Here is a 43,590-nt window from a genome sequence, read left to right on the forward strand (position 1 = left end):
CGGGAGCCGCTGGACGTCCACGACTGGAACAGCCCGAAAGAGCGCCGCGAGCGCGTCCGGGAGCTGCTCGACGTGGTCGGGCTCCAGCCCGAGCACTACTACCGCTACCCCCACCAGTTCTCGGGCGGCCAGCGCCAGCGCATCGGCATCGCCCGGGCGCTCGCGCTCGAACCCGAGTTCGTCGTGCTCGACGAGCCGGTGTCGGCGCTCGACGTGAGCGTGCAGGCCCAGATTCTCAATCTGCTGGAGGACCTTCAGGACGAGTTCGGGCTGACCTACCTGTTCATCGCCCACGACCTCAGCGTGGTCCGGCACATCTGCGACCGGGTCGCCGTGATGTACCTCGGCAACGTCATGGAGCTGGGCGAGACCGAGGAGCTGTTCGACAACCCGAAGAACCCCTACACCCACTCGCTGCTGTCTGCGATCCCCGAGCCCGACCCCACCTCGGACAAGGAGCGGGTCACCCTGCGCGGGACGCCGCCGAGCCCGCGCGACCCGCCGACGGGGTGTCCGTTCACGACCCGATGTCCGATGAAGATCCGGCCCGAGGAGTACCGGGACATGGACGCCGACACCTGGGTCGCCATCGAGGTGTTCCGCGAGGTGCTCCGCGAGCGCCAGCGCGCCGAGAAGTCGCTGACCGAGCAGGCCAAGGAGCTGCTCGGGATGGAGACCCGGTTCTCCGACATCGACGAGATCAAGGCGGAGCTGTTCGGCGACCTCGCCCTCCGGCCGGAGGTCGAGCGCCACATCGACGAGGCGGCGAGCCACGTGGCCGACAGCGAGGAGGCGAAGGCCCGCGAGGTGCTCCGCGAGGAGTTCGGTAGCATCTGCGACGCCGAGAAGCCCGACGACTACGTCGTCAGCGACACCGGCCGGGTCAGTCACTGCCACCGCCACATGGAGGAGTACGCCGAGCCCGACGAGTTCGTCCCCTACACCGAACGATAAATGTGCCAGCGGGCCAATCGACCGATAGATGTCGTCAACTGAGCGGTCCGCGACGTCCGGGGCCTCCCGGCGGGTCCGGCAGGCGGTCGACGCCGCGGTGTACGCGCTCGCGGTCGCCGCGGTGGTGTTCGTCGTCGGCGCGATACTCGGATTCGTCGTCGGCGGCGGGCTCGTGACCGCGAAGTACGTGATGTTCGTCGTCGGCCTGCTCGCGTTCGGCTACGGCACGCTCCAGCTCCGGCCCGACCCGCCGTGGAGCACCGAGGAGGGCGAGGAGGGCGAGATCAAGATCGTCAAGGAGGAGCGGCCGTCGGGCACCGTGGTCAACAGCCGGGAGGAGACCGCGTTCCAGGCGGCGGTCCAGCGGATTCCGCCGCTACCGTGGTACTCGCTCCCGCCGGACGAGCGCATCTCGGTGGCGTTCAAGATCTTCCTGGCCGGGCTGGCGACGCTCGGGTGGTCGTTCGCGATGGAGGCGGTGTTCGGCGTCGTCGCGGCGGGCGCGGCGTGACGGGCGGGCCGGCGTCGCCCCTCACCCGATAACGGGCTCTTGCCCACCCAAGCAACAGGCTTTACCATCAGAAGGCCGTCAGACGGACACATGCCAGAGACTGGGGCCGGGGACGACGACCCGGACTACGCCGAGCAGATCGCAGCGAGCGCGGACGTCCACAAGGGCGCCTGGCAGCGCACCCTCGACGACATGCAGGCGATGGAGGAAGAGCTCGAGGAGGAGGGCTGGGACGTCGTGGCCGTCGGCGCCGGCCACACCGCGCCGACGAACCCCGACGCCGGCGAGACCGACCGGTGGGGGTTCGTCCACGTCATTCCGGACAACAAGGCCGAGCCCTTCGAGGCGGCGGTCGAGACCGGCGCGTTCCCGCAGTACCGGGTGTTCCGCAACGAGATGCAGGGCCGGGTCTTCATGCTCACCCAGCTGCTCGACCCCGAGTCCGAAACCGCCGTCCTCCTCGCGGGTAACTTCGAGATGCGCCACGCGCCCGGGCTGGTCAAGACGGCGCTGAAGGAGGGCGAGATGTACACCCACGTCCAGACGCTCGACGGCACCCACCGGGGGTCGTTCCGCCACGACGACGTCGAGAAGTTCTTCCCCGACCCGCACAAGTACACGGGCTACGAGGTCGAGTTCGACGGCGTGCTCGACGACGAGGAGTAATCACCGAGCGAGCCGGGCGTCGAACCGATTCTGATCCCCTTCTATCGATACGGTGTGACCCTTCGGACCGCCGACCCGCCGAGTCGAGCGTCGCGGGAACGCTCGGTTCGTAGACTACAAGGCGCCCCGCCCCGTATCGCGCGAACATGAAAGTCGGCGAAGCCATGACGCCCCGCTCGGAGGTCGTCACCGTGGAGCTTCCGGGCACCCGCGACGACGTACTGGAATATCTGCAGGAGCGGTCGTTCTCGTCCGTTCCCGTGGTCAAGAACAGCGGCGGGTCCGAGGAGTTCCGCGGCCTCATCTCGCGGGACGACCTCATCGAGAACCCCGACGAGGACCAGCTTGCGATGCTGATGCGGGAGGTCCCGACCACCACGCAGGACACCACCGTCGAGGAGGTCGCCGCGCTGATGGTCCGGGAGGGCGCCCGCCGGGTGCCGGTCGTCGACGGGGAGCTCGAGGGCATCGTCACCGTCACCGACGTGGTGCGGGCCGTCGCCGACGGCGACGCCGACGGCGACGAGTCGGTCGCCGACATCGCCTCCCGGGACGTCAACACCACCTACGTCGAGACGCCGCTGACCGTCGCCGAGCGCGAGCTCTACTACGCGAACCTCCCGTACGCCGTGGTGCTCGACGAGGAGGGCGAGATGGGCGGCGTGCTGACCGAGGTCGACATCATCGAGGTCGCCCGCGTGGTCGAAGGCGAGGACGACACCGGCGACTCCATCGCCGACGAGGACGACGACTGGAAGTGGGAGTCCATCAAGGCGGTCGGCAAGCGCTACCTGCCGACCCGGAACGTCGAGATCCCGACCGCGCCGGTCCGGGACTTCATGACCGCCGACGTGGTGACCGTCTCGGGCGAGAAGACCGCGAAGGACGCCGCCCAGACCATGCTCACCAACGACATCGAGCAGATTCCGCTGGTGCAGGGCGACGAGCTGGTGGGCATCGTGCGCGACATCAACCTGCTGGAGGCGATACGGTGACCCGCAACGACCTCGTGGAGCTGGCCAAGCGCCGGGGGTACTTCTTCCAGTCGGCCGGCGCCTACGGCGGCGTCTCGGGCTTCTACACCTACGGTCCCCAGGGCGCGACGCTCAAGCAGAACGTCGAGAACACCTGGCGCGAGCGGTTCCAGATCCGGGAGGGCCACCGCGAGATCGACGCCCCGACCGTGATGCCCGAGCCCGTCTTCGAGGCGTCGGGCCACCTCGACACCTTCGACGACATGCTGGTCGAGTGCCCCGAGTGCGGCGCGAGCCACCGGGCCGACCACCTCATCGAGGACAACACCGACATCGAGGAGGCCGAGAGCATTCCGATTCCGGAGGTCGAGGAGCTCATCCGGGAGCACGACCTCCAGTGCCCGAACTGCGGCGCCGCGCTGGCCGGCGAGCCGGTCGAGGAGTTCAACCTCATGTTCGAGACCAACATCGGTCCGGGCAGCTCCTCGCCGGGCTACCTCCGGCCCGAGACCGCCCAGGGCATCTTCGTCGAGTTCCCCCAGCTCGCCGAGTACGCCCGCAACCAGCTCCCGTTCGGCATCACTCAGATCGGCAAGGCGTACCGGAACGAAATCAGCCCCCGGAAGTCGATCGTCCGGGTCCGTGAGTTCACCCAGGCCGAGCTCGAGCACTTCATCGACCCCGAGGAGGACGAGCCCGAGCTCGACCGCGTGGCCGACGTGGATCTCAAGCTCTACCCCGCCGAGCAGCAGGAGAAGGCGGAGGGGACCGAGTACGTCCACAGGACCGTCGCCGAGGCGGTCGAGGAGGGTCTCGTCCACGAGTGGGTTGCCTACTACCTGGGCGTCGGCAAGCAGTGGTACGAGTCCATCGGCGTCGACATGGACCGGTTCCGGTTCCGCCAGCACCTCGGCGGCGAGCTCGCCCACTACGCCGCGGACTGCTGGGACGCCGAGGCCGAGGTCGACGGCGACTGGATCGAGATCACGGGCTACGCCTACCGGAGCGACTACGACCTCTCGAAGCACGACGAGTACTCCGACGACGACTTCACCGTCTTCAAGCAGTACGACGAGCCGAAGGTGGTCGAGCGCGCGACGGTCGACCCCGACATGAGCTACCTCGGCCCGGAGTTCGGCGGCGACGCGGCCGACGTGGCCGCGGAGCTCGAACTGCTGGCCGAGCGCGACCGAGCGGCGTTCGACGACGAGGAGGTGACCGTCGAGGTCGACGGCGAGGAGTACGCGATCCCGACCGAGAAGACCGGGTTCGCCGTCGAGGAGGTCAAGGAGAACGGCGAGCACGTCATGCCCCACGTCGTCGAACCCTCCATCGGCATCGACCGGGTCATCTACACCGTGCTCGACCACGCCTACGAGGAGGACGAGATCGAAGGCGAGGCCCGGAGCTACCTCGCGCTCGAGCCCGAGGTCGCGCCCACGTTCGTCGGCGTCTTCCCGCTGGTGAGCAAGGAGGGGATGGACGACCGCGCCCGCGAGATCGCCGACGACCTCCGGGCGGAGGGCTTCGACGTGAGCTACGACGACTCGGGCTCCATCGGTCGGCGCTACCGCCGCCAGGACGAGGTCGGCACGCCGTTCTGCGTCACGGTCGACGACGAGACCGACGACACCGTGACCCTTCGGGAGCGCGACTCGACCGACCAGGTCCGGGTCCCCATCGACGACCTGCCGGAGCTGCTCGCGGCCCTCCGCGAGGGCGAGACCACCTTCGCGGACCTCGACGCGCCCGCTCCCGAACAGTAACCGTGTCGCTCCACAGCGAGGTCAAGCGCCGGCTGGTCCACGTCGCCGGGACGGGGTACCCGGCGCTGTACCTGCTGGACCTCGCGTCCTACGACGAGTTGCGGCTCCTGCTGGTGGCGAGTGCGGTCGCCGCGCTGATCCTCGAGGTGATCCGGCTGTTCGTCGGCCTCGGCTGGCGGATATTCGACGAGCTCACCCGCGAGTACGAGCAGGACAACCTCGCGGGCTACGCCCTCTACATGTTCGGGATGACCGCGGCGGTGCTGGCGTTCGAGCCCCGGATAGCGATCCCCGCCATGCTGATGCTCACCATCGCCGACCCCGTCAGCGGGCTCGCGGGGTCGGGCGAGCTCGGCGTGAAGGCGACCCACACGCTGCTGCTGACGTTCGGTACCTGCCTGCTCATCACCAGCCTGTCGGGGCTCCCGCTGGTGACCGCCGCGCTCGGCGCGCTGGCCGCGACGCTGGCCGACGGGATGAAGCCCATCGTCGCGGGCTACGTCATCGACGACAACCTCACCATCCCGGTCGGGTCGGCGGTCGTGATGTACCTCGCGTTGCGGTACCTGCCGACCGCGGCGGCGTAGCTCCTTTCGGACGAAAGCGGAGGACGGCGAACGGGACCGATAGCGGTCAGGCCAGCGGGAACAGCGTCGAGAGGACGAGCACCGTCACCAGTCCCGTGACCGAGATGACGGTCGTAAGCACGGTCCAGGTCTTGAGCGTCTCGGCCTGGGTGAGCCCGCAGATCTCCTTGACCAGCCAGAACCCGCTGTCGGGGTACCACGAGCAGATGTTCCCGCCGGCGCCGATGGCCATCACGAGGTAGGCCGGGTTGACCGAGAGGCCGCCTGCGAGCGGCGCCATGATGCCGGCGGTCGTCAGCATCGCGACGGTGGCCGACCCCTGTGCGATCCGGACCGCGGCGGCGATGAGCCACGCCGTCACCAGCAGGCCGATGCCGATCTCCTCGAGACCGCCCGCGATGTAATCTCCGATGCCCGCCGTGGCCAGCATCGCGCCGAACGCGCCGCCCAGCGCAGTGATGGCCGCGATGTGCCCGCCGTTCTTGAGCGCCTCGATGAGCTCGTCGGTCCACGCGTTCTCCGAGAAGTTGCTGTAGCGGTAGAGCGTGGCGGCCGCCACCAGCGCGGCCGCGGTCAGCGCCACGTTGGGGTCGCCCCCGAACCGCGTGACGGGGCCGAGCGCCGAGCCCTCGCCGACGAGGTTGTTCACGATCGTGTTCGAGGCGACGAGCGCGACCGCGACGAAGATCGGCGCCAGCGATTCGAGAACGCCGGGGAGTTTGGCGGTCGAACGGTCGGCCACCTCCGCCAGCCCCTCCGCGTCGGTGCCCATCGCGTCGCGGAGCGGAATCTCCATCCGCCTGTTTATCCACCGACCGTACCCGATGCCGCCGACGAGCGCCGAGGGGACGGCGACGGCCAGTCCGACGCCGATAGTGAGAAGCAGGTTCGTTCCGGGAATCTCCTCGGCGACCGCCAGCGGACCGGGCGTCGGCGGGACGAACACGTGCGTCGTGGCCGCGCCGGCGCCGACGACGACGATGTACAGCGAGTAGTTGCTCCCGACCCGTGAACGCATCGAGCGTGCCAGCGGCGCCATCAGGTAGAACACGTTGTCGAAGAACACCGGCACCGCGAGGAGCGAACTGCTCCCCCAGAGCGCGAAGTCCGCGTTGTCCCGGCCGGTCACGCTCGTGAACCCCCGGACCACGCGCTCGGCCGCGCCGCTCTCCATCATCGACTTCCCGATGACGGCGGCCATCAGTATCGGGATACCGATGCCCGCCATCCCGTTACCGAACGCCGAGGCCATCTCGGACGGCACCTCGCCGGCCGGAATCTCCGGGGCGACGAGGCCGACGACCAGCGACGCGATGATGAGTCCGAAGACCGCAGGGAGATCGAAGTACGCTAGCAGTAGTATCACGGTAACTATGCCCACGATAAACGCAACCAACGGACTGTGTGGGTACGCCATTATAGTCCAGCCCGGATTTGCAGGTTCGCGCCCTAATAATTGACTACTGCGAGATATGTTAATGTTTGTTCGGTGGAGACCAATTCTGACGTCTTTCAGCCGTTATAGCAGTTATTCTCCCGTTGTTCCCTAACCCCCAATATAATTAATTGTAGTTATGGATGTAGTTCGTCGCCATCCGGGTTCACCTGACGGAGGAGGAGGAGGAGGAGGAGGAAGTGAGTCTGCGGTGGTGCGGGACCACGTGTCGGGTCTGAGTCGCGTCGAGACGGCCGACGCGCAGTGACGACTGCGGCGACGGCCCGAGTTTTACTTTCACCCCGATAGCCGAACCCTTTAATCGGAGGACGACCAACCCCCGGGGTGAATGGCGACGACCGGGGACCAGCAGTACGTGGACCACGAACTCCTCGTCCCGGAGTTCATCGAGCGGCGGATGTACCAGCTCCAGCTCGCGGGGTCGGCCAAGGACCGCAACACCCTGGTCTGCCTGCCGACCGGGCTGGGGAAGACGACCGTGAGCCTGCTGGTCACCGCCGAGCGGCTGGCCGACGTCGGCGGCAAGAGCCTGCTGCTCGCGCCGACCAAGCCCCTGGTCCAGCAGCACGCCGACTTCTACCGCGAGGCCCTCGAGATCGACGACGAGGACATCGTGGTGTTCACCGGCGAGGTCCGGCCCGACGAGCGCACCGAGCTCTGGCGGAGCGCGCGCATCGTCATCGCGACTCCCCAGGTCGTCGAGAACGACCTGGTCGGCAGCCGCATCGACCTCGGTCCCGTGACCCACGTCACCTTCGACGAGTGCCACCGCGCGACCGGCGACTACGCCTACAACTACATCGCCGAGCGCTACCACCAGGACGCCGACAACCCCCTCGTCACCGGGATGAGCGCGTCGCCCGGCGGCGACGAGGAGGAGATCCTGGAGGTCTGCGAGAACCTCGGCATCCGGAACGTCGAGGTGATGACCGAGGAGGACTCGGACGTCGACGAGTTCACCCACGACACCGACGTCGAGTGGGAGCGGGTCGAACTCCCCGACGACGTCCTCGAGATCCGCGACGCGCTGAACGACGTGGTGGAGGACCGCCTGGAGAAGCTGAAGGAGCTGGGCATCACCCGCAAGACCAGCGCCGACCTCTCGGAGACCGATATCAAGAAGATGCGCGCGGAGCTCCAGCAGCTCATCGACAACGACCAGTCGGAGGGGTACAAGGGGATGTCGGCGCTGGCCGAGATCCGGAAGCTCCGGACCGCGGTGACCTACGTCGAGACCCAGAGCGTCGAGGCCCTCCGGCGGTACTTCGAGCGCCAGCGCAACGCCGCCCGGTCGTCGGGCGCGTCGAAGGCCAGCCAGCGGTTCGTCTCCGAACCCAAGGTCAAGGAGGCGATGCGCCGGGCCGAGGAGTACGACGGGCTCCACCCGAAGTACTCCCGTGCCCGGATGCGCATCGCCGAGACGCTGGGCATCGAGAACGGCGAGCGCGTCATCGTGTTCACCGAGTCCCGCGACACCGCCGAAGCCCTCACGGAGTTCCTGGGCCAGCACTTCGACGCCCAGCGGTTCGTCGGCCAGGGCGACAAGGAGGGCAGCGACGGGATGACCCAGACCGAACAGCAGGACGTCCTCGACCGGTTCCGGGCCGGCGACTTCGAGGTGCTGGTGTCGACCTCCGTCGCCGAGGAGGGTCTCGACGTGCCCGAGGTCGACCTCGTGCTGTTCTACGAGCCGGTGCCGACCGCCATCCGGTCGATCCAGCGCAAGGGCCGGACCGGCCGGCAGGCGAAGGGCCGGGTCGCGGTCCTGCTCGCCGAGGACACCCGCGACGAGGCGTACTTCTGGATCTCCCGGCGCCGCGAGAGCGAGATGGAGGACGAGCTCCGGAAGCTCAAGGGCGTCGCCGACGAGGTCGAGGAGGAGCTCGACGACTCCCAGCGACGGCTCGGCGACTTCGGCGCGCCGGGCGGCGATGACGGCGGCTCCAGCGAGGTCGAACACGGCCTCCAGTCGTTCGGCCCGGACGACGGGGACGCCGAGCCGGACGACGACTCGACAGACGCAGGGGAGGGTCCCGACCACGACAGCGACGAAGAAGCCGCCGAGACTCCGGACATCGAGGCCTCGAACATCGAAACCGCCGCGGACGCGGAAACGACCGCGACCCCCGACGAGACCGACGAGTCCGAAGAGGGCGTGGTCGCGACCGCCGAACCGGACGGCGAGACGGTCGAGATCGTGGCCGACCAGCGCGAGCTCGACTCGACCATCGCGCGGGACCTCTCGACCCGCGAGGGCGTCGAGACCCGCCTTGAGACCCTCTCGGTCGGCGACTACGTGCTGAGCGACCGGGTGGTGGTCGAGCGCAAATCGGTGAGCGACTTCCTCGACACGCTGACCGGCGGCGACCGGTCGCTGTTCGAGCAGCTGGGCGACGCGACCCGCCACTACGCCCGGCCGGTGCTGGTGCTGGAGGGCGAGGGCCTCTACGAGGAGCGCAACGTCCACCCCAACGCGGTCCGGGGCGCCTTGGCGTCGTTAGCGGTCGACTTCGGCGCGAGCGTGCTCCGGACGACCGACGAGGCCGACACCGCCGACCTTCTGGAGGTCATCGCGACCCGCGAGCAGGAGAACGAGGACCGCGAGGTGTCGGTCCACGGCGAGAAGCAGAGCAAGACGCTGGCCGAGCAGCAGGAGTACGTCGTCTCCTCCATCGCCGACATCGGACCGGTGACCGCGCGGTCGCTGCTCGAGGAGTTCAGGACCGTCGAGGCCGTGATGACGGCCCGGGAGGACGACCTGCTCGACGTTCAAGGCGTCGGTGAAGTGACCGCCGAGCGCATCCGCGAGGTCGTCGGCAGCGAGTACGACCGGTAGCGCGACGTTTGCTGGCTGAACCGTCGTGAACTTCCGGCGGAACCCCGCGTTTCCGCCGGGCGTTTTGGCGGTTACGGCGTGCGAAACAGACGCTTACTTTCGGGTAGGCGCCGTTTAACGCGGCCTTTTCCGGCGAAACTGAGGAGAACGGCCGGGGTGTCTTAAGCCTGCTGGGCATCTCCGTTAGTAACAGAGTAAATGAGATACGAACACCCTTCCACCGAGCGTCGTGGGGAACGCGCGGAGTCGCTCTACGGCGACTCCGAATCCGAGACCGACGGGGTACGCGACGAGCGGGTACTGTACGGCGAACCCCGCCACGAGGCCGAGCGCGACCGCGACGAGCAGACGCTGTACGGCGAGCCCCAGCACGAGACCCGGGACGACGACCGGGAGCTCCCCGACCCGGAGCTGCTGTTCGTCCGGATGCGGGCTCGGGCCGCCGGGCCGGCCGTGTTCCCCGAGCGCTCGCGGCCGGAGTCGCCGGCGACGAGCGCTACGGAACGATAGTCACCGGCACCGCCTCTTCTTCGACGACCGTGTGCGCGGCGCTCCCGAGGATGGCCCGGTCGATAGTGCCGCTGCCGTGGTGTCCCATGACGACGTGGTCGTAGCCCCGCTCCTCGACGAGTTCGAGGATGTCGGCGCCGATCCGGTCGGCGGGCCGGAACGACAGCTCCACGTCGGTCGACACCTCCGGCTCGCAGTCGAGGTCGGTCCCCGCGAGCCGTTCGCGGGCGCGTTCGAGGATATCGTCGGTGGCGTCGGTCTCGTTGTCGGTGAAGTGGACGACGTGGAGCGTCGCCTCGAACCGGCGGGCGAACTCGATGGCGAAGTCGAGCGCGCGGAAGCTACACTCCGAGCCGTCGATGGGAACCAGAATTTCCATGGTCGGTGATAGGGTGGCTGCGAGTTAACAGTTCTCCCGTGGAGGCGGGTCGAGATCCGTCCGGAGAGTGAATCGGTAGTTCGTCCGAGAGCGAATCAGCGAGTTGACGGGGTGAGTCAGCGGTCCGCCCGGTCGAGCGCGGCGAGCGCCTCGGCGGCCTCGCGGGTGGCCGCGAGCAGGTCGCGGGCGCGGGCGACGTCGTCGGTCTGCTCGGCCTGGCGCGCGAGAGCCGAGAGCTTCCGGACCAGCGACTCGCGAGCGGTCGCGAGGTCGCCGCCGCCGGACGCGGCCGCGTCGGGCGAGGCCGCCGAGTGGCCGTGGACGTGGTCGCGGCCGGCCTCGGTTCCGGCGCCGCGGTCGCGCGCGGAGCGCCGGGAGCCCCGCCCACGACGGTCGTCGGCCGGTCGATCCCGGACCGACTCGCGGCGGCCGCGGGCCGGTTCCCCGCGACGGTCGTCGCCGGATTGCGACGGCGGACTGCGCACGTCCGACCGGTCGACGTGCCGGTCGCCGACCCGGACGCCCTCGATCTCGACGCGGGGTTGGTCGTCGGCGTCGCCGGCCTGCTCGCTCGGTTGCGAGTCGCCGGTGGCTTCGGCGGGTACGGCATCGTCGTCGGCACTCAAATCCGGGTCGGGGCCGGCCTGGGCTTGCGCCGCGTCCTCGGCGGACTGGCCCGACGCTTCGGCGGACCGGCCGGCCGACTCGGCGGGCTGGCCGGACTGGTCGACGCCCTCGCCGTTCTGCTGTTGGGCCTGGGCCTGCGCGTCGGCCTCGTGCTGGCAGGTCGGGCAGAACTCCTGGCCGTCGTAGCGGAAGATGGGGTCGCCACAGCGGTCGCAGTGCTTGCCCGTCATGGTCGCGCCCTGGAGCAGGAGCTCGCTCATCCGGCGCGTGTTCTCCCGGTCCTTCTGGTCCTGCTCGTACTTCTCCCGGAGTTTCTCGCGCTCGGCCTCCTTGTCGAAGCCTGAGTCGTCGCTGCTCATGTACGTGAGAAGGCGTTCCGTCCCGAAAAGTCTCCGGTCTCGCGACCCGGGCGGCCGGCGGGGGCTAGCGCAGTGGATTCCGCCGGATTTTCGACTGTCGTCGAACGAGCGAAACGTCGCGCGACGTCTTACGGGGTCGGTATTCGGGGGTTCCGAAGCGCTTAACCGAATAGCGGGAGGGGTTTTACGTGGTATGACGAAAATCAGCGTGGTCGGCGCGGCCGGAACCGTCGGGGCCGCGGCGGCGTACAACATCGCGCTCCGGGACATCGCGGACGAACTGGTGCTCGTGGACATCCCGGACAAGGAGGAGGACACCGTCGGCCAGGCGGCCGACGTGAACCACGGCGCGGCGTACGACGCCAACACGGTCGTCCGGCAGGGCGGCTACGAGGCCACCGAGGGCTCGGACGTGGTCGTCATCACCGCCGGCATCCCGCGCCAGCCCGGCCAGACCCGCATCGACCTCGCGGGCGACAACGCGCCCATCATGGAGGACATCGGCTCCTCCGTCGCGGAGTACAACGACGACTTCGTGACCGTCACGACCTCGAACCCGGTCGACCTGCTCAACCGCCACCTCTACGAGACCGGCGAGCGGTCGCGCGAGAAGGTCGTCGGCTTCGGCGGCCGGCTCGACTCCGCGCGGTTCCGCTACGTCCTCAGCCAGCGCTTCGACGAGCCCGTGCGGAACGTCGAGGCGACCATCCTGGGCGAGCACGGCGACGCCCAGGTCCCGGTGTTCTCGAAGGTCCGCGCCAACGGCAAGGACCCCGAGTTCAGCGACGCCGAGAAGGAGGAGATCCTCGAGGAGCTCCAGCAGAGCGCGATGAACGTCATCGAGAAGAAGGGCGCGACCGAGTGGGGTCCCGCCACCGGCGTCGGCCACATGGTCGAGGCCATCGTTCGGAACACCGGCGAGGTCATCCCGGGCTCCCTCAAGCTCGAGGGCGAGTACGGCCACGACGACGTGGCGCTGGGCGTCCCGCTGAAGCTCGGCGCGAACGGCGTCGAGGAGGTCGTCGAGTGGGACCTGACCGAGTTCGAGCGCGAGCAGCTCGGCGAGGCCGCCGACAAGCTCTCCGAGCAGTACGACGAGATCGCGTAACGACGATATCGCGTCGCGAGTTCCGAATCGGCCTTTTTCTGGGCGAGTGTCTCCGGCGAGTCGAGTGCGAGCACCTCGACTGACGTTGTTCTGGTTCGCGATTATGGACCAGTTTACCTGCGGTGGGACTGAAAGGGGCCGTCCGGTCGCGGGCCGGAGGCCCGTGGTCGTCTGACCGACCCCTATCCGAAGGCGAGCGAAGCGAGCCGAGGATATGTCGGTCAGTGACCGCGACCGGGCGGGGGCTTTCGAGACCGAACTGACCACGCTTCTGTTGGCGCTGAACCCGGGTTGACCATCACAATCACACATCCTGACCCGACAGTTTAAACCAGAAGACGCGCCAAGGGCGGGGTAATGACTACTTTCGTCTCCCGCGGGCGGTGGTCGGCGTGACCGTCGCCATCGACGACATCCCCGACCTGCCCGACGGCGTGGCCGACCACTTCCGCGAGCAGGGCATCGAGGAGCTCTACCCGCCCCAGGGCGAGGCGGTCGAGGCCGGCGTCGCCGACGGCGAGAGCGTGGTCGCCAGCGTCCCGACCGCCAGCGGCAAGACCCTCATCGCCGAACTGGCGATGCTGACCAGCGTCGCCCGCGGCGGGAAGGCCCTCTACATCGTCCCGCTCCGCGCGCTCGCCAGCGAGAAGAAGGCGGAGTTCGAGGAGTTCGAGCAGTACGGAATCGAGGTGGGAGTCTCGACCGGCAACTACGACAGCGACGGCGACTGGCTGGCCCAGAAGGACATCATCGTCGCGACCAGCGAGAAGGTCGACTCGCTCGTCCGGAACGGCGCCCAGTGGGTCGACGACCTGACCTGCGTGGTCGCCGACGAGGTCCACCTGGTCGACTCGAAGAACCGCGGGCCCACGCTGGAGGTCACCCTCGCGAAGCTCCGGAAGCTCAACGAGAACCTCCAGACGGTCGCGCTCTCGGCCACGGTCGGCAACGCCGGGGAGATCGCCGAGTGGCTCGACGCCACCCTCGTCGACTCGACGTGGCGACCCATCGACCTCCAGAAGGGCGTCCTCTACGGGCAGGCGCTCCACCTCGACGACGGGTCGAAGAAGCAGATATCCAGAGGCAACGAGAAGGCCACCGCCGCGCTGGTCGAGGACACCCTCTCCGACGAGGGCTCCTCGCTGGTGTTCGTCAACTCCCGGCGCAACGCCGAGGCCGCGGCCCGGCGGCTCGGCGACGTGACCCGCGACTACCTCGCGCCCGAGGAGCGCCAGGAGCTCGCCGACGTCGCCGCCGAGATCCGGGACGCCAGCGACACCCAGACAAGTGACGACCTGGCCGACGCCGTCGAGAAGGGCGCGGCGTTCCACCACGCCGGGCTCTCCTCGCGGAGCCGCGAGCTGGTCGAGGACGCCTTCCGCGACCGGCTCGTGAAGGTCATCTCGGCGACGCCGACCCTGGCGGCGGGGGTCAACACGCCCTCCCGCCGGGTCATCGTCCGGGACTGGCGGCGCTACGACGGCGACGTCGGCGGGATGCAGCCCCTGGACGTGCTGGAGGTCCACCAGATGTTCGGGCGGGCCGGCCGGCCCGGGCTCGACCCCTACGGCGAGGCGGTGCTCATCGCGAACAGCCACGACGAGCTCGACGAGCTGTTCGACCGCTACGTCTGGGCCGACCCCGAGCCGGTCAGGTCGAAGCTCGCGGCCGAGCCCGCGCTCCGGACCCACATCCTCGCGACCGTCGCCTCCGGATTCGCCGACTCCGAGGACGAACTGGTCTCGTTCCTCGAGCGCACGCTCTACGCGACCCAGACCGACGAGACCGGCCGGCTCGAAACGGTGACCCAGAACGTGCTGGAGTACCTCGAGCGCAACGAGTTCCTCGAACGCGAGGACGGTGGATTGCGCGCAACGGGGCTCGGCCACCGCGTCTCGCAGCTGTACGTCGACCCGATGAGCGCCGCGGAGATCATCGACGGCATCCGATCGGCCGACGACCGGCCCACCGCGTTCGGCCTCTTCCACCTGGTCGCGCGCACCCCCGACATGTACGAGCTCTACCTCCGGTCGGGCGACCGCGAGGAGTACACCGAGCTCGCCTACGAGCGCGAGTCGGAGTTCCTCGGGTCGATGCCCTCGGAGTTCGAGGACCACGCGTTCGAGGACTGGCTGTCGGCGCTCAAGACCGCCCGGCTGCTCGAGGACTGGGCCTCGGAGCTCGACGAGGACCAGATCACCGACCGGTACGGCGTCGGGCCGGGCGACATCCGCGGCAAGGTCGAGACCGCCGAGTGGCTGCTCAACGCGGCCGAGCGGCTCGCGGGCGAGCTCGGGCTGGACTCCGGACCGGCGATTCGAGAGGCCAAGAAGCGCGTCGAGTACGGCGTCGAGGAGGAGCTGCTCGACCTCGCCGGCGTCAGGAACGTCGGCCGCAAGCGCGCCCGCCGGCTCTACGAGGCGGGCATCGAGTCCCGGGCCGACCTCCGGGACGCCGACAAGTCGGTCGTGCTCGGCGCGCTCCGGGGGCGCCGGAAGACCGCCGAGTCCATCCTCGAGAACGTCGGCCGGAAGGACCCCGAGCTGACCGGCGTGGAGGCCGACGGCGATGCGAGCGCCGAAGCTGCGAGTGCCTCTGGAGACGCGGACGACAGCGACGGCCAGCAGAGCCTCGGTGACTTCGAATGAGCCGCGAACCCGGAGGGGCGAAGCGATGAGAGTCGTCGGCGGTCGCGCCGCCGTCCCGGACCTCGACGACTTCCTCGCGGACCTCGGCGCCGTCGGCGACGAGTTCGACTGCGCGGTCCAGGCGTTCGACGCCGACTACGTCCTCGGCCGCGACCACCTCCGGGCGGCGGTCGAACGCGCCGACCGGGCGTTCGAACGGGGCGAGAACGTCGCCCGCGAGCGGCCGGTCGAGATACTGCTGTACGCCGCGGGGCGGCGCCAGATCAACCGAGCGCTCCGGATGGGCGTCGCCGAAGGCGAGTCGGACGTGGTCGTCGTCGTCCACTCGCCCGCGGGCGACGCGGCGGCCGAGCGGGCGGCCGCAGAGAAGGTCTGCGACCTGCTCGGGGGAGGGGCTTCCTCGTCAGGGCCGGCGGACGCGGAGGCGGACCCGGACCAGCTCGCCGCCGACCGCATCGACCGCGAGGCTGTCGCGACGTTCTTCGACGTGAGCGAGGCCGAGCTCGCGGCGACGGACGCGACGCTCGCCGACCTCGTGCGCGAGCGGGTGGCCCTGCTCGACGTGGAGAAGTAGCGCGCGGGCGCGGTGGTGAAAGGCCGACGGTACGCGGCCCGACAGCCAGCAGGGTTACGGACGTCAGGACCGAACCCGCAGACATGAGCGGTGACCCAGACCCCGAGCGCGAGCAGCGACACGCCCGCGAGCGCCAGCGCGAGCGGACCGAGCGCGTCGAGGACATGCTCGGCGAGGCCGGCGAGATGCTCGGCGAACACAAGTACCCCGCGACGAGCGAGGAACTGGCGACCGAGTACGGCGACCAGCCCCTGGACCTCCAGAACGAGACCGAGAGCCTCGGCAGCGTCTTCGACCGGCTGGTCGACGAGCGATTCGATTCGGCCGACGAGGCCCGCGAGGCGGTGTACGACGAGATCAGCGGCGAGGCCGGCGGCCCCGAGGAGTACAACGACCAGCGCGACCTGGCCGAGCTCGACGCGGAAGCGGCCGACGAGGAGTCGAACGTGAACTCGAACTGAGCCGCGCCAGCCGAGTTCCACTCGAAACGAAGGGGTTAAATGTGGTGACGGCGGCGGAGCCCGAGGAGTGATTTATGTGGTCCAGTTCGGACCGGGCGACTCGCTTCGTCGTTTCACTGGCCGGGCCTTTGTTCTTCCGGTCCTGAATCGGCCGCTTCGTTTGGTGAGCACGACTTCGACCTGCTCGGCCGAGCGAGGGCGACGACGAGAGCGCGGTCGCGGCGGCGGAGTTCGACGGCGAAGCCGAGTGAATCAACCGGAGAGCGGCCCTCCGGAGCGTTTCATCTCGGTGAAACGTCTCGGACGGACGTGAAACAGTCGCAACGGTAACGGGGAGTTTAGCCGGCGGGGTGTATCCGGTGAGGCGTGGTGGTCTATCAGTTGGAATGTAGAGACTGCGGAGAGTTGCGCCTCGGCAGGGAAACCGACGAGGGCATCCGGCCCGTCCGAGACGAGTGCCCGAAGTGCGGTTGCTCGGAATTTGACGTCGTCGCCTACGACTCCGAGGAGTGACCTGCCGCAAACGGACGCGATCACCACGCATCTCTTTTATTCGAACCTCGCCGCGGGCCGACCGCGCTCCGAGAGTGCTACTCGGTACCACGGCCCGAAGAAATATACACGCGCCCATCCCCAATCGAGTGGGGGTCAACGCTCCCGATTCCGGAGCACCTATGGTAGAAACTGTTAGTCTCGAGACCGCGAAGGAAGTCATCGACGCGTGCGAACAGCAAGCCGAGGAGATCGACAACCCGATGGTGATCACGGTCGCCAACTCGGAGGGCAACCTGATCGCCCAGCACCGGATGGACGACGCCTGGCTCGCGTCCGTCGACATCTCCAAGAACAAGGCGTTCACGGCCGCCTCGCTGGACATGCCGACCCACGAACTGGCCGAGCCCTCCGAACCCGGCAACTCCCTGTACGGACTCCAGAACACCAACGAGGGCCGGATGGTGATCTTCGGCGGCGGCTACCCGCTCGAACGGGGCGGCGACATCGTCGGCGCGCTCGGCGTCAGCGGCGGCCAGGTCGAGCAGGACATGGAGGTCGCGGAGGCCGGCGTCGACGCGTTCGAGAACATGACCGAATAGCACTCGACGCCGCTCCTCGCCGGATTTCTTCCCGTCGATTCTCCGCTCGGCGATGACGGCGAAGTGGACGATTTTCAATTCAAGAAGACATAGTTAATCAGGTATTGTTCGTTCGCTCCCATGTCGATACGTTTATCGATTAGATTTATGAAAATGGGCCCGGTCTGGGTAGTGGGGGACTGTTAGCTAATGTCTATGAAAGGCGTCGTGTTCCAGGGGGAACACGATGTCGCGGTCGAAGAGGTCGACGAACCGGAGATCGAACACCCGAACGACATCGTGGTCGACATCACCACCACCGCCATCTGCGGGTCCGACCTCCACATGTACGAGGGGCGGACCGACGCGGAGCCGGGGCTGGTGTTCGGCCACGAGAACCTGGGCATCGTCGAGCAGGTCGGCGAGGGCGTGAGCACGCTCAGCGAGGGCGACCGCGTCGTCATGCCGTTCAACGTCGCCTGCGGGTTCTGCGAGAACTGCGAGGAGGGGTACACCGGCTTCTGTACCAACGTCAACCCCGGCTTCGCCGGCGGCGCGTACGGCTACGTCGCGATGGGGCCGTACCAGGGCGGTCAGGCCGAGAAACTCCGGGTCCCGTACGCCGACTTCAACGCGCTCAAGCTGCCGCCGGGCGACGAGCACGAGGACGCGTTCGCGATGCTGGCGGACATCTTCCCGACCGGCTGGCACGGGACCGAGCTCGCGAACCTCCAGCCCGGCGACTCGGTCGCCATCTTCGGCGCCGGCCCGGTCGGGCTGATGGCGGCCTACAGCGCCGACATCAAGGGCGCCTCGGAGATTTACGTGGTCGACCGCGTCCCGAGCCGGCTCGAGCTGGCCAAGGAGCACTGCGACGCCAAGCCCATCAACTTCGAGGAGGCCGACCCGGTCGAGCAGATCAAGGACGCCCACGGCGGCGGCGTCGACAAGGGGGTCGACGCGGTGGGGTACCAGGCGGTCGACGACGACAAGCAGGGCGACGACGCCTACGACCCCGCCCGCGAGAACCCGGCGCTGGTGCTCAACCAGCTCATCCAGACCGTCCGCCCGACCGGCCAGATCGGGGTCGTCGGGCTGTACGTGCCCTCGGACCCGGGCGCGCCCGACGAGATGGCTGCCCAGGGCCGGCTCGGCATCGACTTCGGGAAGCTGTTCGAGAAGGGCCAGCGGTTCGGCACCGGCCAGTGCAACGTGAAGGACTACAACCGCGAGCTCCGCGACCTCATCATCGAGGGCCGGGCCGACCCGTCGTGGGTCGTCTCCCACCGGGTCGGGCTCGACGAGGCGCCCGAGATGTACGAGCGGTTTGACGAGCGCGAGGAGGGCGTGACGAAGGTCCTGCTGGAGCCGTAGCGGATTCGAGGCGCGAACTTTTTTCGGGCTAGATGCGGTGCCACTCCTGGGGATGCTCCTCGCGGACGTGGTCGTGGTACGCCTCCACCACCTCGGGGTGGGACGAACTGATCATCTGCCAATCGCAGCGCCGACAGCGCGCGCGTGCCATACGGGGACCGGGAATCCCCGTGTAATAATCCTTCCCCCGAGCGGAAAATAAACGGGACGAGTCGGAATCGGTTCGGGAGCGTCGCGCCGCCGAACGACCTCGCCGTCCGATGCGCGGACTCCGGCGCCCGTTACGTGTACTCGTCCGGACTCGCCTCGAAGAACTCCTTGCACTTCGCGGACTCGAAGTGGTACTCCTCCCCGTCGTACTCGGCGCCGGCCGTCGGGACGGTGTCGTTGATCCGCGAGTCGCATACGGGACAGTGCTCTACCATACCCGGTGTGAGACACAGTCGCAACGCGGTTAACTGCTACGGCGCCCGGTCCCCGACGGCGGACGACCACGGAGACGAGATCGGGTCCCGCGAGCACCGAATCTGGGGCTCAGGCGACCGCCTGCGAGAGGGTCATCCGGTAGTAGCGACCGTCGAAGTAGACGTAGCGGTGCCGGGTCCCTTCGCCGCCGACATCGGTGTACGTATCGCCGTCATCGGCGGTCCCGATTTCGACCGCGTACCCGCACCGGCGCAGCAAACCCGCGAACGCGTCCGAGAGCGGGACTTCCTCGTTATGACTGTCGTGCTCGTCGTCGAGGGCCTCGCGGACGAGTTCGGCCTGGGCGTCCGGGAGCGGCTGGTCCTCGAGGTCGCCGTCGAGGACGGTGTCGCGAGCGTAGGCGTCGAACGCCTGGGGGGAGTCTGCGACCGCCGTTGTCGCGACGGCGTACTCGTCCTCGGTCACGGTACGTTTCTCGACGACGAGTTCGACCACGCTCCCGCCGTGCCTGACGTATCGGTGGTCGGAGTCAGGGATCAGTGCGCTCTCCGAAGCGTTCGCGCCGCGGAGGACGTAAAAGCGTTCGTCGCCACCGCCGGACGCCACGGTGTGGAAGGCGACGGCCTGCTTGACCGCGGAACGGTCGCTGCGGGGGAACGCCGTGAGGTTAACGGCGTCCACGGGCAACTCGTCGTCGGGAACCGGGCGCCCGCGGACGGTGAAGCGTCGCACGTCCTTCCGCTCGCCGGTCCGCTCGGCGGTGACGCGGTAGTACGTGCCGTTCCACGCGGCGTACGCGTCGCCGTCGTCACCGAACGGCGTCCACCCGTACGTGGACGCATCGCCGTCGGTGGCGGCGTCGCGCAGCACCGCCCGCTGTCCCGCGGACTGCTCGTCGGGTCTGACAGCCAGGCTCGCACCGAAGTCGGTGCCGATATCGTGGAACGAGAGATAGTACCACGGCCCGCCCCTGTTTCCGTAGCACCCCGCGAGCAGCGACGTGCCGATACCGACGGCAGTCGAGAGGAAGTGTCGGCGGTTCATTACGAGCGGAATCGGAGACGGGCCGTGAATACTTTCTGCTAGAGTTCGACCGACTGCCCGCTATAACGGTCGAAGCGAAGACGCTACTACCGGCTCGTTGCGCAGAAGGGGTTCGACAGTTCGGCGGTTGTTGTGATTACGAGGTGACGCGAGCGATCGAGAACCGGGAGAATAGTCCCACCAGGATTCGAACCTGGGTCGAAGCCCCCAGAAGGCTTCAGGATTGGCCACTACCCCATGGGACTCTGCACTCACCGGTACACGCCGGGGGATTGTAAGCGTTGCGCGTTCGCCCTCCTGCGATACTCGTTCGCACACACGTCCGGAAGTCGATCGGTGGTGGTCCCCGCACCGTCGCGCGAGATTCGCCGGTAGTGCATAAACCAACACCTACTTGGCCGGGAAGTGCGCACATTCGTGCGTGTACATCGGACGATTCCTGGTCGTCGGCCCGCGAGTCGCGGCCTACCGCGTCTCGTCGCGGTCGTTTCCGAATCGGCAGGTCGTCGAGCGCGACGACGCGCTGACCGTCGCGCCGACCGACGACGCGCCCGAGACCGACAACCCCTACATCTCGTACAACTGCGTCAGGACCGCCGGCGACGCCGCGGTCGTCGGCAACGGCTCGCACGTCGACCCCATCACCGAGAAGCTCGGTCTGGGCTACCCGGCTCGCGACGCGCTCGCCGAGAGCCTGCTCGCGCTCGACTACGAGAAGGACGACTACGACACGCCGCGTATCGCCGGCGTCGTAGACGAGGACGCGGCGTTCGTCGGCACCGTCCGGCGGGACGCGCTGCTGGTCCGGGCGGTCGACGAGCCGACGCTGGTCGCGACCTACGAGCGAGACGCGCCCGGGCCGTTCGACTTCGCGGCCGAGACCGCCGCCGAGGCCGCCAGCGAGGCCTACGACCTCGACTTCGAGCACGCGGTCTGCGCCGCGGGGGTCGCCCGCACCGACGGCGGGTTCGAGTTCGCCGTCGAGAACGGCGACTGAGCCCGAAGTACGGACGGCGCGTCCTCGGGAACCGGAGTTAAGTTCCGGGCGCCGCAACGTGACGCCATGCGAATCGGCGTGCTCTCCGACGTCCACTCGAACAGCGTCGCGTTCGAGGCCGTCCTCGCGGACATGCCCGACGTGGACGGCCTCGTCTGCGCCGGCGACGTGGTGGGGTACAATCCGTGGCCCGCGGAGTGCCTGGAAACGATCCGCGAGCGCGGCATCCCGACCGTGATGGGCAACCACGACCGCGCGGTCGCCTCCGGCACCGCGTTCCGGTTCAACCAGATGGCGAAGGCCGGCGTCGAACTCGCCCGCGAGCGCCTCTCGGACGACCAGCTCGACTGGCTGGCCGACCTCCCCGACGAGCGCCGCGAGTTCGACGACCGGGTGAAGGTCGTCCACGGCCACCCCGACGACCCCGACCACTACACCATGCCCGAGGAGTTCTCTGCCGACCTGCTGGGCGACGAGGACGTGCTGGTGATGGGCCACACTCACGTCCAGCACGCCGAGGAGTACGCCGGGGGCGTCGTGCTCAACCCCGGCAGCGTGGGCCAGCCCCGCGACGGCGACCCCCGGGCGGCCTACGCGGTGCTGGACCTCGACGACCTCTCGGTCGACCAGCGTCGGGTCGAGTACGACGTCGACGCCGTCCGATCGGAAGTCGAGGCGGTCGGCCTGCCGAGCAGGATCGGGACGCGACTCGAACGCGGGCAGTGACGCCGGAGCGGCCCGATGAAGAGGACTCACTCGGTGCAGACGGCCGCTGACTCCGGCAGGGATTAGGGGCTGCCCGCCCAAGCTCGAGCCATGCGAATCGAGTTCGACCGTGACACCTGCACCGGGATGTTCCAGTGCACCGCCGAGTGGGACGCCTTCGAGGAGAACCGCGACGACGGCAAGGCCGACCTCCGTGGCGCCGAAGAGGACGAGAAGGACGTGTTCGTTCGCGAGGTCCCCGACGACGCCGAGTTCGACGCGAAGATGGCCGCCCGGGTCTGTCCGGTCGACGCAATCGCGGTGTACGACGACGACGGCGAACAGCTGATTCCCTGACTCCGTCTCGAATGGGGAAAGTTCATCTCGAAGGGCGAAGGGCCCATCTCGAAAGGTGAAGGAGTCCCGCGGCGTCGGCGGTTCCAGGCGAAATCAAGGGGTTGCGATGGGATAGCCGACGCGTCCGGTGAACGGCAACCAGCCGTCGACGTCCGGAGCAGAGTTGGAACGACAGACGACAGGTAGCCCGTGGGAGGACGTCGCAAGTACCGGAAGGCGAGGATGCGACAGGACAGCGGTCGACGGTGGGGCTACGACGGACTGCGATAACGCACCGCGTCGACGAACGGATTGGGCGCGCCGGGGTCGGACGTCCCCGACGTTTCGACTGGACGCGGTCGCTTCCGGTCGAATCGGATGGCGGTCGCTTCCGGTCGAACCCGTCGACGGTGCCTCGGGAAAAGTGAGTCGAACGCGGACCGCGGTTTCACTCCGTCGTCTCGTCCTCGACGCCGTCCTCGTCGTCGGCGTCGGGGTAGAGCTGTTCCTCCCAGCCTTGTGCGCCCCCGCGCACGCCCCAGTAGTCGCTCATGGTGGACCGGTTGGAACCTAGCGGTCGAGTACTAAAATCGTTGCGGAGACCGCGAAATAGTATGCGAGAGCGTCGCATACGCCGATGTCGCGGCCGTCAGTCGAAGGTCTTCTCGGCCCACTTGACCGCGTACGCCGGGCCATGGTCGCGGTACGCCTCGGTGTCGAGCGCGGCGAACGGCGCGGGGAGTTCGAGGCCGTGCTTGACCGCGGCGCAGGCGAACTCCGCGGCGTCCGCGAAGTCGGTCTCGTCGCGGGCCATGGAGGCGGGCAGGCCCTCCAGTCGGGGTTCGATGCGCTCGCCGGCGTCCTGCCAGGCCGCGAACAGTCGGGGACGCTCGTCGTCCCAGCCGGCGAACGCCTCGCGGGTGTGGAGGCCGCGGTAGGCGTCGTACAGCGCGGCCGCGATCTGGTAGACGCTCCCGCCGTCGAACGGGAGCGCGGCGTCGAGGTCGACGTACCGGTCCTCGAAGAACCCGAGGAAGTGCTCGGGGAGGTCGGTGCCGATCTCCACGAGCGCCTCCGCGACAAGGAAGTCGACGAAGTCGTCGGGCGACCCCTGAACTCTTGCCTTCACGAACGCGACCGGCGGCTCGGTCTGGCGGGTCCACGCCACGCTGCCGTCGCCGGGCATCCCGACCGTGAAGTCGGACGAGGCGTACCGCCGGAGGAGCTCGGGGGCGTCCTCGGGGAGCCACTCCGCGGGGTACGTCGCCGGGTCGAGCGCGTCGACCAGCAGGCCCAGGTCCTCGGCGCGCTCGGGCGCCAGCGTCTCGAAGTCCGAGCCGGCGTCCAGGACCAGCGCGTCGGGGGCGTGGGCCTCGCGGACCGCGGCCACCTCCCCGGAGAGCGACCGTTCCTCGAACATCAGGCCGCGAGCCAGAGGTTGGCCAGCAGCATGACCGACAGCGCCGCGGTGATTCCGACCGTCGCGACCACGATCTTGGTTGCCTTGCTCATGTCGAGTCGTTCGGGGGCGAGCGCTTAAAACTGTCAGGTTTAGCTTCGGATCAGTCCGCGCCTGTCTCCGGTCCGACGGCCGACTCCCGGGCGGTCCGCTTCCACTCGCCCGACCGGAACCGGACGACGTTGACCGCCGCCCGGAGGTACATGTCGCCGACGATGGCGACGTAGACCGCGACCAGCCCCAGGCCGAGGCCGGGCGCGAACTGCCAGCCGCCGAACGAGAGGAGGTGGTTTCCGCCGAGCGAGAGCGTCCAGCCGCCGAGCTCGAAGAGGACGACCCCTGGCGCGACCGCGAGGAACGCGACGGGAAGCTTGAACAGGTAGGTCCCGGCGAGCGCGCCGTAGAACGGCCAGCGCGTGTCGCCCGCGCCCCGGAGCCCGCCCCGCATCGTCCGGGAGACGCTGAACGCCGCGACGCCCGCGCCGAACGCCCGGACGAAGGTGACCGTCAGGTCGACGTGGTCGGTGCCGAACGCCGCCGCGACGGGGCGGGCCGCCGCGAACAGCGCCGCGCCGATGAGCAGTTGGGTCGCCAGCGCGATGCGGAGGGTCTGCCAGCCGTACTCGGCGGCCTCGCGGTCGTCGCCCGCGCCGATCGACTGACCGACCAGCGTCGAGGAGGCGGTCGAGTACCCCCACGCGGGCATCAGCGCGAGCAGCATGACTCGCCGGCCGATGGCGTAGGCCGCGACGACCGGCGTGCCGAGCGTGGTGAGCACGAGCAGGAAGGGGAACCGCCCGAGCGTTCGCGAGAGGCGGGTGCCCGCGAGCGGCAGGCCGACCCGGACGATTTCGCTTGCAATCGACCAGTCCCACTGCTTGCCCCGGAGGGGGAGCCGGACCGAGTACCGGCCCGAGAGCAGCGCCGCCGAGAAGATGGTCGCCGCGAGCACGTTCGCGACCGCGGTGCCCCACGCCGCGCCCGCCACGCCGAGTTCGGGAAACGGGCCGATTCCGAAGATGAGCACCGCGTTCAGGGCGATGTTGGTCGGGAGCGTGAGCAGCCGGACGTACATCGGGGTCCGGGTGTCACCGACCCCCGCGAGCGCGCGGGCCGCGATCATGCTCCAGAACCGGAACGCGACCGAGAGCATGATGATGCGGAGGTAGACCGCTCCGAGTTCGATGGTCCTGGGGTCGTCGGTGAGCACGTCCAGCATGGGTTCGGCGTAGACCCACGTCGCCGCGGTGATTGGCACCGCGAGCAGCAGCGCCAGCCAGAGCGACTGCTTGATGGCGAAGTCGGCCTTCGCGCGCTCGCCCGCGCCCTCGAACCGCGAGACCACGCTGATGGTGCCGCTGGTCAGCGCCAGCGAGAGGCCGAACGGGATGAAGAAGTACTGGAAGCCGAGTTCGAGCGCGGCGACCGCCTCGTCGCCGAGCGCCCGGCCGACCATGAAGAAGTCCGCCACCCGCAGCATGGTCCGCATCCCGCCGGTGACCATCACGGGGACCGCGAGGTCGAACGCCTCCTCGCCCTTCTCGCGGTCGAGCAGGCCGAGGCGGGCCAGCGCGGCCGGGAAGAGGAACGCGACGCGGCGCGCCCGGCGCTTGGCGTCGTCGAGCATCGCTTGGCGGCGGTTGTCAGCCGGCGGAGTAAACAGTTTTGCAACTGCGTCGGCGAGTACCGCGGCGTGTCGGTCGTAGCCGACGGCTGTTCGGTCACTTCGGAGACGGTCACTTCGGAGACGGTCGCGCTCGGCGCGCGGAGAGAATCAGCGGTCGGTCGCGTCCCACGCGTCCGGCACTTCGATGACGTACTTGCCGTCCTCCTTCAGCGAGATGATGTACTCCTCGCGCTCGTACAGCTCCATCAGGTTGAGCTCGTACTGGCCGGGTTCGACGATGCGGATGCTCTCGAACTGGCTGTTGAGCTCCTCGCGGAGCTCCTTCAGTCCGGGGCTGCTGTCGTCGGGCGTGTCGACCACGTTGGCCCCTGCCTGGTCGGTCTCCGACGTCGCGTTCGGGGCGTCGGCCGCCGGTTCGTCGGGGAGCTCCGACCGGCTCACCACGTCGCGGCGCGCGCTCGCCTGGGCCGTGTCTTCGGCGGACGGGGCGGTGCCCTCGGCCGACGAGCCGGCGTTTCCGGTCGAGTCAGGGGCCGCGTCGTCGGCAGACGCCCCGGCGGTTCGGGTGGAACCGGTGGCGGTCGCGTCCTCCGCGTCCGGGCCGTCGCGCTCGCCGGGCCACGGGGTCCGGCCCGACGAGCCGTCGTTCCCCGCGTCGGACGACCCGGTGCCGTTCGTCGAATCGCTGTCGTCCCGCGTGCGCACCCAGTCGCGGACCGTCGCGGCCGCCCGGTTGACGGCGCCGCCCCGGTCGTCGGCCCCCGTTTCGGGTCCGTCGTCGACGGAGGGCTCGGCGGGTTCGGGTCGCTTCTTCGGTGCGGTCGCGGCCGTCGTCGCCGCGCCGGCGCCACCAGCGTCGCCACCTGCGGCGCCGGCCGGTTGGAACTGGAACTTGTTGCCGCCGCAGTCCGGACAGCCCGAGAGCATCTCCTTCGAACCGTCCTGGAACGACCGGCCGCAGTTGGTGCACTGGTGAGGCATTATTTGCGTGACACGAGGGCGCTGATGAGGTTCTCGTCCTTGTGGAGCGTCTCGATCTGGTTAGCCGGGCCGATGACGGTGAGCTTCTGGGTCGACTCCTTGCCCATCAGCCGGTCGAGGAAGCTCTGGTCGGCGGTCTCCGACCGGGGGTAGGTCTCGATCTCGATGCCGTTGAACTCGTCGGGGCTGATCTCGGTCATCGTCACCTCGATGAGTTTGCTCTCCTCGTCGGGCGAGAGCCCGGTCTCGAGGATGACGATGTTGCCGTCGCGCACGCCGTCGAGTATCATCCGGATCTTCTCCATCGAGGCCATCTCGGCCATCCGGTCGGCCCCGATGAGGTCGATCTGGACGCCGTCGTTCGGGCCGTTCTCTGTTACTTCAGGCATGATATCACCCGAAGTACTCCGCGATCTTGTCGTACACTTCGTCCATGTTGTCGCCTTCCAGCGCCGAGAGCGGGATGGTCTCGTGCTGCGGGAAGGCGTTGCTGATGCGCTGGACGCTCGAGCCCTCGAGGTCGGTCTTGTTGGCGAGGATGAGGACGGGGAGGTCCTGGCTCTCGATGATGCCGATGAGCATTGTGTTGACCTGCGTGAACGGGTCGGTCGTGCTGTCGAGCACGTAGATGACGCCGTCGACGTCCTCGCGGAGCCAGTGCATCGCCTCCGCGACGCCCTCGGTGGCCTCGCGGGAGCGACGCACCGCGTCGTCCTTGTCCATGTCGTGGTCGAGGAACTCCTCGTAGTCGACCTTGGTCGTCACGCCCGGCGTGTCGACGACGTCGATGGACACCGTCTTGCCGTCGCGTTCGATCTCGACGTTTTCCTTTCGACGTGCCCGGCGGGTCTCGTGCGGAATGTGGCTCTCGGGACCGACGGCGTCGCCGGTCCAGTCGCGGGTGATGCGGTTTGCGAGAGTCGTCTTTCCGGCGTTCGGCGGGCCGTAGATACCGATGCGCTTCGGCTCTTGAGCGGAGAAGAGCTTGTCCGTAACGCGGGAGATGCTGTCTTTCAGGTCCGTAAACAATCCCATCCTTTCCTCCCAGACCCCACTATCGGCGTTTCAAGCCGTCACGGGGGCTGTTGCGCGAACAACTATATCCCACCTACTTAAACCTATGTCAGACGCGTCCGGTGAAAATAACTCCCTCGAGGAGCCGGCGACGAGTCGTCCAGCGGCGGAACGACGGCCGGCTGGCGGATTTCTCGTGCCCGGTCGTGAGTGACCTGTGAAATGCGCGCGGTCTCCAGTTGAAACAGAGGGGTTTCCGGGTTTCACGCTGGACCGAAAGTCGGCGAAGAAGGTCGGTTCGAGGCCTAGTAACGGCAGTTGCTCGTCGATTCCGGAGTAGCAGGGGAGGAGCGTGCTTCGACGGTCAAACTCTGTCGGTCCTAGAAGGACGCTTTGAGGTGGCCGACGGAGATCTCGTACGTCGTCCAGATAACGGTTAGATTTCGACTTGCCGATACTGCTCGGATGGTCGGGAGGACGACGGGATGCCGGCCCCCACCCCTACCCCTCCGTTTCAGGTGGAACGGGCGAGGATTGGGGTCGTGGGGTGGCCCGGCCGTAAGTCATAGAGGAGGTTCGGACAAAAACAACTAGAACACACTAAACAATAAACCGAAGTAATTGGTTTACGGATACTGTTGGACACTTATCCTATTAAAGCTTTGGGTGGCTAGAGTCGCCCACCCCTCCCCACCGTCTCAGTCGCTCCAGTTGAAACGAGGGGGTGGGGGAGGTGCCCGATGGAAAACCCCTGTGGATGTCCCTTGACACCGATACCCGCAAAATGCAAACCTGGAATCTCCGACCGCATTCGTACTCGTCCGTTCGACTCGAAATCAAGGGATTCTCCGGTACCGTGCTCCATCGACCGCTAGCATTACTGTGGGCGACGGCAGCAACAGCTGGCTAATACCGGCTGATGTCGGCTTCGAGGCAAGAGTCCAAGACAGATTACATCGATGAAGGCCGATGGGATCTCGTCGCTCCCGCTGCGGCATCCGGCACGGCCCCTTTCGACGTGAAACGACGGGGTGAGGGCCGTTCCGGTGAAGTTGCAATCGAAAATCCGCCCTCGTGGAAGAGGCGGCTCGGTCAGTAAGGGAAGGAATCTCTCCGTTGATGTCGAGGCCAGACATCGGGATATTGCGACTGCCGGCGTCGACACTTCCGACACTACCGACCGAGCACTACCAAACCCGACACTATCGACCCGACCGACGCTGGCATCATCGACGCCGATTAGCTACAGGTCGACCGTGACGAACCGCGACCCACCATCGTTTCACCCGAAACAGGGGCGTTTTGGTCACCACAACCGGGCACTCTTCACACTCTCTGGCAGACGAAACAGCCGTTTCATCGGCTCTCGACAGCATTCGGGAGATTCTGTCGACCCTGGATCGAAAGAAGAAAGAGTTTAATATCCTGCTGGACCTTTGGTTCTCCTGCATCAACTGGACGCGCTCGCCACTTCTCGGCTTCGGCATTCCGGTTCATTCGGGCGGTCGTGCCGAAATCCGCCCGCGGGCCGCGCGTCTTCCACCTGAAACGGAGGGGTCGACACGAACGCATGACCGACGAAAACGCACAACCGACGGACGACGCGGTCGACGTCAGCCCCGACCGTAGCTTCGACAACGTCGATCTCGACGACGTCGTCTTCGACGACGAGGAGGACGACGACCAGGGGCTCTTCGACGACCTGCTTTCTGGCGAACCGATCTTCGAGAACAAGGAGGTGCTCCGGCCGTCGTACACGCCCCACGAGCTTCCCCACCGGAAGGACCAGATCAACAACATGGCGACGATCCTGGTCGCCGCGCTCCGGGGCGAGACGCCGTCGAACATCCTCATCTACGGCAAGACCGGGACCGGCAAGACCGCGAGCGCGAAGTTCGTCAGCAAGGAACTCGAGAGCACGTCCCAGAAGTACGACGTCCCCTGCAACGTCGAGTACATCAACTGCGAGGTGACCGACACCCAGTACCGCGTGCTCGCGCAGCTCGCCAACAAGTTCATCGAGAACAACCAGGAGTTCGTCGACGACCGGATCGACGAGCTCGCGACGCTCCGCGAGGCCGCCTCCGGCGACCCCTCCCGCCTGGCCGACACCGGGTTCGACTCGGCCGAGGCCGTCGACGACCGCATCGACGAACTGGAGGACGACCGCGAGGAGATGGAGTCGGTCCCCATGACCGGGTGGCCGACCGACCGCGTCTACAACACGTTCTTCGAGGCGGTCGACTACGAGGAGCGCGTGGTCGTCATCATGCTCGACGAGATCGACAAGCTGGTCGAGAAGTCCGGCGACGACACCCTCTACAACCTCTCGCGGATGAACTCCGAGCTCGAGAACTCGCGGGTCTCCATCATCGGCATCTCGAACGACCTCAAGTTCACCGACTTCCTCGACCCCCGGGTGAAGTCGAGCCTCGGCGAGGAGGAGATCGTCTTCCCGCCGTACGACGCCAACCAGCTCCGGGACATCCTCCAGCACCGCGCGGAGGTCGCGTTCAAGGCCGACGCTCTCTCCGACGACGTGATACCGCTCTGCGCCGCGTTCGCCGCCCAGGAGCACGGCGACGCCCGGCGCGCGCTCGACCTGCTGCGGACCGCCGGCGAACTCGCCGAACGCGACCAGGCCGAGGGGGTCAACGAGAAGCACGTCCGGAAGGCCCAGGAGAAGATCGAACTCGACCGCGTGGTCGAGGTGGTCCGGACCCTCCCGACCCAGTCGAAGCTCGTGCTGTTCTCGATCATCTCGCTCGAGAAGAACGGCGTCCACAACGTCAACACCGGCGAGGTGTACAACATCTACAAGCGCCTCTGCGAGGAGATCGACGCCGACGTGCTCACCCAGCGCCGCGTCACCGACCTCATCAGCGAGCTCGACATGCTCGGCATCGTCAACGCGGTGGTCGTCAGCAAGGGCCGGTACGGCCGGACCAAGGAGATCAGCCTCTCGGTCCCCATCGACGAGACCGAGGCGGTGCTGATGTCCGACTCCCGGCTCGGCGACATCGAGAGCGTCCAGCCGTTCGTGCAGGCCCGGTTCGACAACTGACCGCCATCCACTGCCCCCGACTCGGCGAGACAGTCCCTGCCGATCCCCGTTCGTCGACGGCTCTCGATCCAGTTTTCCGGTCTCGACTCGAAATTCGGGGGGTGACGCTCGGAGCGTGCTCGACCGCCGCTCCACGCGAAACGAAGGGCTCGCCGGACAGCACCTCGGAGGGAAGGGGACCGGGAATTCGGAGGAAAAGAGAGCGACTGGAGAGCCGAGGAGAAGAATCGCGAAGGGAAATCCGACCGTCAGGCCGCGCCCGAGAACTGGAGGCGGACCCAGCCGAGCCACGGGATGCGAATCTCCGCGGTTCCCCGGATCCAGCTCGGCCTGACCGGGTCGCTGAGCGCTCCGCCGCCCCAGTCCGCCTGGTCGTAGAAGTTGTTGGCGTCGCCCTTCGTGATGAACCCGGCGTTCGGGGCCGGGCAGTTGACCAGCTCCTCGCAGCTGTCGGCGCTGACGTACTGCTCGTTCGCCTCGTCGTACCAGTTCTCGCCCTCCTCGACCCAGAACCGGGCCCGGTGGATTATCGGCGTTCTGCCCGTCTTCCCGTCGGGCTTGTAGACGATGACGTCGCCGTAGCTCCCGAACTTCCGGTAGCCCGCCTCCTCGCCGGTCTGATACGTGACCACGCCCGTGTCCGCGTGCGCGGTCGCGGGCGCGAGACGACCCTCCTCCATGATGAACACGAGATCACCCTTCTGCATGTGGGGCTCCATGCTCCCGCTCTCGATGGCGACCATCGGGGGCCACACCCCGCTGACCGCGAACAGGAGCGCCCCGATGACGACGACGATGGCGGCGCTGCTCAGCATCTCGCGGACGAACACGACGACCCCGTTCTCGCTGGTGCGGAACCGCCGGACCAGCGCGAGCGGGCCGGTCCGCTCCTCGCGTCCCCCGCCGTCGGACCGCGTGCGGGCCTCGGGCGCGGGCGGAGAGCGGCCGGACCCGCCGGCGACCGACTCGTCAGACCGCCCGTCCGACGAGGTCGGCGGACCGCTCGTCCGCTCGTCGTCGTCCGACGGGGGTTCGTCTCGGGAAGGACTCATCTACCCCACGTTCCGGTTCCGCGGACGTCAATTTTCCGGGTGCGCCCGGCGGATAATCGATGGGTACCGAGGTTCGGCAGTCTCCATCCGACCGTGCTCGCTCCAAGAACTCTGACTGCGCACTTCGATGCAGCTGCCTACTCGGTCGAACGCCTGACGCGCTCCGCTATCCTTTTGACGAACCCCCGAAATTGAACGAACGTGTCGCTGGAGACCCACGCCCGCATCGTCAGCGAACTCACCAGCCGCGGGTACAACGCCGACCGCGAGGCGGTGACGCTGCTCGCGGGCGCCGACGACCCGGACGGCGCGCTCGACGTGGTCGTCGAGCGCGCGCCCGAGGACGCGCTGAAGCTCTCGGCCGACCACGTGAAGGCGGTCCTCTCGGAAGTCGACTCCGGTGACTCCCCCGCTTCGACTGGACGGGAAATCGGCGAAAGCTCCGGGACAAAATCGGGGCCTCCAGGAGAAACGAAGGGGGTCGGAGACGGGCCGGCCGACGCCGACGAAGTGGATTCAACGGACGAGGATGCCGACGCCTCGCGATCCGAGGAATCCCACCGCGACTCGTCTCGCCCGGATGCGTCCCGCCCCGACGCGTCCCGACCGGACGAGTCGGTCCGCGACCCCGACTTCGACGCGCGGTCGCTCGAAGTGGCAGGCGACGTCACCGGCGAGAGCACCGGGACCGGCGAGTACGACGACTTCGTCTCGGTGTTCCAGGACCGGTTCAAGCGCCTCTCGAAGCAGTTGCGCTCGCGGGTCAACGCCCGCCCGACCTCGGCCGTCTCGAAGATGCCCGGCGGCGGCGACACCGCCATCGTCGGGATGATAAGCGACATCCGCTCGACCGCGAGCGGCCACTGGCTCGTCGAACTCGAGGACACGAGCGGGACCTATCCCTGTCTCATCATGAAGGACCGGGAGTTCGCCGACACGGTCGACGAACTCCTCCACGACGAGGTGATCGCGGTCGAGGGGACGCTCTCGGACGACAACGACGACGGCGACGGCATCCTGTTCGTGGACTCGCTGTACTTCCCGGACGTCCCCCGGACCTACCAGCCCTCGACCGCCGACCGCCACGTCCAGGCCGCACTCATCAGCGACGTCCACGTCGGCAGCCAGGAGTTCATGGCCGACGCCTGGTCGCGGTTCGCCGACTGGCTCCACACCGAGGAGGCCAGCGCCGTAGAGTACCTTCTCATCGCCGGCGACATGGTCGAAGGCGTCGGCGTCTACCCGAATCAGGACGAGGAGCTCGACATCGTCGACATCTACGAGCAGTACGACCAGTTCTCGGAGTACCTCAAGGAGGTGCCCGGTGACATGGAGATTCTCATGATCCCGGGCAACCACGACGCGGTCCGGCTCGCCGAGCCCCAGCCCGGCTTCGACGAGGAGCTCCGGGACATCATGTCGGCCCACGACGCCCGCATCACGGGCAACCCCTCCACGGTGACGGTCGAGGGCGTGGACATCCTGATGTACCACGGCTTCTCGCTCGACGAGGTCATCGCCGAACTCCCCGAGGAGAAGGCCAGCTACGACGAACCCCACAAGGCGATGTACCAGCTCCTCAAGAAGCGCCACGTCGCGCCCCCGTTCGGCGGCAAGACGAGGGTCGCGCCCGAGGAGATGGACTACCTCGTGATGGACGAGGTCCCGGACGTGTTCCACACCGGCCACGTCCACAAGCTCGGCTGGGGCAAGTACCACAACGTGCTGGCGGTCAACTCGGGCTGCTGGCAGGCCCAGACCGCGTTCCAGAAGTCGGTCAACATCGACCCCGACGCCGGCTTCGCGCCCGTCCTCGACCTCGACACCCTGGACATGACGGTCCGGCAGTTCAGCTAGCCGGTCGGATTCTCCCGAACCCGGGACCCGGTCCGTCGGGCGGTAGGCGCTCCGTTCCGCCGGACCTTTACCTGTCAGGTTCCACCTGAAACGAGGGGGTTCGAGGGTTCGCCCGGCCTACCGGCGCGCGGAGTCGGCCTGGGCCGCGGGGTCGAACCGGTACTCCAGCGTCCGGCCCCCCTCGAACCGCGGGCCGGTTCCCGTGCGGCGGAACCCGGCGGCTTCGACCACCTCCCTGGTCTCGGTCTCGTCCTCGGGGACCAGCGCCTCGACGGTCATCCCCTCCTTGCGGGCGAACCGGACCGGTTCCTCCAGCAGGCGCTCGCGGGCCTCGGGCGTCCCCCGGAGGTACGTCACGCGGACCGTCCCCGGCATCGCGTCGAACCCGACGAACCCGACGACGGTCGACTCTCCGTCCTCGGCGTCGTCCTCGGATTCGGGGTCGCTCTCGCCCGCGTCGTCCGCACCCGACGCGTCGGCGTCGGCCTCGGCCACCCGGACCGTCCGGTCGTGGACCACGTTGCGCATCACCTCAGCCGGGGCGTCGGCGAGCTCGCCGAGCACCGCACCGTCCTCCTCGACTGCATCTCGCACGCGCATTGTTCACGTATCGGCCGCCGACGAAGTTAAAGCCCGCGGGGAACCGGGCGGAATTTCGCGCCGATGGGCCGGATTCGGCTCCCGGCGCCCCACACGGCCCGCGGCGACCCGCTCGCGGGACGCCGGGCCGCGCGCGGTGGACAGGGCTTTTTCGCTCGCGGCCCTACGTCGTGGGTATGGATGGCACGGACGACCCCCGTCACGCACCTCCCGACGCCCCGGACGACTCGTCGGCCGACGGAACCGCCCCGAACGTAGCGGACCCCGGCGACGGCGACCGCTGCGACTACTGCCGGCTCCCGATTCCGACCGACCCGGTGGCACTGCAGCGGGACGGGATCGAGTACGAGTGCTGCACCGAGGCCTGCCGGTCGGCGCTGGCCGAGCGCGAGCGGGTCTGCACCGAGTACCACGGCTTCCGGCGGGTCCGGACCGGCGTCGCGGGCCTCGACGACTTCCTCCCGCAGGGGCTGCCCCGCAACTCGTTCGTCCTGCTGTCCAACGACGAGGGCGCGCGCGACGACGCGCTCCGGGCCGAACTCGTCTGGCGGGCGCTGGAGCGGGGCGAACCCGCCACCGTCGTCACCTTCACCGAACCGCCCGTCTCGGTGGTCGAGAGCTTCCTCTCGCTCGACTGGAACGTGCTGCCGTACCTGGAGTCCGGCCAGTTGCACGTGATGGACTGCTTCACCTACCGGATGGACGACCCGGACCGCGAGCGCATGTTCGAGCGCATGGACGAGTGGAACCTCCACGTCTACGGCATCACGAAGTCGGTGACCCAGACCGTCCGGGACCCCAGCGACGTCTCGGAGCTCCACAACAAGCTCGACAACTGCCTCGAGGCGCTGGGGATGAGCGACCGGGGCATCGTGGTCGTCGACTCGCTGACGGAGTTCGGCAGCCTGGTCCAGCCGGTCCGGGCGTACAACTTCGTCAAGGACGTCCGGGCCGACGTCTGCAAGGGCCGGTTCGTCCCCGTCTTCGCGGGCGCGAGCTTCACCGGCGCCAGCGAGGAGGTGCGGTTCCCCCACGACCTCGGCTACGCGGTCGACGGCATCGTCGACATGCAGGTCAACGACTCCATCGTGACGGACACGCTCATCAAGCGCGTCCGCATCCGGAAGATGAACGGCGTCCTCGCCATCCCCGAGTGGGTCGCCTACGAGTTCACCGCCGGCCAGGGGCTGGTCACGTTCGACCCGATCGCCGAGATGGACGAGGCCGGCCGGGCCGACGAGGGGGAGGGAGGGGGAACGGACGGCGGAACGGGGCCGGGAGAGGACGACGAGACCGGCGGGACCACGGGGACGGACGAGCGCGGCGAATCCCGTGTCGAGACCGAGCGGTAGCCGGTCGGAACCGCGGTGCGGCAAGCTTCTCAGAGATGAACACAGTTATCTGGGTGCCAGAGTTAGCCACTCCCATGCAGCAGCGTCACAGGCGGGGGACCCGCGGGTCGCGGGTGATAGTATGCGAGTAGTGGCGAAGTTCGGCGGCACCAGCCTGGGCAGCGGCGACCGGATCAACCGGGCGGCCGACTCGGTGGCCGACGCCGTGGCCCAGGGCCACGAGATCGCGGTGGTCGCCAGCGCGATGGGTAACACCACCGACGAGCTCCTCGACGAGATCGAGTTCGAGACCGAGGACGCCGACCGGGCCGAGATCGTCAGCATGGGCGAGCGGACCAGCGTCCGGATGCTGAAGGCCGCCCTGGCGGCCCGCGGGGTCGAGGCCGTCTTCGTCGAACCCGGCAGCGAGCGCTGGCCGGTGTTCACCGACGAGCACGGCGAGGTCGACGCCGAGCGGACCCGGGCGGCCGCCGACCGGCTCGCCGCCGAACTCGACGACGTGGTGCCGGTCATCACCGGCTTCCTCGCCGAGGACCACGAGGGGAACGTGACCACGCTCGGACGCGGCGGGTCGGACACCACCGCGGTGATGCTGGGCAACTACATGGGCGCCGACGAGGTGGTCATCGTGACCGACGTCGAGGGCGTCATGACCGGCGACCCCCACGTCGTGGAGGGCGCGCGCAACGTCGCCGAGATCTCGGTCGACGAGCTCCGGAATCTCTCGTTCCGGGGCGCGGAGGTGGTCGCGCCCAGCGCGCTCTCGTACAAGGACGAGACCCTCGACGTCCGCGTGGTCCACTACCAGCACGGCGACCTGCTGGCCGGCGGTACCGACGTCATCGGCGAGTTCGAGAACCTCATCGACATGCGCGAGGAGCAACTCGCCTGCCTCACGGTCGCGGGCCGGGCCATCCGGAACCAGCCCGGCATCCTCCAGGAGCTGGCGAACGCGCTGGGCGACAGCGACATCAACGTCGACGCGGTCGCCAGCGGGATGGACTCGGTCACGTTCTACGTCGACGAGACGGTGGCCGAGCGCGCCGAGAACATCCTCCACCGCGAGGTCATCGAGGAGGAGTCGCTGTCGAGCGTCACGGTCGACGACGAGGTGGCCGTCATCCGCGTGATGGGCGGCGAGCTCCCCAACCGGCCGGGCGTCATCCAGAACCTCGTCAACCCCATCGCGGAGGCGCACATCAACATCCACGACCTCATCACCAGCGCGACCAGCGTCGCGGTCTTCGTCGACTGGGCCGACCGCGAGGAGACCCTCGAGATCATTCAAGAAGAGTTCTGAAACCGCCTTTTACTGGGGTCGGCGCCTGAACGCGCCTCCCTCGTAAAAGCTGGACCAAAAACACCGCGCTCGTCCCTTCGGTCCTGGCTTGGTCCGCTCGCTCGGGCTTCGCCCTCGCTCGCGGTACAGCAAGTAGTACTCAACGCCAACTAATGCGCGCACCTTCGGCGCGCTGCATCGACGCCGGTCTCGCCGAATGATGCACCGAGACGCTCCCCGGAACCCTTTTTACGGATTGCGGACAACTGGCGGGTATGCCATCCGAACCCCGGACTGGTGGGAGCGCGCGCCAGCCACCGCAGCGGACCGCGGGGTTCGGCTTCTTCTTCGCGTCCTGACCGGGCGGCGGACTCCCGGCCGAGCGAGGACCTCGGCGGGGACGAAACCGCTCGCGCGCGGTCGCTCGGGAGCGACTCGCGCTCCCGCGGAGGTGGCCGCGCTTCAGAAACGATAAACGGACGCACGGGGACGTAACGACCAACGAGAACCACGGACGATGAAACTACCCGAATCACAGGCCGCGGTGCTGCAAGCCGCGAGCGCGAACGAGGCACAGACGATAGACGAACTGGCAGCGGAGACCGACCGCAAGCCCGAGACGGTCACCGGGGCGGCTTTCGAACTGGAATCGGCCGGTCTGCTCGACGTCTCGGAGGCCGCCGATGAGTCGGTGACGCTGACCGACGAGGCCCGCGAGTACCTCCAAGACGGCCTGCCCGAGGTCCGGCTCTACGAGGCGGCCGTCGACGCCGGCGCCGCCGACGACCCCGTCCAGATGGGCCGGGTCATCGGCCAGTCGGGGCTGGAGGGCCCGCAGGTCGACATCGCGCTGTCGAACTACGCCCGGAAGGGGTACGGCGCCATCGAGAGCGGCGAGATCACCGCCGACCCGGACGCCGACCCCGCGAGCGACGCCGAGGCCGACGCCCTGGCCTCGCTCGCCGACGGCGAGTCGACAGGCACGCTGGACGAGTCGGTGCTGGAGCAACTCGAGCGTCGCGGGCTCGTCGAGGTCGCCGAGTCGACGGTCCGGTCGGTGACGCTGACCGACGAGGGGGTGACCGCGCTGATGGAGGGCGTCGAGGCTGCGGAGACGGTCGGCCAGCTCACGCCCGAGATGCTCACCTCCGGCGAGTGGCGGGACGTCGAGTTCGCCGAGTACAACGTCGAGGCCGACGCCGAGCGCATCGACGGCGGGAAGACCCACATCCTGCGCCAGACCGCCGACCGCGTGAAGGACACGCTGGTCGGCATGGGCTTCGAGGAGATGGAGGGCCCCCACGCCGACGCGGAGTTCTGGATCAACGACTGCCTGTTCATGCCCCAGGACCACCCCGCGCGGACCCACTGGGACCAGTTCGCGCTGGAGAACCCCCGGAAGATAGACGAACTGCCCGAGGACCTCGTCGAACGCGTGAAGGACGCCCACCGGAACGGTGTGGGCGAGGACGGCGAGGGCTACCACTCGCCGTGGACCGAGGAGGTCGCCGAGGGAATCGACCTGCGCGGGCACACCACCTCGCTGTCGATGCGGTACCTCTCGGGCCACGAGGTCGGCGAGCTCGAACCGCCCCAGCGGTTCTTCAGCGTCGAGAAGGTGTACCGCAACGACACCCTCGACCCGACCCACCTGCTGGAGTTCTTCCAGATCGAGGGGTGGGTGATGGCCGAGGACCTGTCGGTCCGGGACCTGATGGGCACCTTCGAGGAGTTCTACGCCCGGTTCGGCATCACCGACATCGAGTTCAAGCCCCACTACAACCCCTACACCGAGCCCAGCTTCGAGCTGTTCGGCACCCACCCGACGACCGGCGAGATGGTCGAGATCGGCAACTCCGGGATGTTCCGCGAGGAGGTGCTCGACCCCCTGGGCGTCGACTGCGACGTGATGGCGTGGGGGCTCGCGCTCGAGCGGCTACTGATGCTGATGTACGGCTTCGAGGACATCCGCGACGTCCACGGGACCTTGGCGGACCTGGATCTGCTGCGAGAGACGGAGGTGCTACACTGATGCCAGTCGTCGACGTGAATCCCGACGAACTCCGGGAACTGACCGGCCACGACGAGAAATCGGACGACGAACTCATCGACGACCTGTTCGGCCTCGGGCTGGAGTTCGAGGGCCGGACCGAGGAGGGCGACCTCCAGCTGGAGTTCGCGCCCGACCGACTCGACCGCCTCTCCGTGGAGGGGGTCGCCCGTTCCCTGCGCTACCAGTACGGCGACGACCGCGGCGTGTACGTCCCCTCGACCAACGACGCCGACTGGACCATCGAGGTCGACGGAAGCGTCCCCGACGAGCGACCCTACGTGACCGGCGCGGTGATCCGGGACGTCGATCTGGACGACGACGCGCTCGACTCGCTCATCCAGCTCCAGGAGAAGCTCCACGCGACGATGGGCCGCAAGCGCGCGAAGGGCGCCATCGGCATCCACGACCTCACGATGCTGAAGGGCCGGGCCGCGACCGTCGAAGGCCAGACGGAGGCCGGCAACTCCATCACCTACCGGGGCATCGACCCCGACGGTGACCGGTTCGTCCCGCTGGACGCCGACAGCGAGATGACGCCCGCGGAGGTGCTGCGCTCGCACCCGACCGGCGAAACGTACGCTCCGCTGGTCGAGGAGTACGACCGCTACCCCGCCATCTACGACGACATCGGGCTGTTCTCGTTCCCGCCGGTCATCAACGGCCGCCGGACCGAGGTGTCGACCGACTCCCGGGACCTGTTCGTCGAGCTGACCGGCACCGACCAGTGGACCATCGACCGCATGTGCAACATCATCTGCTACGCGCTCGACGCCCGGGGCGCCAGGGTCGAGGAGGTCGAGGTCGACTACCCCGACCGGACCCTAGTCCGCCCCGACTTCGAGGTCACCGAGAAGACCGTCACGCACGACCGCATCGAGCGCCTGCTCGGGGTCGACCTGAGCGCCGAGCGCGTGCTCGACCTGCTGGAGCGCTCGGGCTTAGACGCCGAGACGACGGAGGTCGGCGACGACGAGGTCGCCTACGAGGTCGCGGTGCCGCCGTACCGCGTCGACGTGCTCCACCCGCTGGACGTCGTCGACGACGTGGGCCGGGCGTACGGCTTCAACGACCTCGAACCGCGCTACCCCGACGTGGGGACGGTCGGCGGCCGACACGACCGCTCGAAGCTCGAGGACGCCGTACGCGAGGTGCTGGTCGGGTTGGGCTTCGAGGACCTGCTGAACTTCCACATGATCAGCGAGGGGGAGAACTTCGACCGAATGGGACTCGACCGTCCCGGCGACGGGGGTGGCGCGAGCGGCGAGAGCGGCGGAGATGACGGCGCGGCCGACGTGCTCGGCGCGGCCGAGCCCGCGACCATCCTCGAGCCCTACAGCGAGGACTACACCATGCTCCGGACGTGGGCGCTGCCCTCGCTGCTGATGGTGCTGGAGAACAACACCCACCGGGCCTACCCGCAGGACCTCGCGGAAATCGGGCTGGTGGCCCGCGTCGACGACGGGGAGAACACCGGTGTCGCCGAGCACCGGTCGGTCGCCGGCGTGCTCGCGCGCCACGACGCGTCCTACGAGGACGCGAAGGCCCGCCTCCAGGCGGTCGCGCGCAACTTCGACGTCGACCTGGAGACGCCCGCGACCGACCACCCGACCTTCATCGACGGGCGGGCGGCGTCGGTCGTCGTCGACGGCGAGGAGGTCGGCGTCATCGGCGAGGTCCACCCCGCGGTGCTGGTCGAACACGACCTCGAACTGCCGGTCGCGGCGTTCGAGTTCCGGCTGGGCGCGCTCGAATAGCGTCGCGTTCCGGTCTCCGTCTCCTCGTTTTCGGACTTCGCTCGTCGGTATCCGGAATCAGCAACGGGAACAGTGTCAGTCCAGGTCCGCGCCGACGGCGTCCTCGACCGAGTCGAAGCCGTCGCGTTCCAGCAGATCGAGCAGTCCCTCGTTGATGTCGCGGGCGATGGACGGCCCGCGGTAGACGAGGCCGGTGTACAACTGGACCACGTGTGCGCCCGCGCGTAGCTTCCGATAGGCGTCCGCGGCGGTGAACACGCCGCCCACGCCCACGACCGGCACGTCGACGCGCTCGGCGACGAACCGGACCATCCCGGTCGCGCGCGGTTCGAGGGGTCTGCCCGAGAGCCCGCCCTCCTCGGCGCGGTTGTGGCTCCGCAGCCCTTCGGGGCGGTCGGTCGTGGTGTTGGCGGCGATGACGCCGTCGAGGCCGAGTTCGGTCACGAGATCGAGCGCGTCCTCGACCGCGGGGTCCGGGAGGTCGGGCGAGAGTTTGACCAGGAGCGGGCTCGCGCCCGCATCCTGGAGGGTCGAGAGGATGGCCTCCATCGAGTCGCGGTTCTGGAGGTCCCGGAACCCCTCGGAGTTGGGGCAGGAGACGTTGACCACGAAGAAGTCACCCCCCTCGGCTACCCGCTCGTAGGTGTAGCGGTAGTCCGCCGGCGCGTCGTCGGCGGCGACGTGCTCGGTCTTCGCGAGGTTGACGCCGACCGGGGTCGGTACGTCGGGCGCGGCGGCCGCGAGGCGCTCGCCGACGGCGTCCGCGCCCTGGTTGTTCAGCCCCATCCGGTTGACGATAGCCTCGTCCTCTCGCAGGCGGAACATCCTGGGTCGGGGGTTGCCGGCCTGCGGTTCGGCTGTGACGCCGCCGACCTCGACGTGGCCGAATCCGAGGCTCGCCAGGAGTGCGGGGACCCGGGCGTTCTTGTCGAACCCGGCGGCCACGCCGACCGGGTTGGGGAACCGCTGCCCGAACGCGTCGACCCGGAGTCGGTCGTCGTCGACGACGTACCGATCGCGGAGCGCGCGGGCGGCCGGCGTCCGCTGGGCGACCCGCATCCCCGCGTGGACCGCGTCGTGGGCCGTCTCGGCGGGGAGGCCGAAGAGCAGGGGCTTCACCAACTGGTACGCGTTCATCGTACGTGTACCCTGACTCCGGTGGCAAAAAGCCCTCGTTCCGGTTCAGAACTCGTGCTCGACCTCGTCTTTGTCAGCCTTCTGGATGATGATCTTGTCCTCCCTGACGCGCACGAACACCTCGTCGCCGATGTCCATGCCGGCGACGGCGAGTTCGTCCTCGTGCAGGTTGATGTGGACGTTGTGGTACTCGCCGTCCTCGCCTTTCGCGCCACTGGGGCTGAGCTTCTTTTTCCGTACCATCGCGGTATTGTAGGCGTACGTTCGCCCCAGATTATACTTAAGTGTTTTCTACCATCCTATCCCGTTTCCGGCGGATCGGCGTCCGCGTTCCGGCTTGCTTTCGCCCGTCGCGTTTTGGCACCCCGAACGGGTCCGTCTTCGGCTGTTGGGAGCGGACGGTCTCGGGTCGCGGCGTTCACAGCTATCTCCCCTAGACAGTATACGTTCTGGCCGGCGGCCGTCGCGCGGCCGCGCGAATCGGTTCGAAATCGCCTGACGCCCCGAATCCCGTATATAAGACTTTCGACGGGAATGGCTCATATCGGCGATATATTTATAATGGGTCCTGTGCTGGGTTGGCATGGAGGGAAAAATCATGGTACGTGAAGACGGTAAACGGAACTTCGCTCTCCGAGAATCGAGCGGTGACGAGAGTAGTGTCTTCTCGGGGAACACTCCCCGACAGGCAGCACTGAAGGCGGCCCGCCGGCTCGAGCCGGCGTCGTCCGAGGACGCCGCCGACCGAACCGAGCTCCGGCTCCGGGAGAAGGGCACCGACAAGGTCCACATCTACGACGGCTGGGCGTGGAACGAGTCGGCGCCGGACGACAAACCCGACTGGATGCCGGACGAGATAACCGAAGCCAACGTCTCGAAGCAGGGTATCGAACACCTCGATGAATAGCCGGGGCGTGTACGACTTTTCATCCGTATTTGCCGTCACCGAGTAGCGACGCTACAGTCTTCACGTGCGCGAGCGAGATGGGGAGATTCTTGGTCGGGCACCGCGTACCGTCGTTCGCGCGGGCACCACCCGCCGTGACGTCGTGCACGACGCACAGGATGACCGGCCCGTTCTCCTCCCGCGCGACATCTCCGACCGCCGCCAGCTGCGCTATCGGATCCGCCAATCGCTGGGGGCTGGCACGTCATCCCACCACGCTGCCGGCTCGGTTCGACGGTCTTAAGTGTAACCCGGGCATTCGTTGGAATGCGAACGAGGTCCGGTGGTTTGGGCCTCCGAGAGCCGGCGAGAATCGACGTCTTTATAGGGCGCCTCGGCCGGTTCTTGCAGCACGCCCCCGATCCGATGTCCTTAAGTGTATAGGGCCACTCGGATTGGATGTCAACGTCGTCCTGCGATTTCGGGCGACGAACCACGTCCGATCCGGTGCCCTTAAGTGTTAGAGGACATTCGGATTGGGTGTGGACGAACCTTCGGGGGTCTTCCCACCGAAGGTCGCACCGGTTCAACGCCTCAAGCGCTATTGGGGTGCTCGAACCGAACGCAGTAAACGACTCGAAGTGATTCGCGGGGCGTTCGATTCGTCCCGCGGTCTCGGGCCGCACCGAACTTCGATGGGTTTATCCCCGGTCGAAGTCTAAGTGCAGGTCCGAAGGAAATGAGGATTCCACCCCTGCGGTCCGCCGTACACGATGGGATCTGATGTTAGCCCTGGCAGTTCGGTGACACCCGGCCAACGACGCGGCTCGGGGTCGTCGAACTGACGGACCATATAGCATTCAGTTGCTTCCGCCAGAGACCCACCGAGCTCTTCGAGCTCGGCAACCATTCCGGTTGATCCTGCCGGAGGCCATTGCTATCGGAGTCCGATTTAGCCATGCTAGTCGCACGGGTTCAGACCCGTGGCAGATAGCTCAGTAACACGTGGCCAAACTACCCTATGGATCGAGACAACCTCGGGAAACTGAGGCTAATCTCGAATACGGTTTCCACTCTGGAGTGAGGGAAACTAGAAACGCCCCG

The 43,590-nt window shown here is 67.9% G+C and carries 40 protein-coding genes, 1 tRNA gene and 1 rRNA gene (1 of these 42 cut by a window edge); 25 read left to right on the plus strand and 17 right to left on the minus strand.

Annotation, left to right across the window (positions count from 1 at the left end):
- The 6 genes from DVR07_RS15965 to DVR07_RS15990 form a co-directional block, all read left to right on the plus strand.
- Window positions 1–954 carry the 3' portion of an ABC transporter ATP-binding protein gene (locus tag DVR07_RS15965; RefSeq protein WP_115798257.1) on the plus strand. The gene continues 378 nt to the left of window position 1, outside the view, so only the last 954 of its 1,332 coding nucleotides appear in the window; its start codon lies off the left edge, out of view; the stop codon is at window positions 952–954.
- A 28-nt stretch (window positions 955–982) separates the two neighbouring features.
- Entirely contained in the window at window positions 983–1,465 is a 483-nt protein-coding gene (locus DVR07_RS15970) for a DUF7555 family protein (protein ID WP_115798258.1), read from the plus strand.
- A 90-nt stretch (window positions 1,466–1,555) separates the two neighbouring features.
- Window positions 1,556–2,131 carry a DUF7529 family protein gene (locus DVR07_RS15975; protein WP_115798259.1) on the plus strand — a complete coding sequence of 192 codons (576 nt, stop codon included), beginning with the start codon at window positions 1,556–1,558 and terminating at the stop codon, window positions 2,129–2,131.
- Between the two features lie 146 nt (window positions 2,132–2,277).
- Window positions 2,278–3,126 (plus strand): CBS domain-containing protein, encoded by an 849-nt coding sequence (locus tag DVR07_RS15980; RefSeq protein ID WP_115798260.1) that lies wholly within the window; start codon window positions 2,278–2,280, stop codon window positions 3,124–3,126.
- On the plus strand, window positions 3,123–4,871 hold the full coding sequence (glyS, locus tag DVR07_RS15985) for a glycine--tRNA ligase (protein ID WP_115798261.1): 1,749 nt from the start codon (window positions 3,123–3,125) through the stop codon (window positions 4,869–4,871). The genes DVR07_RS15980 and glyS overlap by 4 nt, the downstream gene beginning before the upstream one ends.
- 2 nt (window positions 4,872–4,873) lie before the next feature.
- A complete protein-coding gene (locus DVR07_RS15990) occupies window positions 4,874–5,458 on the plus strand; it encodes a dolichol kinase (protein ID WP_115798262.1) in 585 nt (194 codons plus the stop codon).
- A 46-nt stretch (window positions 5,459–5,504) separates the two neighbouring features.
- Here the strand turns inward: DVR07_RS15990 and DVR07_RS15995 are convergent, their stop codons facing one another.
- The gene (locus DVR07_RS15995) at window positions 5,505–6,875 is read right to left on the minus strand and encodes a GntP family permease (protein ID WP_115798263.1); all 1,371 of its coding nucleotides are present in this window, start codon (window positions 6,873–6,875) and stop codon (window positions 5,505–5,507) included.
- 367 nt (window positions 6,876–7,242) lie between these two features.
- On the opposite strand from DVR07_RS15995, the gene DVR07_RS16000 reads away from it, so the two are divergent.
- Window positions 7,243–9,750, plus strand: coding sequence for a DEAD/DEAH box helicase (locus DVR07_RS16000; protein WP_115798264.1), 2,508 nt, complete (start codon window positions 7,243–7,245; stop codon window positions 9,748–9,750).
- A gap of 198 nt (window positions 9,751–9,948) precedes the next feature.
- Window positions 9,949–10,260 carry a hypothetical protein gene (locus tag DVR07_RS16005; RefSeq protein WP_115798265.1) on the plus strand — a complete coding sequence of 104 codons (312 nt, stop codon included), beginning with the start codon at window positions 9,949–9,951 and terminating at the stop codon, window positions 10,258–10,260.
- Here the strand turns inward: DVR07_RS16005 and DVR07_RS16010 are convergent.
- Window positions 10,247–10,639 (minus strand): universal stress protein, encoded by a 393-nt coding sequence (locus DVR07_RS16010; protein WP_115798266.1) that lies wholly within the window; start codon window positions 10,637–10,639, stop codon window positions 10,247–10,249. The two genes, DVR07_RS16005 and DVR07_RS16010, sit on opposite strands and share 14 nt — an antisense overlap.
- A 116-nt stretch (window positions 10,640–10,755) precedes the next feature.
- Window positions 10,756–11,625: an Sjogren's syndrome/scleroderma autoantigen 1 family protein gene (locus DVR07_RS16015; protein WP_115798267.1), complete on the minus strand. Its 870-nt coding sequence runs from the start codon at window positions 11,623–11,625 to the stop codon at window positions 10,756–10,758.
- 193 nt (window positions 11,626–11,818) lie between these two features.
- Between DVR07_RS16015 and mdh the strand changes: the two genes are divergently transcribed.
- The 6 genes from mdh to DVR07_RS16045 all read left to right on the plus strand — a co-directional run bounded on the left by mdh (window position 11,819) and on the right by DVR07_RS16045 (window position 18,863).
- Window positions 11,819–12,733, plus strand: a complete 915-nt coding sequence (gene mdh, locus DVR07_RS16020) for a malate dehydrogenase (protein ID WP_115798268.1) — start codon at window positions 11,819–11,821, stop codon at window positions 12,731–12,733.
- A 392-nt stretch (window positions 12,734–13,125) separates the two neighbouring features.
- A complete protein-coding gene (locus tag DVR07_RS16025; protein ID WP_115798363.1) occupies window positions 13,126–15,381 on the plus strand; it encodes an ATP-dependent DNA helicase in 2,256 nt (751 codons plus the stop codon).
- A gap of 25 nt (window positions 15,382–15,406) precedes the next feature.
- Complete coding sequence (cgi121, locus tag DVR07_RS16030; RefSeq protein WP_115798269.1) at window positions 15,407–15,955, plus strand: KEOPS complex subunit Cgi121; 549 nt, start codon at window positions 15,407–15,409, stop codon at window positions 15,953–15,955.
- 83 nt (window positions 15,956–16,038) lie between these two features.
- A complete protein-coding gene (locus tag DVR07_RS16035) occupies window positions 16,039–16,416 on the plus strand; it encodes a DUF5789 family protein (RefSeq protein ID WP_115798270.1) in 378 nt (125 codons plus the stop codon).
- Between the two features lie 674 nt (window positions 16,417–17,090).
- Entirely contained in the window at window positions 17,091–17,510 is a 420-nt protein-coding gene (locus DVR07_RS16040; protein ID WP_115798271.1) for a GlcG/HbpS family heme-binding protein, read from the plus strand.
- A 195-nt stretch (window positions 17,511–17,705) separates the two neighbouring features.
- On the plus strand, window positions 17,706–18,863 hold the full coding sequence (locus DVR07_RS16045) for a glutathione-independent formaldehyde dehydrogenase (RefSeq protein ID WP_115798272.1): 1,158 nt from the start codon (window positions 17,706–17,708) through the stop codon (window positions 18,861–18,863).
- A gap of 28 nt (window positions 18,864–18,891) precedes the next feature.
- On the opposite strand, the gene DVR07_RS22635 is transcribed toward DVR07_RS16045, so the two are convergent.
- The 4 genes from DVR07_RS22635 to DVR07_RS16060 form a co-directional block, all read right to left on the minus strand.
- Window positions 18,892–19,014, minus strand: a complete 123-nt coding sequence (locus DVR07_RS22635; RefSeq protein ID WP_368281137.1) for a hypothetical protein — start codon at window positions 19,012–19,014, stop codon at window positions 18,892–18,894.
- Window positions 19,015–19,144: 130 nt separating this feature from the next.
- A complete protein-coding gene (locus DVR07_RS16050) occupies window positions 19,145–19,288 on the minus strand; it encodes a YHS domain-containing protein (RefSeq protein ID WP_115798273.1) in 144 nt (47 codons plus the stop codon).
- A 109-nt stretch (window positions 19,289–19,397) separates the two neighbouring features.
- Window positions 19,398–20,333, minus strand: coding sequence for a hypothetical protein (locus tag DVR07_RS16055; protein WP_115798274.1), 936 nt, complete (start codon window positions 20,331–20,333; stop codon window positions 19,398–19,400).
- A gap of 172 nt (window positions 20,334–20,505) precedes the next feature.
- A tRNA-Gln gene (locus tag DVR07_RS16060) sits at window positions 20,506–20,578 on the minus strand.
- 176 nt (window positions 20,579–20,754) lie between these two features.
- Here DVR07_RS16060 and DVR07_RS16065 point away from each other — a divergent pair.
- The 3 genes from DVR07_RS16065 (at window position 20,755) to DVR07_RS16075 (ending at window position 22,392) form a co-directional block, all read left to right on the plus strand.
- Window positions 20,755–21,330 (plus strand): IMP cyclohydrolase, encoded by a 576-nt coding sequence (locus DVR07_RS16065; protein WP_115798275.1) that lies wholly within the window; start codon window positions 20,755–20,757, stop codon window positions 21,328–21,330.
- A gap of 66 nt (window positions 21,331–21,396) precedes the next feature.
- Window positions 21,397–22,056, plus strand: coding sequence for a metallophosphoesterase family protein (locus tag DVR07_RS16070; RefSeq protein WP_115798276.1), 660 nt, complete (start codon window positions 21,397–21,399; stop codon window positions 22,054–22,056).
- A gap of 90 nt (window positions 22,057–22,146) precedes the next feature.
- Window positions 22,147–22,392 carry a ferredoxin gene (locus tag DVR07_RS16075; RefSeq protein ID WP_115798277.1) on the plus strand — a complete coding sequence of 82 codons (246 nt, stop codon included), beginning with the start codon at window positions 22,147–22,149 and terminating at the stop codon, window positions 22,390–22,392.
- A 628-nt stretch (window positions 22,393–23,020) separates the two neighbouring features.
- On the opposite strand, the gene DVR07_RS16080 is transcribed toward DVR07_RS16075, so the two are convergent.
- From DVR07_RS16080 to DVR07_RS16100, 6 genes are all read right to left on the minus strand, one after another.
- Window positions 23,021–23,791: a DUF7089 family protein gene (locus DVR07_RS16080; protein ID WP_115798278.1), complete on the minus strand. Its 771-nt coding sequence runs from the start codon at window positions 23,789–23,791 to the stop codon at window positions 23,021–23,023.
- Window positions 23,791–23,883: a hypothetical protein gene (locus DVR07_RS22755; protein ID WP_449272231.1), complete on the minus strand. Its 93-nt coding sequence runs from the start codon at window positions 23,881–23,883 to the stop codon at window positions 23,791–23,793. Before DVR07_RS22755 ends, DVR07_RS16080 begins: the two co-directional genes overlap by 1 nt.
- 50 nt (window positions 23,884–23,933) lie before the next feature.
- Window positions 23,934–25,457 carry an MATE family efflux transporter gene (locus DVR07_RS16085; RefSeq protein WP_115798279.1) on the minus strand — a complete coding sequence of 508 codons (1,524 nt, stop codon included), beginning with the start codon at window positions 25,455–25,457 and terminating at the stop codon, window positions 23,934–23,936.
- Between the two features lie 147 nt (window positions 25,458–25,604).
- Window positions 25,605–26,438 carry a Zn-ribbon domain-containing protein gene (locus DVR07_RS16090; protein ID WP_115798280.1) on the minus strand — a complete coding sequence of 278 codons (834 nt, stop codon included), beginning with the start codon at window positions 26,436–26,438 and terminating at the stop codon, window positions 25,605–25,607.
- On the minus strand, window positions 26,438–26,827 hold the full coding sequence (locus DVR07_RS16095) for a DUF2073 domain-containing protein (RefSeq protein WP_115798281.1): 390 nt from the start codon (window positions 26,825–26,827) through the stop codon (window positions 26,438–26,440). The genes DVR07_RS16090 and DVR07_RS16095 overlap by 1 nt, the downstream gene beginning before the upstream one ends.
- A 4-nt stretch (window positions 26,828–26,831) precedes the next feature.
- Window positions 26,832–27,473, minus strand: coding sequence for an Era-like GTP-binding protein (locus DVR07_RS16100; protein ID WP_115798282.1), 642 nt, complete (start codon window positions 27,471–27,473; stop codon window positions 26,832–26,834).
- 1,549 nt (window positions 27,474–29,022) lie between these two features.
- On the opposite strand from DVR07_RS16100, the gene DVR07_RS16105 reads away from it, so the two are divergent.
- Window positions 29,023–30,516 (plus strand): Cdc6/Cdc18 family protein, encoded by a 1,494-nt coding sequence (locus tag DVR07_RS16105; RefSeq protein ID WP_115798283.1) that lies wholly within the window; start codon window positions 29,023–29,025, stop codon window positions 30,514–30,516.
- A gap of 248 nt (window positions 30,517–30,764) precedes the next feature.
- Here the strand turns inward: DVR07_RS16105 and DVR07_RS16110 are convergent, their stop codons facing one another.
- The gene (locus tag DVR07_RS16110; RefSeq protein ID WP_240147554.1) at window positions 30,765–31,568 is read right to left on the minus strand and encodes a S26 family signal peptidase; all 804 of its coding nucleotides are present in this window, start codon (window positions 31,566–31,568) and stop codon (window positions 30,765–30,767) included.
- 201 nt (window positions 31,569–31,769) lie between these two features.
- Between DVR07_RS16110 and DVR07_RS16115 the strand changes: the two genes are divergently transcribed.
- Window positions 31,770–33,425 (plus strand): DNA-directed DNA polymerase II small subunit, encoded by a 1,656-nt coding sequence (locus DVR07_RS16115; protein WP_115798284.1) that lies wholly within the window; start codon window positions 31,770–31,772, stop codon window positions 33,423–33,425.
- Between the two features lie 117 nt (window positions 33,426–33,542).
- Here the strand turns inward: DVR07_RS16115 and DVR07_RS16120 are convergent, their stop codons facing one another.
- On the minus strand, window positions 33,543–34,025 hold the full coding sequence (locus DVR07_RS16120) for a hypothetical protein (protein ID WP_115798285.1): 483 nt from the start codon (window positions 34,023–34,025) through the stop codon (window positions 33,543–33,545).
- A gap of 176 nt (window positions 34,026–34,201) precedes the next feature.
- Between DVR07_RS16120 and DVR07_RS16125 the strand changes: the two genes are divergently transcribed.
- The 4 genes from DVR07_RS16125 to pheT all read left to right on the plus strand — a co-directional run bounded on the left by DVR07_RS16125 (window position 34,202) and on the right by pheT (window position 40,463).
- Window positions 34,202–35,377, plus strand: coding sequence for an RAD55 family ATPase (locus tag DVR07_RS16125; RefSeq protein WP_115798286.1), 1,176 nt, complete (start codon window positions 34,202–34,204; stop codon window positions 35,375–35,377).
- Window positions 35,378–35,498: 121 nt separating this feature from the next.
- Window positions 35,499–36,677 carry an aspartate kinase gene (locus tag DVR07_RS16130; RefSeq protein ID WP_115798287.1) on the plus strand — a complete coding sequence of 393 codons (1,179 nt, stop codon included), beginning with the start codon at window positions 35,499–35,501 and terminating at the stop codon, window positions 36,675–36,677.
- 496 nt (window positions 36,678–37,173) lie between these two features.
- Complete coding sequence (pheS, locus tag DVR07_RS16135) at window positions 37,174–38,688, plus strand: phenylalanine--tRNA ligase subunit alpha (protein WP_115798288.1); 1,515 nt, start codon at window positions 37,174–37,176, stop codon at window positions 38,686–38,688.
- A complete protein-coding gene (pheT, locus tag DVR07_RS16140) occupies window positions 38,688–40,463 on the plus strand; it encodes a phenylalanine--tRNA ligase subunit beta (RefSeq protein ID WP_115798289.1) in 1,776 nt (591 codons plus the stop codon). The genes pheS and pheT overlap by 1 nt, the downstream gene beginning before the upstream one ends.
- Before the next feature lie 75 nt (window positions 40,464–40,538).
- Here pheT and DVR07_RS16145 read toward each other — a convergent pair whose 3' ends face one another.
- Both DVR07_RS16145 and DVR07_RS16150 read right to left on the minus strand, forming a co-directional pair.
- Complete coding sequence (locus DVR07_RS16145) at window positions 40,539–41,600, minus strand: quinone-dependent dihydroorotate dehydrogenase (protein WP_115798290.1); 1,062 nt, start codon at window positions 41,598–41,600, stop codon at window positions 40,539–40,541.
- A 45-nt stretch (window positions 41,601–41,645) separates the two neighbouring features.
- The gene (locus DVR07_RS16150) at window positions 41,646–41,843 is read right to left on the minus strand and encodes a hypothetical protein (protein ID WP_115798291.1); all 198 of its coding nucleotides are present in this window, start codon (window positions 41,841–41,843) and stop codon (window positions 41,646–41,648) included.
- A 355-nt stretch (window positions 41,844–42,198) separates the two neighbouring features.
- Here DVR07_RS16150 and DVR07_RS16155 point away from each other — a divergent pair, with 355 nt between their 5' ends.
- Together DVR07_RS16155 and DVR07_RS16160 are read left to right on the plus strand one after the other, a co-directional pair.
- Window positions 42,199–42,507, plus strand: coding sequence for a non-histone chromosomal MC1 family protein (locus DVR07_RS16155; protein WP_115798365.1), 309 nt, complete (start codon window positions 42,199–42,201; stop codon window positions 42,505–42,507).
- Window positions 42,508–43,394: 887 nt separating this feature from the next.
- Window positions 43,395–43,590: ribosomal RNA gene (locus DVR07_RS16160) — 16S ribosomal RNA — on the plus strand; the annotation flags it as partial.

Origin of the sequence: Halorussus rarus (genome assembly GCF_003369835.1) — an archaeon.
Classification (GTDB): Archaea; Halobacteriota; Halobacteria; order Halobacteriales; family Haladaptataceae; genus Halorussus; species Halorussus rarus.

Excerpts from the sequence above, each read along its gene's own strand:
- DVR07_RS16000 (WP_115798264.1), top strand. The coding sequence starts at position 7,243 with ATGGCGACGACCGGGGACCAGCAGTACGTGGACCACGAACTCCTCGTC.
- DVR07_RS16085 (WP_115798279.1), bottom strand. The coding sequence starts at position 25,457 with ATGCTCGACGACGCCAAGCGCCGGGCGCGCCGCGTCGCGTTCCTCTTC.
- DVR07_RS16100 (WP_115798282.1), bottom strand. The coding sequence starts at position 27,473 with ATGGGATTGTTTACGGACCTGAAAGACAGCATCTCCCGCGTTACGGAC.
- DVR07_RS16040 (WP_115798271.1), top strand. The coding sequence starts at position 17,091 with ATGGTAGAAACTGTTAGTCTCGAGACCGCGAAGGAAGTCATCGACGCG.
- DVR07_RS16150 (WP_115798291.1), bottom strand. The coding sequence starts at position 41,843 with ATGGTACGGAAAAAGAAGCTCAGCCCCAGTGGCGCGAAAGGCGAGGAC.
- DVR07_RS16095 (WP_115798281.1), bottom strand. The coding sequence starts at position 26,827 with ATGCCTGAAGTAACAGAGAACGGCCCGAACGACGGCGTCCAGATCGAC.
- DVR07_RS22635 (WP_368281137.1), bottom strand. The coding sequence starts at position 19,014 with ATGGCACGCGCGCGCTGTCGGCGCTGCGATTGGCAGATGATCAGTTCG.
- mdh (WP_115798268.1), top strand. The coding sequence starts at position 11,819 with ATGACGAAAATCAGCGTGGTCGGCGCGGCCGGAACCGTCGGGGCCGCG.
- DVR07_RS22755 (WP_449272231.1), bottom strand. The coding sequence starts at position 23,883 with ATGAGCAAGGCAACCAAGATCGTGGTCGCGACGGTCGGAATCACCGCG.
- DVR07_RS16145 (WP_115798290.1), bottom strand. The coding sequence starts at position 41,600 with ATGAACGCGTACCAGTTGGTGAAGCCCCTGCTCTTCGGCCTCCCCGCC.
- DVR07_RS16045 (WP_115798272.1), top strand. The coding sequence starts at position 17,706 with ATGAAAGGCGTCGTGTTCCAGGGGGAACACGATGTCGCGGTCGAAGAG.
- DVR07_RS16155 (WP_115798365.1), top strand. The coding sequence starts at position 42,199 with ATGGTACGTGAAGACGGTAAACGGAACTTCGCTCTCCGAGAATCGAGC.
- DVR07_RS16035 (WP_115798270.1), top strand. The coding sequence starts at position 16,039 with ATGAGCGGTGACCCAGACCCCGAGCGCGAGCAGCGACACGCCCGCGAG.
- DVR07_RS15975 (WP_115798259.1), top strand. The coding sequence starts at position 1,556 with ATGCCAGAGACTGGGGCCGGGGACGACGACCCGGACTACGCCGAGCAG.
- DVR07_RS16005 (WP_115798265.1), top strand. The coding sequence starts at position 9,949 with ATGAGATACGAACACCCTTCCACCGAGCGTCGTGGGGAACGCGCGGAG.
- cgi121 (WP_115798269.1), top strand. The coding sequence starts at position 15,407 with ATGAGAGTCGTCGGCGGTCGCGCCGCCGTCCCGGACCTCGACGACTTC.
- DVR07_RS16075 (WP_115798277.1), top strand. The coding sequence starts at position 22,147 with ATGCGAATCGAGTTCGACCGTGACACCTGCACCGGGATGTTCCAGTGC.
- DVR07_RS16070 (WP_115798276.1), top strand. The coding sequence starts at position 21,397 with ATGCGAATCGGCGTGCTCTCCGACGTCCACTCGAACAGCGTCGCGTTC.
- DVR07_RS16080 (WP_115798278.1), bottom strand. The coding sequence starts at position 23,791 with ATGTTCGAGGAACGGTCGCTCTCCGGGGAGGTGGCCGCGGTCCGCGAG.
- DVR07_RS15995 (WP_115798263.1), bottom strand. The coding sequence starts at position 6,875 with ATGGCGTACCCACACAGTCCGTTGGTTGCGTTTATCGTGGGCATAGTT.
- DVR07_RS16090 (WP_115798280.1), bottom strand. The coding sequence starts at position 26,438 with ATGCCTCACCAGTGCACCAACTGCGGCCGGTCGTTCCAGGACGGTTCG.
- DVR07_RS15980 (WP_115798260.1), top strand. The coding sequence starts at position 2,278 with ATGAAAGTCGGCGAAGCCATGACGCCCCGCTCGGAGGTCGTCACCGTG.
- DVR07_RS15970 (WP_115798258.1), top strand. The coding sequence starts at position 983 with ATGTCGTCAACTGAGCGGTCCGCGACGTCCGGGGCCTCCCGGCGGGTC.
- DVR07_RS16120 (WP_115798285.1), bottom strand. The coding sequence starts at position 34,025 with ATGCGCGTGCGAGATGCAGTCGAGGAGGACGGTGCGGTGCTCGGCGAG.
- DVR07_RS16055 (WP_115798274.1), bottom strand. The coding sequence starts at position 20,333 with ATGAACCGCCGACACTTCCTCTCGACTGCCGTCGGTATCGGCACGTCG.
- pheT (WP_115798289.1), top strand. The coding sequence starts at position 38,688 with ATGCCAGTCGTCGACGTGAATCCCGACGAACTCCGGGAACTGACCGGC.
- DVR07_RS16015 (WP_115798267.1), bottom strand. The coding sequence starts at position 11,625 with ATGAGCAGCGACGACTCAGGCTTCGACAAGGAGGCCGAGCGCGAGAAA.
- DVR07_RS16125 (WP_115798286.1), top strand. The coding sequence starts at position 34,202 with ATGGATGGCACGGACGACCCCCGTCACGCACCTCCCGACGCCCCGGAC.
- DVR07_RS16130 (WP_115798287.1), top strand. The coding sequence starts at position 35,499 with ATGCGAGTAGTGGCGAAGTTCGGCGGCACCAGCCTGGGCAGCGGCGAC.
- DVR07_RS16010 (WP_115798266.1), bottom strand. The coding sequence starts at position 10,639 with ATGGAAATTCTGGTTCCCATCGACGGCTCGGAGTGTAGCTTCCGCGCG.
- DVR07_RS16050 (WP_115798273.1), bottom strand. The coding sequence starts at position 19,288 with ATGGTAGAGCACTGTCCCGTATGCGACTCGCGGATCAACGACACCGTC.
- pheS (WP_115798288.1), top strand. The coding sequence starts at position 37,174 with ATGAAACTACCCGAATCACAGGCCGCGGTGCTGCAAGCCGCGAGCGCG.
- DVR07_RS16110 (WP_240147554.1), bottom strand. The coding sequence starts at position 31,568 with ATGAGTCCTTCCCGAGACGAACCCCCGTCGGACGACGACGAGCGGACG.
- DVR07_RS16105 (WP_115798283.1), top strand. The coding sequence starts at position 29,023 with ATGACCGACGAAAACGCACAACCGACGGACGACGCGGTCGACGTCAGC.